Annotated in this window: 58 protein-coding genes and 1 tRNA gene (1 of these 59 only partly in view); 35 read left to right on the forward strand and 24 right to left on the reverse strand. The window is 60.7% G+C overall.

Going from position 1 to position 55,569, the window contains the following annotated elements; genetic code table 11:
- Positions 1-434, reverse strand: a 434-nt coding sequence (locus GHK62_RS28295; RefSeq protein ID WP_153442270.1) for an alcohol dehydrogenase catalytic domain-containing protein, incomplete at its 3' end; no start/stop codon positions are given.
- Positions 435-574: 140 nt separating this feature from the next.
- A complete protein-coding gene (locus tag GHK62_RS28300; protein ID WP_153442271.1) occupies positions 575-982 on the reverse strand; it encodes a helix-turn-helix domain-containing protein in 408 nt (135 codons plus the stop codon).
- A gap of 269 nt (positions 983-1,251) precedes the next feature.
- Between GHK62_RS28300 and GHK62_RS28305 the strand changes: the two genes are divergently transcribed.
- Positions 1,252-2,145 carry a DMT family transporter gene (locus GHK62_RS28305; protein ID WP_167528388.1) on the forward strand — a complete coding sequence of 298 codons (894 nt, stop codon included), beginning with the start codon at positions 1,252-1,254 and terminating at the stop codon, positions 2,143-2,145.
- A 52-nt stretch (positions 2,146-2,197) separates the two neighbouring features.
- Here GHK62_RS28305 and lipB read toward each other — a convergent pair whose 3' ends face one another.
- Positions 2,198-2,944, reverse strand: coding sequence for a lipoyl(octanoyl) transferase LipB (lipB, locus tag GHK62_RS28310; RefSeq protein ID WP_153442410.1), 747 nt, complete (start codon positions 2,942-2,944; stop codon positions 2,198-2,200).
- Positions 2,945-3,136: 192 nt separating this feature from the next.
- Here lipB and GHK62_RS28315 point away from each other — a divergent pair.
- From GHK62_RS28315 to GHK62_RS28330, 4 genes are all read left to right on the forward strand, one after another.
- A tRNA-Leu gene (locus GHK62_RS28315) sits at positions 3,137-3,221 on the forward strand.
- Positions 3,222-4,088: 867 nt separating this feature from the next.
- Positions 4,089-6,038 carry a PrkA family serine protein kinase gene (locus tag GHK62_RS28320; protein WP_153442272.1) on the forward strand — a complete coding sequence of 650 codons (1,950 nt, stop codon included), beginning with the start codon at positions 4,089-4,091 and terminating at the stop codon, positions 6,036-6,038.
- Between the two features lie 25 nt (positions 6,039-6,063).
- A complete protein-coding gene (locus GHK62_RS28325; RefSeq protein ID WP_153442273.1) occupies positions 6,064-7,389 on the forward strand; it encodes a YeaH/YhbH family protein in 1,326 nt (441 codons plus the stop codon).
- 2 nt (positions 7,390-7,391) lie between these two features.
- Positions 7,392-8,939: a SpoVR family protein gene (locus tag GHK62_RS28330; protein WP_153442274.1), complete on the forward strand. Its 1,548-nt coding sequence runs from the start codon at positions 7,392-7,394 to the stop codon at positions 8,937-8,939.
- Between the two features lie 147 nt (positions 8,940-9,086).
- Here the strand turns inward: GHK62_RS28330 and GHK62_RS28335 are convergent, their stop codons facing one another.
- From GHK62_RS28335 to GHK62_RS28345, 3 genes are all read right to left on the reverse strand, one after another.
- Positions 9,087-9,455, reverse strand: coding sequence for a hypothetical protein (locus tag GHK62_RS28335; RefSeq protein ID WP_153442275.1), 369 nt, complete (start codon positions 9,453-9,455; stop codon positions 9,087-9,089).
- Between the two features lie 113 nt (positions 9,456-9,568).
- Positions 9,569-9,829 carry a hypothetical protein gene (locus tag GHK62_RS28340; protein WP_153442276.1) on the reverse strand — a complete coding sequence of 87 codons (261 nt, stop codon included), beginning with the start codon at positions 9,827-9,829 and terminating at the stop codon, positions 9,569-9,571.
- A 70-nt stretch (positions 9,830-9,899) separates the two neighbouring features.
- Positions 9,900-10,403: a peptide deformylase gene (locus tag GHK62_RS28345; RefSeq protein WP_153442277.1), complete on the reverse strand. Its 504-nt coding sequence runs from the start codon at positions 10,401-10,403 to the stop codon at positions 9,900-9,902.
- Between the two features lie 361 nt (positions 10,404-10,764).
- Between GHK62_RS28345 and mgtE the strand changes: the two genes are divergently transcribed.
- Entirely contained in the window at positions 10,765-12,180 is a 1,416-nt protein-coding gene (gene mgtE / locus GHK62_RS28350; protein ID WP_153442278.1) for a magnesium transporter, read from the forward strand.
- Between the two features lie 71 nt (positions 12,181-12,251).
- A complete protein-coding gene (locus GHK62_RS28355) occupies positions 12,252-12,638 on the forward strand; it encodes a MerR family transcriptional regulator (RefSeq protein ID WP_136504391.1) in 387 nt (128 codons plus the stop codon).
- Between the two features lie 39 nt (positions 12,639-12,677).
- Here GHK62_RS28355 and GHK62_RS28360 read toward each other — a convergent pair whose 3' ends face one another.
- The 3 genes from GHK62_RS28360 to GHK62_RS28370 all read right to left on the reverse strand — a co-directional run bounded on the left by GHK62_RS28360 (position 12,678) and on the right by GHK62_RS28370 (position 15,087).
- Positions 12,678-13,151: a methyltransferase family protein gene (locus tag GHK62_RS28360; RefSeq protein ID WP_153442279.1), complete on the reverse strand. Its 474-nt coding sequence runs from the start codon at positions 13,149-13,151 to the stop codon at positions 12,678-12,680.
- Positions 13,152-13,154: 3 nt separating this feature from the next.
- Positions 13,155-14,171, reverse strand: a complete 1,017-nt coding sequence (locus tag GHK62_RS28365; protein WP_153442280.1) for a heparan-alpha-glucosaminide N-acetyltransferase — start codon at positions 14,169-14,171, stop codon at positions 13,155-13,157.
- A gap of 211 nt (positions 14,172-14,382) precedes the next feature.
- Positions 14,383-15,087, reverse strand: coding sequence for a DUF599 domain-containing protein (locus tag GHK62_RS28370; RefSeq protein ID WP_153442281.1), 705 nt, complete (start codon positions 15,085-15,087; stop codon positions 14,383-14,385).
- 577 nt (positions 15,088-15,664) lie between these two features.
- Between GHK62_RS28370 and GHK62_RS28375 the strand changes: the two genes are divergently transcribed.
- Together GHK62_RS28375 and GHK62_RS28380 are read left to right on the forward strand one after the other, a co-directional pair.
- On the forward strand, positions 15,665-17,065 hold the full coding sequence (locus GHK62_RS28375; RefSeq protein WP_153442411.1) for an L-serine ammonia-lyase: 1,401 nt from the start codon (positions 15,665-15,667) through the stop codon (positions 17,063-17,065).
- A 156-nt stretch (positions 17,066-17,221) separates the two neighbouring features.
- Entirely contained in the window at positions 17,222-17,659 is a 438-nt protein-coding gene (locus GHK62_RS28380; RefSeq protein WP_153442282.1) for a DUF1489 family protein, read from the forward strand.
- Between the two features lie 66 nt (positions 17,660-17,725).
- Here GHK62_RS28380 and GHK62_RS28385 read toward each other — a convergent pair whose 3' ends face one another.
- From GHK62_RS28385 to GHK62_RS28410, 6 genes are all read right to left on the reverse strand, one after another.
- Positions 17,726-17,995, reverse strand: a complete 270-nt coding sequence (locus GHK62_RS28385; RefSeq protein ID WP_153442283.1) for a hypothetical protein — start codon at positions 17,993-17,995, stop codon at positions 17,726-17,728.
- Positions 17,996-18,073: 78 nt separating this feature from the next.
- The gene (locus GHK62_RS28390; RefSeq protein WP_153442284.1) at positions 18,074-19,564 is read right to left on the reverse strand and encodes a D-alanyl-D-alanine carboxypeptidase family protein; all 1,491 of its coding nucleotides are present in this window, start codon (positions 19,562-19,564) and stop codon (positions 18,074-18,076) included.
- Between the two features lie 182 nt (positions 19,565-19,746).
- A complete protein-coding gene (locus tag GHK62_RS28395; protein ID WP_153442285.1) occupies positions 19,747-20,478 on the reverse strand; it encodes a hypothetical protein in 732 nt (243 codons plus the stop codon).
- 380 nt (positions 20,479-20,858) lie between these two features.
- Complete coding sequence (locus GHK62_RS28400; RefSeq protein WP_153442286.1) at positions 20,859-21,467, reverse strand: transglutaminase-like cysteine peptidase; 609 nt, start codon at positions 21,465-21,467, stop codon at positions 20,859-20,861.
- 624 nt (positions 21,468-22,091) lie between these two features.
- The gene (locus GHK62_RS28405) at positions 22,092-22,700 is read right to left on the reverse strand and encodes a PilZ domain-containing protein (protein ID WP_153442287.1); all 609 of its coding nucleotides are present in this window, start codon (positions 22,698-22,700) and stop codon (positions 22,092-22,094) included.
- Positions 22,701-22,794: 94 nt separating this feature from the next.
- Positions 22,795-23,406 carry a PAS domain-containing protein gene (locus GHK62_RS28410; RefSeq protein ID WP_153442288.1) on the reverse strand — a complete coding sequence of 204 codons (612 nt, stop codon included), beginning with the start codon at positions 23,404-23,406 and terminating at the stop codon, positions 22,795-22,797.
- 343 nt (positions 23,407-23,749) lie between these two features.
- Between GHK62_RS28410 and GHK62_RS28415 the strand changes: the two genes are divergently transcribed.
- Both GHK62_RS28415 and GHK62_RS28420 read left to right on the forward strand, forming a co-directional pair.
- On the forward strand, positions 23,750-24,481 hold the full coding sequence (locus GHK62_RS28415; protein ID WP_153442289.1) for a rhomboid family intramembrane serine protease: 732 nt from the start codon (positions 23,750-23,752) through the stop codon (positions 24,479-24,481).
- Between the two features lie 471 nt (positions 24,482-24,952).
- Entirely contained in the window at positions 24,953-25,381 is a 429-nt protein-coding gene (locus GHK62_RS28420; protein WP_153442290.1) for a CBS domain-containing protein, read from the forward strand.
- A 214-nt stretch (positions 25,382-25,595) separates the two neighbouring features.
- Here GHK62_RS28420 and GHK62_RS28425 read toward each other — a convergent pair whose 3' ends face one another.
- The 3 genes from GHK62_RS28425 to folE all read right to left on the reverse strand — a co-directional run bounded on the left by GHK62_RS28425 (position 25,596) and on the right by folE (position 28,057).
- Positions 25,596-26,558, reverse strand: coding sequence for a patatin-like phospholipase family protein (locus GHK62_RS28425; protein ID WP_153442291.1), 963 nt, complete (start codon positions 26,556-26,558; stop codon positions 25,596-25,598).
- A gap of 303 nt (positions 26,559-26,861) precedes the next feature.
- Complete coding sequence (gene hisI / locus GHK62_RS28430; RefSeq protein WP_153442292.1) at positions 26,862-27,314, reverse strand: phosphoribosyl-AMP cyclohydrolase; 453 nt, start codon at positions 27,312-27,314, stop codon at positions 26,862-26,864.
- A gap of 125 nt (positions 27,315-27,439) precedes the next feature.
- Entirely contained in the window at positions 27,440-28,057 is a 618-nt protein-coding gene (folE, locus tag GHK62_RS28435; RefSeq protein ID WP_153442293.1) for a GTP cyclohydrolase I FolE, read from the reverse strand.
- Positions 28,058-28,397: 340 nt separating this feature from the next.
- On the opposite strand from folE, the gene GHK62_RS28440 reads away from it, so the two are divergent.
- From GHK62_RS28440 to GHK62_RS28465, 6 genes are all read left to right on the forward strand, one after another.
- Complete coding sequence (locus GHK62_RS28440; RefSeq protein ID WP_153442294.1) at positions 28,398-28,844, forward strand: iron-sulfur cluster assembly scaffold protein; 447 nt, start codon at positions 28,398-28,400, stop codon at positions 28,842-28,844.
- Between the two features lie 3 nt (positions 28,845-28,847).
- A complete protein-coding gene (gene yidD / locus GHK62_RS28445) occupies positions 28,848-29,198 on the forward strand; it encodes a membrane protein insertion efficiency factor YidD (protein ID WP_153442295.1) in 351 nt (116 codons plus the stop codon).
- A gap of 93 nt (positions 29,199-29,291) precedes the next feature.
- Entirely contained in the window at positions 29,292-29,699 is a 408-nt protein-coding gene (locus GHK62_RS28450) for a DUF2267 domain-containing protein (RefSeq protein WP_153442412.1), read from the forward strand.
- Between the two features lie 4 nt (positions 29,700-29,703).
- Complete coding sequence (locus GHK62_RS28455) at positions 29,704-30,243, forward strand: DUF1697 domain-containing protein (protein WP_153442296.1); 540 nt, start codon at positions 29,704-29,706, stop codon at positions 30,241-30,243.
- Between the two features lie 232 nt (positions 30,244-30,475).
- The gene (thrS, locus tag GHK62_RS28460; protein WP_153442297.1) at positions 30,476-32,458 is read left to right on the forward strand and encodes a threonine--tRNA ligase; all 1,983 of its coding nucleotides are present in this window, start codon (positions 30,476-30,478) and stop codon (positions 32,456-32,458) included.
- 101 nt (positions 32,459-32,559) lie between these two features.
- Positions 32,560-33,399 carry a lysophospholipid acyltransferase family protein gene (locus tag GHK62_RS28465; RefSeq protein WP_184108825.1) on the forward strand — a complete coding sequence of 280 codons (840 nt, stop codon included), beginning with the start codon at positions 32,560-32,562 and terminating at the stop codon, positions 33,397-33,399.
- 151 nt (positions 33,400-33,550) lie between these two features.
- On the opposite strand, the gene GHK62_RS28470 is transcribed toward GHK62_RS28465, so the two are convergent.
- Complete coding sequence (locus GHK62_RS28470; RefSeq protein WP_153442299.1) at positions 33,551-34,552, reverse strand: hypothetical protein; 1,002 nt, start codon at positions 34,550-34,552, stop codon at positions 33,551-33,553.
- Between the two features lie 100 nt (positions 34,553-34,652).
- Between GHK62_RS28470 and GHK62_RS28475 the strand changes: the two genes are divergently transcribed.
- Both GHK62_RS28475 and GHK62_RS28480 read left to right on the forward strand, forming a co-directional pair.
- Complete coding sequence (locus tag GHK62_RS28475) at positions 34,653-35,237, forward strand: nitroreductase family protein (RefSeq protein ID WP_153442300.1); 585 nt, start codon at positions 34,653-34,655, stop codon at positions 35,235-35,237.
- Positions 35,237-35,839, forward strand: coding sequence for a flavin reductase family protein (locus GHK62_RS28480; protein ID WP_153442301.1), 603 nt, complete (start codon positions 35,237-35,239; stop codon positions 35,837-35,839). Before GHK62_RS28475 ends, GHK62_RS28480 begins: the two co-directional genes overlap by 1 nt.
- Before the next feature lie 30 nt (positions 35,840-35,869).
- Here GHK62_RS28480 and GHK62_RS28485 read toward each other — a convergent pair whose 3' ends face one another.
- A complete protein-coding gene (locus GHK62_RS28485; RefSeq protein WP_153442302.1) occupies positions 35,870-36,607 on the reverse strand; it encodes an aldolase/citrate lyase family protein in 738 nt (245 codons plus the stop codon).
- A 72-nt stretch (positions 36,608-36,679) separates the two neighbouring features.
- On the opposite strand from GHK62_RS28485, the gene GHK62_RS28490 reads away from it, so the two are divergent.
- The gene (locus tag GHK62_RS28490) at positions 36,680-37,819 is read left to right on the forward strand and encodes a DUF2336 domain-containing protein (RefSeq protein ID WP_184108809.1); all 1,140 of its coding nucleotides are present in this window, start codon (positions 36,680-36,682) and stop codon (positions 37,817-37,819) included.
- A 28-nt stretch (positions 37,820-37,847) separates the two neighbouring features.
- Here GHK62_RS28490 and GHK62_RS28495 read toward each other — a convergent pair whose 3' ends face one another.
- A complete protein-coding gene (locus GHK62_RS28495; protein ID WP_153442303.1) occupies positions 37,848-38,282 on the reverse strand; it encodes a hypothetical protein in 435 nt (144 codons plus the stop codon).
- A gap of 239 nt (positions 38,283-38,521) precedes the next feature.
- On the opposite strand from GHK62_RS28495, the gene GHK62_RS28500 reads away from it, so the two are divergent.
- The gene (locus tag GHK62_RS28500) at positions 38,522-38,992 is read left to right on the forward strand and encodes a GNAT family N-acetyltransferase (RefSeq protein WP_153442304.1); all 471 of its coding nucleotides are present in this window, start codon (positions 38,522-38,524) and stop codon (positions 38,990-38,992) included.
- A 50-nt stretch (positions 38,993-39,042) separates the two neighbouring features.
- Here GHK62_RS28500 and parE read toward each other — a convergent pair whose 3' ends face one another.
- Positions 39,043-41,106 (reverse strand): DNA topoisomerase IV subunit B, encoded by a 2,064-nt coding sequence (gene parE / locus GHK62_RS28505; RefSeq protein WP_153442305.1) that lies wholly within the window; start codon positions 41,104-41,106, stop codon positions 39,043-39,045.
- Positions 41,107-41,317: 211 nt separating this feature from the next.
- On the opposite strand from parE, the gene GHK62_RS28510 reads away from it, so the two are divergent.
- The 6 genes from GHK62_RS28510 to GHK62_RS28535 all read left to right on the forward strand — a co-directional run bounded on the left by GHK62_RS28510 (position 41,318) and on the right by GHK62_RS28535 (position 46,672).
- Positions 41,318-42,247: an alpha/beta hydrolase gene (locus tag GHK62_RS28510; protein ID WP_167528384.1), complete on the forward strand. Its 930-nt coding sequence runs from the start codon at positions 41,318-41,320 to the stop codon at positions 42,245-42,247.
- Positions 42,248-42,258: 11 nt separating this feature from the next.
- The gene (locus GHK62_RS28515; protein WP_153442306.1) at positions 42,259-43,572 is read left to right on the forward strand and encodes an FAD-binding oxidoreductase; all 1,314 of its coding nucleotides are present in this window, start codon (positions 42,259-42,261) and stop codon (positions 43,570-43,572) included.
- Positions 43,573-43,874: 302 nt separating this feature from the next.
- Positions 43,875-44,552, forward strand: coding sequence for a winged helix-turn-helix domain-containing protein (locus tag GHK62_RS28520; RefSeq protein WP_153442307.1), 678 nt, complete (start codon positions 43,875-43,877; stop codon positions 44,550-44,552).
- Entirely contained in the window at positions 44,536-45,930 is a 1,395-nt protein-coding gene (locus GHK62_RS28525) for a sensor histidine kinase (RefSeq protein ID WP_153442308.1), read from the forward strand. The genes GHK62_RS28520 and GHK62_RS28525 overlap by 17 nt, the downstream gene beginning before the upstream one ends.
- Before the next feature lie 181 nt (positions 45,931-46,111).
- The gene (locus GHK62_RS28530; RefSeq protein WP_153442309.1) at positions 46,112-46,366 is read left to right on the forward strand and encodes a DUF1344 domain-containing protein; all 255 of its coding nucleotides are present in this window, start codon (positions 46,112-46,114) and stop codon (positions 46,364-46,366) included.
- A 51-nt stretch (positions 46,367-46,417) separates the two neighbouring features.
- Entirely contained in the window at positions 46,418-46,672 is a 255-nt protein-coding gene (locus GHK62_RS28535; protein ID WP_153442310.1) for a hypothetical protein, read from the forward strand.
- A 150-nt stretch (positions 46,673-46,822) separates the two neighbouring features.
- Here the strand turns inward: GHK62_RS28535 and GHK62_RS28540 are convergent, their stop codons facing one another.
- Positions 46,823-47,422 (reverse strand): YceI family protein, encoded by a 600-nt coding sequence (locus GHK62_RS28540; protein ID WP_153442311.1) that lies wholly within the window; start codon positions 47,420-47,422, stop codon positions 46,823-46,825.
- A 3-nt stretch (positions 47,423-47,425) separates the two neighbouring features.
- Positions 47,426-48,046: a cytochrome b gene (locus GHK62_RS28545; RefSeq protein ID WP_153442312.1), complete on the reverse strand. Its 621-nt coding sequence runs from the start codon at positions 48,044-48,046 to the stop codon at positions 47,426-47,428.
- 212 nt (positions 48,047-48,258) lie between these two features.
- Here GHK62_RS28545 and tpiA point away from each other — a divergent pair, with 212 nt between their 5' ends.
- The 8 genes from tpiA to pdhA all read left to right on the forward strand — a co-directional run.
- Entirely contained in the window at positions 48,259-49,029 is a 771-nt protein-coding gene (gene tpiA, locus GHK62_RS28550; protein ID WP_153442313.1) for a triose-phosphate isomerase, read from the forward strand.
- 133 nt (positions 49,030-49,162) lie between these two features.
- Entirely contained in the window at positions 49,163-49,633 is a 471-nt protein-coding gene (gene secG / locus GHK62_RS28555; RefSeq protein WP_153442314.1) for a preprotein translocase subunit SecG, read from the forward strand.
- Positions 49,634-49,770: 137 nt separating this feature from the next.
- Positions 49,771-51,408, forward strand: coding sequence for a CTP synthase (locus GHK62_RS28560; protein ID WP_283064884.1), 1,638 nt, complete (start codon positions 49,771-49,773; stop codon positions 51,406-51,408).
- A gap of 157 nt (positions 51,409-51,565) precedes the next feature.
- Positions 51,566-52,456 carry a VOC family protein gene (locus GHK62_RS28565; protein ID WP_153442316.1) on the forward strand — a complete coding sequence of 297 codons (891 nt, stop codon included), beginning with the start codon at positions 51,566-51,568 and terminating at the stop codon, positions 52,454-52,456.
- Complete coding sequence (kdsA, locus tag GHK62_RS28570; protein WP_167528385.1) at positions 52,456-53,298, forward strand: 3-deoxy-8-phosphooctulonate synthase; 843 nt, start codon at positions 52,456-52,458, stop codon at positions 53,296-53,298. The genes GHK62_RS28565 and kdsA overlap by 1 nt, the downstream gene beginning before the upstream one ends.
- A 129-nt stretch (positions 53,299-53,427) precedes the next feature.
- Positions 53,428-54,702: a phosphopyruvate hydratase gene (eno, locus tag GHK62_RS28575; RefSeq protein ID WP_153442318.1), complete on the forward strand. Its 1,275-nt coding sequence runs from the start codon at positions 53,428-53,430 to the stop codon at positions 54,700-54,702.
- A gap of 291 nt (positions 54,703-54,993) precedes the next feature.
- Positions 54,994-55,314, forward strand: coding sequence for an FtsB family cell division protein (locus GHK62_RS28580; RefSeq protein WP_153442319.1), 321 nt, complete (start codon positions 54,994-54,996; stop codon positions 55,312-55,314).
- A gap of 136 nt (positions 55,315-55,450) precedes the next feature.
- On the forward strand, positions 55,451-55,569 hold the 5' portion of the coding sequence (gene pdhA, locus GHK62_RS28585; protein ID WP_153442320.1) for a pyruvate dehydrogenase (acetyl-transferring) E1 component subunit alpha. Its footprint extends 928 nt past the window's final position; the window shows 119 of its 1,047 coding nt (coding positions 1-119); its start codon is at positions 55,451-55,453; its stop codon lies beyond the right edge, outside the window.

Genomic DNA, 55,569 nt, shown 5'->3' on the forward strand with positions numbered 1-55,569 from the left:
GTGAAGTTCGCAAAGGTCGAGCAGCCCATATAGTGGTGCAGCTTCTCCCCGTTGAGCGAAAACCGCGAGGTGCCGTCCGGCATGACGCCCTGGCCCTGGGTGGCGCGGATGGCGGTGCACAGATTGGTCTTGCGGCTGAGGCAGGACGGGCAGGCGCGGCATTCCGGGGTGTAGAGCGGAATGACGTGGTCGCCCTTCTTCACGCTGGTGACGCCGGGGCCGACGTCGACGACGATACCGGCGCCCTCGTGGCCGAGGATCGCCGGGAACAGCCCTTCCGGGTCGGCACCGGAGAGGGTGAAATCATCGGTGTGGCAGATGCCGGTCGCCTTCACCTCGACCAGCACCTCGCCGGCGCGGGGGCCTTCGAGCTGAACCGTCATGATTTCCAGAGGTTTGCCGGCCTGAGTGGCGACGGCGGCGCGTACGTCCATGTCTCTTCTCCCTTGTAAATGCTTGCTGGCAGCGGCCCGATAGTCAGCATTGTGGCAGTCGGTGCGCTAAGCTGGAATCGGCGATAAGTTATTCTACTACGTTAATTGGACTGCGGGCGGAAAACGCGCTTCGGCGTCGCTTACCGTCTTGGACGAGTGGTCCGATGGATGCGATCGAGTTCCGCTTCGAGCGCGGCGATGGCCTCGCCGGCCTGAGCGTGCAGTTTCTTGACAAGATCGAGTTGGTCCCGGAGTGCCTCCGTCGAGCCTATGGCGGCATCGTCGTCAGGGGCGCGGCCGATGCCGGCGATCAGCCAGGCTGGAGTGACACCCAGCACGCCAGCAAGCATGAAGAGGCGATTGGTGCGAGGTTCGGCACGGTCTCGTTCCCATGCCGCAACGGTTTCGCAGCGTACGCCAAGCCGATCCGCCAGTTCCGTCATGGAAAGATTCGCGGCGTCACGCGCTCTCCAGATGCGTCCCCCAAGCGTGTCGCCGTCTCCTGTTTCGCGAAGACGCGCGATCATGGTTTCGGTGGACAAGCGCATGGCATTCTCCTTTGGCGCGGGTGCGTTCAAGGGGCCCGGATGGTTGCCGGAAGCGCCCCTGGCTTCCGGCTGCGGGGCGAGTTGAAATCAGCTTATAGGCATTGCGGTGTCGACGGACCACCTCGGAACGTCAAAAACGCGGTCAAATGCGGCTCACTATCAGTCGCATGTTGAAACCTTGCCGAAACGAGCTAAGTTTCGGCCCCGACATTGGAAATCTGCCCGTGAACGAATATGCCCCAGCGGCCGTGGCGCCGCACAATCCCATTATGCGCGGCGTGGCGATCATGCTCTTCGCCATGCTCATCCTGCCCTGCATGGATGCGATTGCGAAATATATGGCGGTCTATGAGGGCATGTCGCCCGGGCAAGTGACCTTCTACCGCTTCTTCTTTCAACTTGTATCGACGGCGCCATTGTTGCTCTCGGCGGGCGGGCTGCGGGCGTTTTATCCGAAGCGGCTCTGGCCGAACATTCTTCGCGGCGTATTGCTCGCGGCGGCGGCGCTCTTTTTCTTCGTTTCAGTGAAATACATGCCGCTCGCGGACGTGTTCGCCATCTACTTCGTGGAGCCGTTCATCCTGACTTGCCTTTCAGCGCTGCTCCTGCGCGAGAGGGTGGGATGGCGTCGATGGTCGGCGATCGCAGTCGGCTTCGGCGGCGCAATGGTTGTCATCCAGCCGAGCTTTGCCGTGTTCGGCCTGACGTCCTTGCTGCCGGTCGCCTGCGCCTTCCTCTTTGCCTGTTACCTCTTCCTGAACCGCGCTGTTGGCAGCGCCGATCCGCCACTGACGATGCAGACGATCGCCGGCATAGGCGGCACGCTGTTCATGGCGGCAGTGATCGCCGTCGGCAATGGATTGGGCGCCGCCGACTTCGAACCGTCACTGCCGCAATCGGCGCTCGGATGGGTGCTCGTTATTGCGCTCGGGACCATTTCGGGCTGGGGCCATCTCCTTGTCGTCAAGGCATTTCAGGCAGCGCCGATATCGCTTCTTGCACCATTCCATTACTTCGAAATCGTCTCGGCTACGGCGCTCGGCTATATCGTGTTCGGCGACTTTCCGACACCATCGAAGTGGCTCGGCATTCTCGTGATCGTCGCGTCCGGGCTGTACATCATATGGCGGGAGCGGCAGGCGCAGAAGCAAAAGCGAGCGTAAGTTTCGCCGGCCACCATACAGATATGACGAATTATGCGACGGGCGGCCGGATTCAGGCCGAGGGAGCCAAGGGTTGGAGACTGTCGCTATCGACGCGCGTCGGTCCAAAGACCGATTCGAATGCCTCCCTAAGCCGGATATCGACGTCGGGCATCATGACCGGCAGGCCAAGATCGACCAAGCTGGTGACACCGTAGCCGCGGATGCCGCAGGGCACGATACCGCCGAAGTGATCGAGGTCCGGATCGACATTCAGCGCGAAGCCATGAAAGCTCACCCATTTGCGGAGCCGGATGCCGATAGCAGCGATCTTATCCTCGGCCGCCGATCCGTCCGGCAATGGCGGCCTTTCCGGGCGACGCACCCATACGCCCACCCGGTCCTCGCGGCGTTCGCCTTTGACGTTCATCGAATCGAGAGTGGTGATAATGACTGCCTCGAGCGCTGCGACAAAGGCGCGCACATCCTGCCGGCGGCGCTTTAGGTCAAGCATGACATAGACGACCCGCTGACCCGGACCGTGATAGGTATATTCGCCGCCCCGGCCAGTCGCAAAGACAGGGAAACGGTCTGGCATCACCAGGTCTGAGGCCTCGGCGCTTGTACCCGCCGTATAAAGAGGCGGGTGCTCGACCAGCCAGACCAATTCGTCCGCCGTGCCGGCGGCAATTGCCGCGGCTTCCCGTTCCATGGTTTCGACCGCCTGTGGATAGTCGACGAGGGACGGGGCAATGCGCCAGCGCACCGCAGGCGATCCTGGCGGTGCAAACATGGTTTGATCGAGATTGTCGCGCTGCATGTGGCCGTATTCCTGGTTTTCCGCCTCCGTACATGGGATGGCGCGGGCCAAGAGTCCAGCATTTCCAGTGCTTCGCGAGGGGGCTGTTGAAATAGTTTCTTTTCTCGTCAAAATTCTGTCGTCTTGCCCTTGTGCACCCCAAAGGCTTTTGCTACATGCAGCCCCGCCGACGCAATCGGCACCTACCACGATGCGGTCGTGGCGGAATTGGTAGACGCGCAGCGTTGAGGTCGCTGTGGGGCAACCCGTGGAAGTTCGAGTCTTCTCGACCGCACCAAATTGAGAGTTAAAAAGCCCCCGTAACCGTTCGGTTCTACGGGGTTTTTTATTTCCGGGCGTCGAGTTGCATGCACTACCGCATGCTTCCTTAAAGCGGGATCGATTTAAGGCCAAATCATGCAGCAACTCAAAGCTCTACAGCGACCTTTGCGCGTCTGATTAGGCGCGCGGCGCTGTAGTATCCTAGATCCGGTACCGCCGCGAGCCGCTGCAGGACGCCACTCGCATTTCGCGCTGGAAGATTAAAACGAACGCCTTCGGTAGCACCCGCGACCAAAATGCCATATTGTGTTGCTAACGAGAGCCATCAAGCGGCGTCGCCGACGCAAGTTTACGAGCGAGCGAGTGGGGCCGCCGCCGCGCTGTGCCAGATCTGGCCATGGGGTCTCTGCAGCATTTTCCGCCCGGCCCGAATGCGGGCCACGGAGACGAAGGCGAGTTGTGTTTCGCCCGCGCACGGGTTCTGTGGGACCTTGCCGCGGTAGAAAAAGCCGTTCGTCGCAAAATCGGAAAAGTAGCCAGAGGCTGGACGCGAATCCGCTTCGCCATCGCGGAATTGTGAAAAGCGGCCAATATGATGGGGTGACAGAGCGGCGAACCTGCTGCATGATTTCTTATATCCGATTCGACTTTACGGATAAGACCTGTAGCAATTCAAAGTATTACGGTGCCCGTCGCGCCATTTTGAAAGCGCCGTGCGCCGTGCCGCAAAGGCGGGTGCTCACCGTTGGCCACTGCTTCGGCATCCGCCTGCTAAACCGCAACTTATTGAGGAACTTTGGAGGCAGGAAACAGTTCACTGTAAGCAGGGAGCCAACAGGCAGCGAACCCGTCTCGGTTGACCGGCCTCCCGCGGGAGAGCATGATGACAAGGAGTGAATCTGACGTCTTCGATCTCTTTTCAGAGATCTATACGAGTGCAGCGCAGGAAGAGATAAGTCTGCAAGAATATCTCCTCGCCTGCCGCGACGACAAGAGTATGTACGCCACCGCGCAAGAGCGCATGGTGGAGGCCATCGGAGAGCCGAACCTCATCGATACGAGCGCGGACGAACGGCTCGGGCGAATCTTCGCCAATCGAACGATCAAGATCTATCCCTCATTCTCTGACTTCTATGGCATGGAGGATACGATCGAGCGGATCGTCGGCTATTTCCGCTATGCCGCGCAGGGCCTCGAAGAGCGCAAGCAAATTCTCTACCTACTTGGGCCGGTTGGCGGCGGCAAATCTTCGTTGGCGGAGCGGCTCAAGAAGCTTATGGAAGCGCGCCCCATCTACACTTTGATGGTCAACGGCAAGATCAGCCCCGTCTTCGAATCCCCGCTCGGTCTGTTCCATCCGGAGCGCATGGCCGATCTTCTTGAGGACAAGTATGGAATCGCCAGACGGCGGCTCACCGGTCTGATCTCGCCTTGGGCGGCCAAGCGGCTGGACGAAGTCGGCGGCGACATTTCGAAATTCAGCGTCGTCAAACTGATGCCATCCCGCTTGCGCCAGATCGGCATCGCGAAGACCGAGCCCGGCGACGAAAACAACCAGGATGTCTCCTCGCTTGTCGGCAAGGTCGATATCCGCCAGCTCGAAAACTACAGCCAGGCCGATCCGGACGCTTATTCCTACAGCGGCGGCCTGAACCGCACCACACAGGGGCTGCTTGAATTCGTGGAGATGTTCAAGGCGCCGATCAAGGTCCTCCACCCGCTGCTGACGGCGACCCAGGAAGGCAATTACAACGGCACCGAGAATTTCGGCGCGTTTCCCTACCAGGGCACCGTTCTCGCGCATTCCAACGAATCCGAGTGGCTTCAGTTCAAGAACAACAAGAACAATGAGGCATTCCTCGACCGCATTCTGGTGGTCAAGGTGCCCTATTGCCTGCGCGTAACCGAAGAGAAGCTGATCTACGAGAAGCTCCTTCGCGAAAGTGAGTTGGTCGACAATCCTTGCGCGCCCGAAGTTCTGGAGTGCTTGAGCCGGTTCACGGTGTCGACCCGCCTTGCTCCGCATGAGAACTCGCCGCTTTACACGAAGATGCGGGTCTATGACGGCGAGAACCTGAAGGACACCGATCCGAAGGCAAAGTCGGTGCAGGAATATCGTGATGCGGCCGGCGTCGACGAGGGCATGACGGGCGTCAGCACCCGCTTTGCCTTCAAGGTGCTGTCGGAGACCTTCAACTATGACACCAAGGAGGTCGCCGCCGATCCCGTGCACCTGATGTACATCATGGAGCAGGCGATCAAACGCGAACAGTTTCCGAAGGAAATCGAGGCAAGCTATCTCGACTTCATCAAGTCGGAATTGGCCACGCGCTATGCCGAATTCATTGGCCATGAGATCCAGAAAGCCTATCTGGAATCCTATAGCGAATACGGCCAGAACCTGTTCGACCGATATATTGCCTACGCCGATGCGTGGCTCGAGGACCAGGACTTCAAGGATCCGGACACCGGACAGATCCTCAATCGGAAGGTTCTCGACAGCGAGCTGTCGCAGATCGAAAAGCCGGCGGGCATCGCCAATCCCAAGGACTTCCGCAACGAGGTCGTGAAGTTCACGTTGCGTGCCCGCGCCAAGAACAGCGGCCGCAATCCCTCGTGGACGAGCTATGAAAAGCTGCGCGAAGTCATCGAAAAGCGTATGTTCGGTCAGGTCGAGGATCTGCTGCCTGTCATTAGTTTCGGCTCCAAGAAGGACAGCGCCACCGAAAAGCAGCATGCCGAGTTCGTCCAGCGCATGATTGAGCGCGGATACACTGAACGCCAGGTTCGGCGGCTCGTCGATTGGTACATGCGAGTGAATAAGGCAGGCTAATGATGCGTACGTTGGGGGTTTGCCAATGCCGAATTTCATCGATCGTCGCCTTAATCCGAAGGACAGGAGCCTCGGCAACCGGCGGCGTTTTCTGAAACGGGCGCGGGAAGAGCTGAAACGGACGATCAAGGAACAGATCAAAGCAGGCAAGATCGCGGACGTCGATGCGGAGCACCGTGTTCCCATGCCCGAGCGTGGCGTCGGCGAGCCATCCTTCCAGCCATCCCCGACCACCGGCGAGAGACAGTATGTTCTGCCCGGCAATCATGAATTCTCGCCGGGTGATCGCCTCCCGAAACCAAGCGCGCGCGGCGGCGCCTCAGGCAAGGGGGCGGGAACGGGTGAGAGCGAAGACGACTTCCAGTTCGTGCTGTCGCGCGACGAAGTCCTCGATCTCTTTTTCGAGGATCTCGAACTCCCCGACATGGTGAAGCTCAATCTCAAGGAATCCGTCGCGTTCAAGCCTCGTCGGGCCGGTTTTGCGACGTCGGGTTCGCCCACGAACATCAATGTGGGGCGCACGATGCGCAACAGCTATGGCCGCCGCATCGCGCTGCGGAGGCCTAGTCGTGCGGACGTCGCCGCGGTCGCCGACGAACTTGCCAAGCTGCAGGCGGAATCGAATACGAGTGGCGCCCACCAGAAACGCATCGAGGCGTTGCGCGAGGAACTGGACAAGCTGGAGCGCCGCCGTCGCCGCATTGCCTATGTCGATCCGGTCGACATCCGCTTCAATCGCTTCGAGCCCCAGCCGCTGCCGAATGCAAGCGCCGTGATGTTCTGCCTCATGGATGTCTCTGCCTCGATGGGCGAGCGGGAGAAGGATCTGGCCAAGCGCTTCTTCGTCCTCCTGCATCTCTTCCTCAAGCGGCGCTACAAGCGCATAGACATCGTCTTCATTCGCCACACCGATGAGGCGGGCGAGGTCGACGAGAACACATTTTTCTACAGCAAGCAGAGCGGCGGCACGGTTGTTTCCACGGCCATCGAGGAGATGCTCCGCATCATTGAAGAGCGCTATCCGGCGCGCGAATGGAACATTTACGCGGCTCAGGCCTCCGACGGGGAAAACAGCGCCGGGGACTCGGACCTTTGCGTTTCGCTTCTCCACCGGCAGGTGATGCGCCTTTGCCAATATTATGCCTATGTTGAAATCATAGATGAGCGCGAGACGGAGATTTTCGGTACGACCGACAATGGTACGTCCCTCTGGCGTGCCTATCGCACGGTCGACAGCGAATGGTCGAACTTCCAGATGACCCGCATTGCGAGACCGTCGGATATCTATCCGGTTTTCCGGAAGCTGTTCGCACGGCAGCCAACCATGCAACTGCGCACTGAAAGGCGATAGGAATGCCAAAGGGCGCAGCCTCAAATCTTCTGTTTCGCGATTCCGATTGGAACTTCGAGACGCTGTCGCGCACCTATGATGCGATCGAAACGATCGCGCTGGATGAACTCCTGCTCGACGTTTATCCGAACCAGCTCGAGATCATCTCCTCCGAGCAGATGCTCGACGCCTATTCTTCTGTAGGGATGCCGCTGATGTACCAGCACTGGTCCTTCGGCAAGCGTTTCGTTTTCGAGGAACACCTCTACCGCAAGGGTCGCCGCGGCCTTGCCTATGAATTGGTCATCAACTCCAATCCTTGCATCACCTACCTGATGGAGGAGAACACCATGGCCATGCAGGCCCTGGTGACGGCGCACGCAGCCTTTGGCCACAATCACTTTTTCAAGAACAACTACCTGTTCCAGCAGTGGACTGACGCCAGCGCCATCTTGAGCTATATGGAGTTTGCCAAGAAATATATCGCCAAATGCGAGGAGCGCTACGGAACGTCCGAAGTCGAGGTCATTCTCGATTCCGCCCACGCACTTATGGATCAAGGCGTCTTCCGATATCGTCGTCCACCGCGGCTTTCGTCCGAGAAGGAACGGGAGCGTGCCCGCGAGCGACTTGAATACGAAGAGCAGACCTACAGCGATCTCTGGAGAACGCTCCCGCCCTCACCGGACGGACACGGATCCAAGGAGGCCGAGCGCGACGCTTCGGAGCGGAAGAAGGAACTCAACCTGCCCGAAGAAAACCTGCTCTATTTCCTCGAAAAGACGAGCCTGATCCTGGAACCCTGGCAGCGGGAACTCCTGCGTATCGTGCGGGTCATCGCCCAGTACTTCTATCCGCAACGGCAGACGAAGGTGATGAACGAGGGCTGTGCGACCTTCGTGCACTACACGATCATGAACAGGCTTTTCGATCAGGGCAGGATCAGCGAAGGCTCCATGCTGGAGATGCTCCACAGCCACTCCAACGTGGTCTTTCAGCCGTCTTTCGACGACCCGCGCTTTCCCGGCATCAATCCCTATGCGCTGGGATTTGCAATGATGCAGGATATCCAGCGCGTCTGCACCGATCCGACGCCGGAAGATCGTGATTGGTTTCCCGAGATCGCCGGCAGCGGCAAATGGCGGGAGACGCTGATCGACGCCTGGGCGAACCATCGCGACGAATCCTTCATCCTGCAATATCTGAGCCCTGCGTTAATCCGCAAATTCAGGTTGTTCCTGCTGACGGACGAGGCCGGCGACAACTACTGCGAGGTCGCCTCGATCCATAATGAGCGCGGCTACGAAACTATACGCACTGCGCTTGCACGCAGCTATGATGTCGCGGCGAACCAGTCGGACATCCAGGTCGTGGACGTCGATCTCCTGGGCGATCGCCACCTGCGCCTGCAGCACAACGTGAAGAACGGCATCCTCTTGGATGAAGCGAGCCGCGACGCCACGCTTCGGCACGTGCGCCATCTTTGGGGGTACGACGTCAGCCTCGCCGGCATTGATGCGGAAACCGACGACGTGCTCTATGAGTGCTCGACGGCGCAGGCTTTCGAATAGATGGTGTCGTTTGGCACGTCACAGCGGCGCGCGCCGACGTGCAGAATTCGCTGCAGCACTTTGAATTGCCGCATGATTTTGATTCCGAAGTAACCGTGCGCTAGGGGGCGGAAGCGCTTACGCCGGCATTAACCAGCCGGAGAGCCGCTATTTCGTCGTGCCGTCAGGCGAGGTCTGTTGCGACGGACCGCCGGTTCCCGACGGGGCAGTAGGACTTCTGTCGGTCGGCGCTGGTTGGCCATCGGCGGGTGCGGGGGTCTGGTTGCCGACGCTGCCGGTCTGTTCTGACGATGGAGCAGGCTGCGTCTGTTCCGTTGCCTGATCGTTGTCGTTGCCTTCGCCCCAGAGTTCAACGGCGCCCCAGGCGAGCAAGGCGAGAAACAGTCCGGCTGTGAGTACCGCCAGGACACGGAGGCCGAGGCCTCCCGGTCTGGTTTCCCGGGGGGAGAATTCTTCCCTGTCCGCGTCATGCGTTTTCGAGACCGGATCGCCGCGTTCATCGAGATACTTGGCCATCGGATAATCTCCATTGATCTCTACCAATGGAGAACGAGGCGGCGATCACAATGTTCCGCGCCGAGGGTGACGTCGTGGCAGCGACGCTGTAGTCCGCGAGCGGCGGTGTCAGGTCAGGGCGCCCAGCTATCCTGGACGCTGCGGCGAACGAGCTTATAGGAATGGTCCGGCTGGACCTCGTATGTTTCGAAAACCATGGTCCCCTGATGCAGGAAACGATGCTGTATCATTGTCCCGGGCGCTGCTTGTGTTCTGCGCTCCGCCGCCTTCTCACCATAGGTGAAGCTGCCGGGGAGGGGCTCGAGATCAGGCGGGGTGGCCGTGCATCCGGCCAGGGCTAATGCGAGAACAGGTATCAGGCGCAATGCTTTCATTTTATATCCCTTGATGCATCGTAACGTCGGCGATCCCAACTGAAGCACTATTGAACTCGTTGGACTGGATTCACCGCTCACCTCTGGTCAGTTTTTCGAACCTTTTGACGGCGCGTTCGCGTTTTAGCCGGGAAAGCCGATGCGTCCAGAAAATACCGGAAAGCTGGTCAATCTCGTGCTGCAGGCAGATCGCCATCAGTCCTTCTGCATATTCTTCCAGTGTTTCGCCGGATAGCGATTGATAGCGCACGCGTACCGCACGCGGTCGCTCGACTTCCTCTGAGATGCCAGGCATCGAGACGCTGCCTTCCGTATGCCGCATCAAGTCTTGGGATTGCCAGATAATTTCCGGATTGGCGAAGACCCGTGGGCCGCTTGTCCGATCCAGTTCGATCACCGTCAGCCGTCGCAGAACACCTACATGATTTGCGGTAATGCCGATCCCCGGGGCAGCGTGCATCGTCTCAAGAAGGTCAGTTGCGAGTTGCCGAAGATCGCCGTCGAAACGTTCGATCGTTTCGGCCGCGGTGGTGAGCACCGGGTGCGGAAAGCGTACGATGGGGAGAACAGCCATACCCGGCCCCTAGCTTGGCAGCCACATGCCTTTTCGGCTCCTTGATTTACGGCTTCCATATGCGTTTGCAACAGCTTGCGCAAAACTTTCGCCGGTTCTTCATTCGCACCTTCTGCCCTGTGGACCTCGCCGGAGCTTTGCGCTACTGCATGACTTCCGGGGTCGGAATCGATCCGACGGTAAAATCACGCAGTAATTCAAAGCGTTACAGTGACCTTGCGGGGAGGAATGCGGGAGCGCTGTAGCAAGGCAAGACGCCGTTCTCTTTCGAGGGAACGGCCGTCATTTGGAATGGCACGCTCGCCTTTCGGGATCTTCGACCCATTTGATTCGGGCGGCTTTGTTTTTCGAGGGCGGCTCTATGAGCAATATCGACGACGACCGTTCGGAAGAAGCCACCGCCTATGACGGCTCGGATATCTATGCCGACGACGGCTCTGTGCGCTCCGACTTCCTGATGCATGTCGGCGCCGCGATTGCCGATCGCGACACCATCTATCTGCGTCAGCACGTCGCCGGCCTTCACGCCTCCGAACTAGGCGACCTTCTTGAAGCCATCCAGCCGGAACAACGCTTGGCGCTCGTCTCGCTGCTCGGCAAGGAGTTCGATCTCGCGGCGCTGACTGAGGTCGACGAAGCGATCCGTCTCGACATCGTCGAACATTTGCCTAACGAGCAGATCGCCGAGGCTATCGGAGAGATGGACTCCGACGATGCGGTCTACATTCTGGAGGACCTTGATCAGGAGGATCAGGAAGAGATCCTCGCCAAGCTGCCTTTCACCGAGCGCGTTCGCCTGCGTCGCTCGCTCGACTATCCGGAAAGCACCGCCGGCCGGCGCATGCAAACGGAATTCGTCGCGGTGCCGCCGTTCTGGACCGTCGGTCAGACGATCGACTACATGCGCGAGGACGAGGATCTTCCCGACAGTTTCACGCAGATCTTCGTCATCGACCCGACTTTCAAACTTCTCGGAACCGTCGATCTCGACCGTGTCCTTCGCACCAAGCGGTCGATCAAGGTCGATGCCATTATGCGCGATACCAGCCATGCCATCCCCGCCGAGATGGACCAGGAAGAGGCGGCCCAGCTTTTCGAACAGTACGACCTCTTGTCGGCCGCCGTCGTCGACGACAACGACCGACTGGTGGGCGTGCTGACCATCGACGACGTGGTTGACGTGATCCAGGAAGAAGCGGAGGAGGACCTGCTGCGCCTGAGCGGCGTCGGCGACGAGGAACTGTCGGACTCCGTTGCTGAGGCCTCGCGCTCGCGGGTGCCGTGGCTCTTCATCAACTCGATGACGGCCTGTATCTCCGCCTCGGTCATCGGCCTTTTCGATGCGACCATCCAGCAGATCGTGGCTTTGGCCATCCTGATGCCGATTGTGGCCGGCATGGGCGGCAATGCGGGTTCGCAGACCATGACCGTGACCGTGCGCGCGCTCGCAACCCGCGGCCTCGACATTCACAATGCGCCGCGGATCATTCGCCGCGAAGCCGGGGTAGGGCTCCTGAACGGCATGATTTTCGGGACTTTCATCGGCCTGGTGGCGGGCCTGTGGTTCCAAGATCCCAATATCGGCGGCATTATCGCCACGGCAATGCTGATCAACATGATGGCCGCCGCGCTCGCCGGCATCATGATTCCGCTTCTCCTCGAAAAATCCGGTGCGGACCCGGCCGTTTCCTCTGCCGTATTCGTCACTGCGGTCACCGACATAACCGGCTTCTTCAGCTTTCTCGGCATCGCCACGTGGTGGTTTCACGTCACATGACACGGCGCGTTGTTTGACTTTTACGTCAAAGTCAACGATAGTGACGCCTCGAAATTTGATGGGACGGCGGCGTGAATAAATACTATAGCATCACTGAGCTAACGCGGGAATTCGGCATCTCAACCCGAACGCTGCGCTTCTACGAGGATGAAGGCCTCATTCATCCTGAGCGCCGCGGCCGCACGCGATTGTTTCGGCCGGCTGACCGCCATCTCATCAAGGAAATCCTGCGCGGCCGCCGCATCGGTTTCACCATTGCCGAAATTCGCGAGATCATTCAGGTCTACAAAGATCCGCCGGGCGAGATGGGCCAGCTCCAGCTTCTGATGACGCGCGTCGAGGAAAAGCGCGAAGAATTGCGGCAGAAGCGCAAGGATATCGATGACACGCTCGCCGAGCTCGACAATGTCGAGGAGGCCTGCCTGACGCGTCTCGCGGAAATCGGCGTCGGCACCTAGCGCGGGCCGAAAGGCTTGTCCAAAAGGTGGCGGTCGGGGTCAGATCCACCGGGCGGTACGGCGGCAGTAGCGTTCGAACTCGAAGCCGAAGCGCGACAGCAGATGTCTCTCTTCATTGCGGATGACAAAGACGGTTGTCAGCGCCACAGCCGCTATCGCCGCGATGAAAAGCCACGGGTTGGCTGTTATCAATCCGGTGCCGATCATCAGCAGCGTGTAGCCGAGATAGATCGGATTGCGGGTGAAGCGAAAAGGACCGCAGGTAACGAGGCAGGTGGCGCACCGGGTCGGCAGGATCGCGGTGCGCCGGTCGAGCAGTGTCTTTACGGCCCACAGGCTGATCGAGATCGCCGCAAAGATCATGGCGCATCCGGTGAGCCACGCAAACCAGCCGGTTCCGTTCGCGACCGGAATGGGGAAGAAACGGTTGAACGTCAGCGCAATCAGAACGGCCGCGCCATAAAGCACGGCGGGCCAAGGGAAATTCAGCGGCTTGGCACGATAGGCATTCATGTCCTAGTCCCCTGATTGCACGTCCATTGTGCATTGACGAGCGATTCGCGCAATGCGTTCATCGGTGTTCACGTCGATCTTGCCCATGTTTAAGTCCCCAAAAAGGCTTTGTTCTTTCAGCCGGTCGAGCGTGCAGCCGCAGAACGCTTCGCATGGCGCACCAGGGTCTGAGCGGTTGCAAGCTGCCACGCAGTTTGCGCGGTAAGCTTGTTCCGGGTCCGGTGCTGCGGCGGGTGCGATCTGGGCAAAGAGATAGACGAGGCCGATGAGCAGCGGCTGGTGTACGAGGTATATGGCCAGACTGTGACGGCCGCCGAAGGCAAGCGGCTTGATCCACAGGTTGCTCCGGCTTTCCTCCCGTTTGGTCGACGCTCCCCGGCTGATGAGGAACGGGTGAAGCAGCTTTGCCGTTCCAAGGCCGACCAGGAAGGGGGCAAGCCAGGGAAGGAGAGGCACGTAGTCATTCGAGCGTGGAATCGTTTCGGAAAGTCCGACCCACCAGAGCAGAGGCGTATCGAAAATGGACGAACGCAGGTAGAGCGGCGCAGCGAAAGCCGCCGCCGCGGCGACGAAGGAAACGATCGCGGGAAGTGGCAGGAACAGGAGGCCGACAAGACTTGCGGCGGCGATCGAATGAAGGATGCCGAAGAAAATGAAAGAATCCGGGAAGACGAACCACGTCGCGATGCTGATCAGCAGCGCCGCACCGGCTATCTTCACGAAGCGGCGCCCAAAGGCGCGCAGGCGAAGATTTGGACGCTGGCCGAGCACAAGGCTGTAGCCCGCCAGAAACAGGAAACTGCTTGCGATGAGACGGGCGAAAAGCCGCCAGCCGCCCGTCGCCGCCGTACCCGCCGTCACATACCCGAAGAACTCGAGATCCCAGACGAAGTGATAGATTGCCATGGTGACGAGCGCTGAGCCCCGAAGCGCATCCAGAAGGGCGATCCGATGACGCTTTTTTATGTCAGATGACGCGTGTCGCGTATCGGAAATCGTTGTTGCTGTGTTTTCGGACATCGGCTCTGGCCATTCTGTTTTTCGAGACAAGTTCGCATGTCTGGCTTGCGCCGGCCACGCGCGGATGTTCTTCGACTGAGGAGCAGCGCGTGTCTCCCTACTGCATGCTTCCTTAAACCGGAATCGATTTAAGGACAAAATCATGCAGCAATTCAAAGTGCTACAGCGCCTTTGCCCGGCCGATTGGACGCGCGGCGCTGTCGCGCCGATCTCAGTTTTTGAGAGCCTCGCGGGCGTCCTCGATGAGAGCCTCTCTCGCCTCGGAGAAGAACTGCCGCCGCATCAGCACGAAGATGACGAAGGCGGTGAGGACGATGAAAACATAGGGGCTGATAAACCAGCCAAGATACCCGATCGACAGGAAGATCGCCCTCAGTCCCGCATTGAAGTGCTTGGCCGCCAGGATGTTCATGCGGATTGCACGCTCGGCGGCCTGCTCGGCCGCCTGCCGGTCGCGCGTCATTTCCGCCGTCATCGGAATGCCGCCCATCAGGATGGAGCAATAATTGAAAAGGCGATAGGACCAGCCGAATTTGAAGAAGGAGTAGCCGAAGAGGCAGGTCAGGCCGCCGACCTTCAGCTCGAAGCCCGTCCGTCCGCCCCGGAATACGTGCGGAAGGTCGTTGAAGATCATCTGCACCTGGTCGGTCGCGCCGAGCAGAGCGAAACAGCCGCCGAGCGCGAAGATGGTGGTCGAGGCAAAAAAGGCGGTGCCGGCCTGCAATCCGGCAATGATCTGTGTGTCGATCATCTTCAGGTCGCGGTTGAGCGAATTGCGAATCCATCGCCGGCGGTTTTCGTTCATTAGCCGGGTCAGGCTGACGCGCTTGAAAGTGCGCCGGCCGTCGGTCGCCCAGTTGAAGCCGCCCCATAGCAGGACGAAGATGCCGAGTGCGATGTAATCTTCGAGGGTCATGCAGGCGTTTTTGGCATGGCTGTCTGAAAATGCAAGATCGGTACTCTTGGCGCTGTTTGGCCCCCAATGTCGCCTCGACACGATTTTGCCACATTTCGAAGTTGCAGCTTAACACATTCTTCAGTATGCATGGCGCATGCGCGGGCCGCGGATGCAGTGCCCGCCGACCTCTGTGTACTCGGAGACATCATGGACAATACAATACAGAAGTCGTGCTGGGGCGTGACTGTTCGCGCCGTGGCTGGTTTCGCAGGCGTTCTGGTCCTGGCCTATCTTTTCGGCGGCCTTTGAGATCGAAGCATTCCATCAGGGCGACGCGGTTTCCCAAGACCGCGTCGTTTTGATTCGAAGGTGACCTTCTCGCAACTCGCTTTTGCGTCATGTCGCACGAACAAAATCCAATGTCGGTTGATCGCCTGATCGATGGGGATGGGATAGCTTAGGGTTCGATCCTATATCTATAGGGTAGCCGACACCGCTGGCTCCAAGGAGGAACCAAGTGGGTGTCGGCCTTGCAATCATCGGCGCTTCGGGTGGTATACCTGACGGCGTTTCCGTGCTCCGGGGCAGGCAGTTTATGTTTCTTTCCGTCTTTGACGTCTTCAAGATCGGTATCGGTCCTTCGAGTTCGCACACGATGGGACCAATGTCGGCGGCAAACAGGTTTCTCGACCTCATCCTTTCCGACGACTGGCCGCGACCGACACATGCGAGCGTCGCCGCCATCAAGGTCAGTCTGCACGGTTCGCTCGCGCATACCGGCATCGGCCATGGCACCGGTCGAGCGGTTATCCTCGGCCTGATGGGCGAGCGTCCGGATCTCGTCGATCCCGACAGCATGGATGCAATCATCGACGAGGTGGAACGCACAGGCCGCATCGCGCCTGCCGGACATCCGCCCTACGCCTTCCAGCCGAAAACAGACCTGGTCTTCGACAAGAAAGTGCCTCTGCCCGGCCACGCCAACGGCATGTCCTTCTCGGCCTTCGATCGCGACGGACGGTTGCTCTTGAAGCGGATCTACTACTCGATCGGCGGCGGCTTCGTCGTGACCGATACGGAGCTCGAGGCGATGCGCGCCGCCAAGAACAAGCCTGCGGGCGTGAAGGTGCCTTATCCTTTTGCAACGGCGCAGCAGATGCTCGATATGGCGGCTCGTTCGGGGCTCACCATCGCCCAGATGAAGCGGGCGAACGAGGAATGCTCGATGTCGAGGGACGAGCTCGACGCCGGCCTCGACCGGATCTGGGAAGCGATGAAGAGCTGTATCGATCGGGGTTTGAGCCAGGACGGCATCATGCCGGGCGGCCTGAAGGTTCGCCGGCGTGCGCGTTCGATTCACGACAAGCTTCAGGAAGAGTGGCGATCCAACAAGACCAATCCGCTGCTCGCAAACGACTGGTTGAGCGTCTACGCGATGGCGGTCAACGAGGAGAATGCGGCCGGCGGCCGAGTTGTGACCTCGCCGACGAATGGCGCCGCCGGCGTCGTCCCGGCGACCATCCGCTATTATCTCCATTTCCATGACGATGCCGATCAGGAGGGCATCCGCGATTACCTGCTGACCGCCGCAGCCGTTGGCGGCATCATCAAGCATAATGCTTCGATCTCGGGCGCAGAGGTCGGCTGTCAGGGCGAGGTCGGCTCGGCCTCCGCCATGGCGGCTGCAGGTCTTGCTGCCGTAATGGGAGGCACACCGGAGCAGATCGAGAACGCCGCTGAGATCGCGCTCGAGCACCACCTTGGCATGACCTGCGACCCTGTCGCCGGGCTCGTGCAGGTGCCGTGCATCGAACGCAATGCCCTTGGTGCCGTCAAGGCGGTCACGGCGGCCTCCCTTGCCCTCAAGGGCGATGGCAAGCACTTCGTACCGCTCGACGCCTGCATCGAGACCATGCGGCAAACCGGCGTGGACATGAGTGAGAAATACAAGGAAACCTCCACGGGCGGTCTCGCGGTGAATGTCGTCGAGTGCTGACGCCTCGGCGTTTGCGGGAGCCGCAGCGCAAACCACCACGCGGTTTTCTGCCCCAATCCTGCCATAGGATGATGAGGTCGGCTGAGGGGCGCTCTTGTGGACGAACGGCTTCAACACGCTTGACCACGGCCGGCGGACGGGTGTTCAAGGTTTCCTATGGCGTTGCATCTCATAAAGCTCTGTGTCGGCGCAGAATCGGTCGAGGACCTGCGCGAGTGGGTTTCGCGCAAGGCGCTGGCTGCGATTGCGGCCGGCCAGGAGCCCCATTCGTTCCATACGACCCGGATGGTACCGAAACGGACCGAGGAACTGCTTGCCGGTGGTTCACTCTATTGGGTGATCAAGGGGCATGTGCAGGCGCGGCAGCCTTTGATCGGGATAGAAACCTTCACCGACGGCGAGGGCATCGGCCGCTGCAATCTCATCCTCGGACCGGAAGTGGTTGAAACCGAGCTGCAGCCGCGCCGGGCTTTCCAGGGATGGCGCTATCTGCAGGACAACGAGGCGCCGCGCGACCTGGCTTCGCTCTCCTCCGGCGAGGCGGACATGCCGCTGGAACTGCGGCGCGAACTGGCGGAACTCGGCCTTCTCTAAGCAATTCCAGGAAGGCGTGTCCTTCCATCCGGAATTACGGGGGAGAGCCCTCGACATTCCTGGAAATCAGTGGATGCGCAATCGGAGCGGATAACGACGGCCGGGCGCGGTCACATGCAGGTGGATGCCGGCGCGGGGCTGGGTCGAGCGCCAAGCGCGCGCGCCATGCGTCAAAAGCATCCCGACGAGATCGCGCGTCTTCGCTTTCGAGCGGGTCAAGCCGATGTCGGCGATGCGCATGGCGGCCTCATGCAGCGGATGCAGACCGATGCGTGAAGATCTCGTTTTCTTTCCCGGCATCACGGTAACACCGGGAACATTCTCGTTCACTGCCATGACCAACCTCGTTACGCTCTACAATTCCGAGGAAGACGGCCGGGCAAAACGCACCCCGCCGTCAGAAAGTCGTGTTTGTTACATCTGGCTCGCCCAGCAAGCGAAACCCTTCTTCTTCAATACCTTGCATGCATTGACAGCTTTGTCCTGGTCGTCGAAGCCGCCGAAACGTGCGCGGTAGACCTGGCCACCGCCGTTCGAGAAGGCGACGGTAAACGGTGTCGCGTTGCGCAACGTCTTGCCGCCTTTTTCCTTGGCGTTGCCGAGAAGCGTCATCGCCTGCGCCTTGTCAGGCGTTGCGCCGATCTGGATGACCCAACCCTGTGGTTGCGCCTGTTGTTCCGGCTGGGTCTCTACCTTGGCGGCAACCGAGTTGGTGATCTGGGTATCGACATCCCCGGCCGCCGGCTCTGCGGCGAGCTTGGCGCTCTGGGCGTCGAGTGTGTTCGGCGCGATCTTGCCAGTAAGCACCGGATTGTCGGACACTGGCTGCGTTGCAGCGTAGGCCATTTCCATACGGCTGGAGCTTTCGCCACTGTAGCGGAAGTCCGGAACCGGGCCGGTATTGGGCAGATTCATGGCAGCCGAGGCGACCGCAACGGGCGCTGCCGCAGGCTTGACTTCGGCCTGCGCAACGGCGGCAACGGGCGGTTCGGCGGTCGGTGTTTGGGCGATCAGGTTGCCGCCGCCACGGCGCGAAGCGGCCGGCATGTATTTGGCGACGAGCTTGCGCATCTGGGCGTCGCGAGCACCACCGGACGTTCCGCCCAGCACGACGGCGACAATGCTGCGACCGTCGAGCTGTGCCGAGGTCACCAGGTTGAAGCCTGAGGCGCGGGTGTAACCGGTCTTGATGCCGTCGACACCGCGGACATTACCAAGCAGCCGGTTATGGTTGCCGATCGTCTGCTTACCGAAACGGAAGCTCCGCGTAGAGAAATAGTCGTAATATTGCGGAAAGTGCTGCCTGAGCGCGATGCCAAGCCGCGCCTGATCACGGGCCGTCGTCTTCTGGTCCGGGTTCGGCAGGCCGTTGGCATTGCGATAGGTTGTGTGCGTCATGCCGAGCGCACGCGCCTTGTTGGTCATCATCCGGGCAAAACGCTGTTCGGAACCGCCCAGGAGTTCGCCCAGTGCCGTGGCAGCGTCGTTGGCCGAGCGCGTCACGAGCGAGAGGATCGCCTGCTCGACGGTGATCGAATTGCCGGCGCGCACACCCAGTTTGGATGGGGGTTCTGCCGCGGCGTTCTTGGAGAACGGAACTGGCGTGGACTTGCTGATCCGTCCTGCTTCCAGCGCTTCGAACGTAAGATACAGCGTCATCATTTTGGTGAGAGACGCCGGATAGCGCAACTCGTCCGCATCCTCGCCGTAAAGCACCTTGCCGGTTTTCGCATCGACGACGATGCCGGCGTATTTCGAATTGGCCATTGCCGGCGCGGAGAGTGCCAATAGGGCAACGGCGCCGGCGAGGACAATCCGTCCTGCGATTTTTGAAAAGGCGCCAAGCGGGCGTTTCGCGATATCAAAAAAAACGGATTGAGACACTACGCTGCTCTTTATTCTCATGTCATGGATGCCGTCCGGACATGTCGCCGGAAACGACCGTTCCTGCGACAGTATCGGGATAGCGTTACCAATCGGTTTATGATGAATGATTGGTTTCCTGGAGCGGGCCGTTTTGTTCAGGAACGGCACCGGTCAACCCAACCGGGTCGGCGCTTCGCCTGCACCACGACTCTTGGACAAAATCAGGGCGCCAGCCGGCTGCGAACGAAGGTTTCCACGGAATCGTCGATCAGTCGCCATTGCGGCAGCAGCTTGCTCGAAAAACGATAGAGCGCGGTGAGATCCTTGCCGACATGCACGTCGCGCTGGCAGTCGGCGCTGGTCGATGCTTCGGCGTCCGCGGGCAGGGTACAGCGCAGCACGTAAGGCGATCGCCCGGCACGGTCCGCGGTGAAGAAAACTTCACCGGCGTAGCTTGTATTCGACTTGGCGTCGTGCCGGATCAAGCCGGCGGGGCCGGGATGCGCCTCGTTGCTGAGGATGTGGCGATAGATAGGCTCCAGGCGTCCCGACATGTCCTGCGACATCGTGCTTTGTGAGAGTTGCAGAAAGATCAGGTTTTCTGGCCGGTTGATATCGTCGAACAAGTTCCGGGTATTCTCGCCATAGCCTTCGAGCGCCGGCCAGGTCAGGTAAAGGTCGATGCGCTCGGCAATACTCGTCGCGCGCTGGCTTTCGAAGCGGATGATGTTGGCCGGTAGCCGCAGGTGATCCTGCCCGATGAAGATGTCGTAGATTTCTTGACTGGAGGTGTGTCCGGCAAGCGCGAGCCTGGCCCCAAGCCGGTGTCCGGAAATCGAGACGATCACGGTCAGTGCCGCCAGCAGAACGACGACCGCGGCAACCTTGTAGACGAGGCGCGGTGAGAGGAGCGGCGAAAGTTCCGGTTCGGGGCCGCTGGATGGCGCATTCATGCAGGATCGTCCGTCGCGGTGGCTTTTGTTGTGCCCCAATCCAGGATCGAGGAAAGGAGTTGGTCTGGCCGGGATGGTCACCTTCGACGGTCGACGAATATGGTTAATTTTCGGTGAAATGCACTTTGGGTCAGCGCCGGCGGGGCGGGCTCCTCGGAAAAGAAAAGCCGGTTCCGGGGACAACGGAACCGGCCACTGCATGATTCCCTAGATCGGAAGCGATGTGAGGACAAAATCATGCGGCAATTCAAAGTGCTACGGCGACCCTTGCGCGTCCAATTGGACGCGCGGCGCTGTAGGGGCCTGGTCGACACGGGGAACGCGGAATTGACCGAAGCCCGACAGATGTCATCAGTGGATGGCAGCCCGGCAGAGCGCCTTTATTGTGTCTTGACGCTGCCGACTGCCACGGCGCGGCCGTCCTGCAGTTTCACCCAGCGTCCGGCATTCTCGGAAGACTGCCGCTTCAGGAAGGTGTACTCGGTCTCCGACCAGCGAAGCACCTTGCTGCGCATGTTGTCGAGGATGAAGTCGCCGCGGTCGGTGCGTACGGTAAGAACCGCATGGCCGTCGCCATTTGGCTGCAGCACGACGGTGATCAGCAGATCGGCGGGAGAAAGGCCGCTCTCGATCAGCTTGCGGCGCTTGAGGAGCACATAGTCCTCACAGTCGCCGACGGTGTCCGGATAGGACCATTCTTCTTCGACGCCATGGATTTCCATGTCGGTCATCGGGGTCACCGCCTGGTTGACCTCATAATTGACCTCGAGAATTTTCTGCCAGCTCTCGCGGGTCAGCACCATCGGGCCACCATCGGTTCCATTGGCGGTGCATTCGGACGGATTGTGCTTGCAAAACTCGTAGTGACCGATCGGCGGATTGGTTGTGCCGCCCACCGTGATGTTCGCCGGAAGGGCGAGGGCTGCCTCGGTCAGGAAGCCGACGAAAAGGGCCGCGACCGCAATCGTCTTGGTGATGGCTCTGTGCATTGTTGTCTCCCCGTTATGGTTCGACAATGGCACAGAGTTTTTTATCCGCGGCGAAGAAGCGAGGTAAAAACAAGTACAAATAAGAATAGTATGCGCAGAAAATAAGAATAAAAAGCCAATCAAATAAGAATAAATATTGATTCAAATTTTAATGAAGCTTCCATCTGCGGGGAGTCGATTGGTGCTGCTCAAGATTTGCCATCCTGCTGAAAAACAAGGGTAATTAGAGGAGAAGGGCCAACTCGTGGCCGAGGCGATTGTGCCAACTGCTTGGATATGTTGCGGTGTCTGAAGTCGCGGAAAGAGACTGTTAAAACCGGGGCTTGCGCCCAATTCTCAGCCCGGACGGGCAATACGCGGCAAATTTTTCCGAAAAAATATTTGAGAAACGCTCGACCGTCACACGAGGGACGTCGTGTTCCACGTCGGCTCATCGTGTCCAGGATGGCTCGTGTACGATGCAAGTGACCCCACGGGGGCGCCGACAAGGAGGTGCCTTGGTCGCCGCGAACGTCATCATCGGGCGTTCGCCGTCGTGGTGCATGTGGCGGCGGGGTCGAAACACGGGATAACTGTCAGAGGCATTCGCTGCGTCGAGCGTCCGACAGGTTTACCGCGGATGACTCAAAGGAATTCGGCCAGTGCCTCGCGAGACTGGATGCCGGAGAATTCGACCGCTACACCTTCCTGGAAGTGCCGAACGATCCTGCCCTTCATGTTGCCGAGCTTGACGGGGGTGCCGATCGAGGGCCGGGTTTCGATGTCGATCGCGGCGCCCGAGAGGGAGAGGTCAATGATGCGGCAAGCGTATTTTTCGCCCGTGCCCAGCGTGAGTTCGGTCAGGGCCTTGCGCGGGAGGAGGCGGTCATGGCGCCGATCCTCCGGCAGGCCGAGCTCGTGCTTGTTGGCGATCCATGTCAACTGCGCCGCCAGCTTCTCGCGCTTTCGCTCGGTGGCGTTGAGCTGGATGACGAAAGCGTGATCCGCGAGTCGCGACACGGTGCCCTCGAGTCGTCCGACGTGCTCGATATAGGCGACGATCCGCTCGCCGGCGCGTGGGCGGGCGGGCGAGGAAAACACCACGTCGCCGGGCGACATGTCGACTGCGGTGCAATCAAATTCATCGCGATTGGCAAGCATCAGTCGTCCCGAAAGATTTACCGAAACGCGCTGAAAGGCACTTTCCTGGTGCGGCTTCGGGCCGGTCTTTTGTGCGTGCTGAAACGAGAACATGGTCACTCTGCGATCGAAGTATCCTTGCCTGTGAAATTATAGGCGGTCTCGGTTAATAGAAGGTTGGCCCAGCGATGGGCTACCTTTTCGCGGCTCAGCGTTCACGCCCGCCCTCGAAGATGCGCAGATGCTGGACCTTGCGGCCGTTTTCTTCACGGTGTGTTGGGGCACTGACAGCATGGGAAGCCTCAGCCATCTCCAAGCGACCGCCGCGCCCGCTGTCGAGAATTTGCAGGCCTTGCGGGACAAGGCATTCAAGCGGCGTCATATGCAGCCATGAAGGCCGAGACAGCGGCGCCAGCGAACCGAGGATACGGTCGCTGTCGCCCTGCGGCGACCCGAGCGGCGTCAGCAGCAACTCGGTCTCCAGCCGTTCGCCGCCTGCCGTCAGGCCGCAGGCGGAAAGGGCGGCGAGCGAGCGTTGCGTCATCACCCGATCGGCGATCCGAACGGCTTCGCTCGCTTCGCTGGCTGGCCACAATGTGCCAAATGGCTGGCCGCGCAACTCGCGACCGAAAAGAGCGCAGACATGGGTGCCGGCGAGCCGGAAGCGGATGTCGCCGCCTGGCTGCCGTTCGAGGATGAACAGGTTCGGCAGCAGCGCGCAAATCTCTTGCGGTTCTATCTCGTCGCGGCGGGGGAGGTCCCGCTCACCCCGCAACGTGTTCCAATATCGGAACAGCTCTATCGTCGTTTTGCTGCGCATGATGCTTATTCATTCCGTCGATCCGGCTCTCGCTGCTCCTAATTGGCACAGCGGTGCCGCTCCTTCGATTTCAGGAATTGCGGTGCGATTTTCGTGCCACGCCGATATTAAGGTTAACAAACGGTTTCGATTGCGTTCCGCGTCGCCTGCTGGCACTGAAATGACATCACTTCACGAAGGTTTGCCTTCAGCACGCAATTGGAGCTCGGTATAAGGGGCTCACCGGCCGTTCAGTTTTTACTGGACGGTCTTTTTTTGTTTGCTTATGCCTTCGCGCTATCCGGTGGCGGTACCTCCGTAAAACCTGATCGCGAACGCGCAGCAGCGATGGAAGAGAGCAGGCATGGAACGAGATCAGGCAGCGACACCAGCGGAAACGGATACCGAGAGCGAAACGGTCCGCGTCCGCGAACCCGCCTTCAATCTGCCGGCGGGGCTAACCGGCATCCTCTTGTTCCTCATCGCCGTACACGCGGTGAGAACCTATCTCCTCTCGGAGGCCGCCGATCAGGAGCTCATTCTGAATTTCGCCTTCCTGCCGGTTCGTTACACCCTCCCGCTTTCGGAACAAGGACTCGTTTGGCTCTGGACCCCGGTCACCTATTCGTTTCTGCACGGCAGTTGGGATCACCTCATCTTCAACATCTTCTGGATGGTTGCTTTCGGGGCGCCGGTCGTGCGGCGCATCGGCATGGCGCGTCTGGCCGTGTTCTGGTGCCTGTCGGCCGCCGCCGCCGTTGCCTTGCACACGGCTTTTCATTGGGGGGAAATCGTCGTCGTGGTCGGCGCCTCGGGGGTTGTATCCGGTTTCATGGGGGCCGCCGCGCGCTTCGTCTTCTCGCCAAGCGGCCGCATCAGCCGTCAGTTCGCCCATCTCAACCGGCGGCTTTCGCTAACAGAAACGCTTGCCAATCGCTCGGTGCTGGTCTTCACCGGCATCTGGTTCCTGACCAATTTTCTGGTCGGGCTCGGCATGTTCTCCGTTGGCGGCGCGGGAAGCGTCGCCTGGGAAGCACATATCGGCGGTTTCCTCTTCGGCTTTCTCCTGTTCGGGCTCTTCGACCCGCGCGACTAGCTCAGAACCGGGGGAATGGAGATCGGTATCCCAACGATGTCGGTCCTTAACCCACGAGAAACGATGACATTTGTGATCCCGAATTGTTTCAACCTGGATTCACAAATGTGATGTCTGCGGGATCCGGCCGCTCGGGCGACAAGGCTTGATTTCCCCAGGTCGCTGGAGCACCATTCCCTACTGTCGCCTAAAGTACCACAGCGTCCTTTGGACATGCGGCGCTGGAGAGAGGGCGAGCGTGCAAGGCTGGGTGTCGGCCTGGTTTCGTGCGGGAGAGGCGCGAAGGCCAATGATCGGCATCGGAATTGGGGCGGGTTCCTGCGGCAACTCTGCACAGATATTTGATTGTGCAGAGGCTCGGGGTGTTACGGCGACCATCAAGCATCCAAAGTGACGTTCGGCGCTGCAAGCACAAGAGACGGCCAGAACCTCTTCCCTCCGGCCCGGCGTGGTGTAACGGGAGATGTGTGGATGTCAGTAAGAGCGATTCTCAACGAAAAAGGCCACAACGTCGTGACTGTCACGCCGGACGTGACAGTTCATCAGGCCGCGACCATTCTACATGGCAATCGTATCGGGGCGGTCGTCGTTGTCGATCCGGACGATCATATCGTCGGCATTCTCACGGAGCGCGATGTCGTGGCTGCGATCGCCAAATACGGGGCCGCATGTCTCGACAGCTCGGTTTCCTCCGTCATGTGGCAGAACGTCTATTGCTGCCGCGAGGAAATGTCCATTGCTGCGCTGATGGAAATGATGAGTAAGCTGCGCGCACGCCACCTGCCGGTGGAAAAGGAAGGTCGCCTGGCCGGCATCGTTTCCATCGGTGACGTGGTGAAGCACCATATCCGCGCAATGGAGCACGAGACCGAACAGATCAAGGCTTATATTGCAGGTTGAAGGGAAAGGGCGTGGCGATGCGGCCCTCCGCACGCGCCTTTGACGTGCGCACCTTGTCATGCGCTCACGTTTGGTCCCTATCCTTGAATAGGCGGCCTCCACGCTAGCGCATCGGCCCGAAAATCGGACCCGATTTTCGGAAAGCACGATGCGTAGACTCAAAGAGTTGCAGCGTCCTTTGTGCGTCCTAAAGGACGCACGGCGCTGTGGGGGGTTAGCGTACCAGGACTTCCTGCATGCGTCGGATTTCCGCGAGCTTCGCCTTCGCTTCGTAATAGCCACGGTCGATCGCCTCGCCGGCGCGATGAAATTCCGAAAGACCAATGTCGTTGAGCTTTGGATGGAGGGCGAGATCCGGCGGATCGCCAGCAAGCCGGGCGCGCGAGATGCGATCCTGGATAATGTTGAAGGCCTGAACCATGACGCTGGTCATGCCGAGGCGTGCTGAGTAATGCGTACTGTCCTTGATCGGCGCATCCACGGCTTCCATGCCGGCATTGTGCTTGACGACGGCCGAGCGTCCATAGAGGTCGTAGTTGAGGTTGACCGCGACGACGAGTTGCTGCTCGTAAGCGCGGCAAACCGAAACCGGAACCGGGTTGACCAAAGCGCCATCGACGAGGATCCGGCCATTGGCGCTTATCGGCTCGAAGATGCCAGGGAGCGCATAGGACGCGCGGATCGCGGTTATAAGCGAACCTTTCTCGATCCAGACCTCATGGCCGCTGTGAACTTCGGTTGCAACCGCAATGAAGGGGCGATCGAGTTCTTCGATATTGAGGCCTTTCAGGTGCTCCTGCATGCGTTTGGTCAGTCGCAGGCCGCCGAACAGACCGCCGCCGCCGATTGCAAAATCGAGCAGGCCGGCAATGCGCCGCACGGTGAGAGAACGGGCGAAGGTCTCCAATTCGTCCAGTTTGCCGGCGAGATAGCAGCCGCCAACGAGGGCGCCGATCGACGTGCCGGCAATCATGCCAACTTCGATACCATCTTCATCGAGCGCGCGCAGAACGCCGATATGCGCCCAGCCGCGCGCTGCGCCACCACCCAAGGCTATGGCAATCTTCGGTTTCGGGGGGTGGGGGACCGGTGCTGGAGGAGCAGTTGTAAGCGAAGAACCATCCGGCTCGGATAGATCGCTAATCTGGTTGCTACGCGTGAATGTCCAGTTCAACATCCGGCACCTCCAACATCGCCGAATAGACTACTAAGTGCGCGCGTCTGGTAGGAGGTCCCTGCCAAGCCGGCGATGGTGCCGTCTTGTTCGAATTCATTGCTGAAAGACTGGCACCCCAATTGAGATATACCACCGTTCCCGCCGTCAATTTTGGCGGACGCGATAAACATTCTATACAGCCTGCAACACTTTTCGCTTCGCCGCAGTTTCGACGGTAACCATCTTCATGAATAATGATTAGGCGCCCGTTTGGTTGCTAAAAAATAAATATAGCACGCGGGTGAACCAAGAAAACGCAGATACTTAATTTTTGCTGTAAACCGTTGCCGGATCAAAATGCCGGTGGTCGTCCGTGATCGCCACCGTGGCCTTGCCCTCTTCGACGCCGACCGTGCGGTAGAAGCAAGAGCGGCGGCCCGTGTGGCAAGTGGCGTCATGGCCGGCGACCGATACTTTCAGCCAAATGGCGTCCTGATCGCAATCGGTCCGTATTTCCTGGACGGTCTGCAGGTTGCCCGAACTCTCCCCTTTCTTCCACAGGCCCTGGCGCGAGCGGCTGTAGTAGTGCGCAATGCCGGTTTCGATAGTCAGCGCGAGCGCCTCGGCGTTCATATGCGCGACCATCAGCAACTCCCCGTCGCGCGCATCGGTGACGACGGCGGTAACGAGTCCCTTCTCGTCGAAGCGCGGGGTAAAGGCCGGCCCGGTCTCCAGCGCGGCCTTGTCCTCCGAGGGGGGATCGAAGGTGAGCGTCATAATTCAAGCTCCTTGGCTACAGCGCCGTGCGTCCTGTCAGATGCACAAAGGGCGCTGCAGCACTTTGAATTGCTGCATGTTTTTATCCCTAGACCGGCTACAATTAAGGAAACATGCAGCGGGGCTTACTTGAAGCCCCTGAGCATAGTCATGAAACGAGCCTGTTCGGCCGGGTCAGCCTGGAAACTACCGGTGAATGTCGTCGTCAGCGTTGTCGAGCCCTGCTTCTGAACACCGCGCATCGCCATGCACATATGCTCCGCCTCGATCATGACGGCAACGCCACGCGGTGCGAGCGTCTCGTCAATGGCCTTGGCGATCTGTGCCGTCATCGTCTCCTGCGTCTGCAAACGGCGTGCATAGATGTCGACCACACGGGCGATCTTGGAAAGGCCAAGCACGCGGCCATTCGGCATGTAGGCGACATGCGCCTTGCCGATGATCGGCACCATGTGATGCTCGCAGTGGGAGAAGAACGGAATATCCTTCACCAGCACCATGTCGTCATAGCCGGCGACTTCCTCGAAGGTTCGTCCGAGTACATCTTCTGCTGCGAGCTCGTAGCCGCCGAACAGTTCCTTGTAGGCCTTGACGACACGCGCAGGCGTGTCTTTAAGACCCTCGCGTTCCGGATCGTCGCCCGCCCACCTGAGCAGTACGCGAACGGCTTCCTCGGCCTCCTTCTGCGTCGGTCGGCCGCTCGTATCGTCGAGCAAAGGAAAATTCTTCACTATGGCGTCCATAATGGCCCCTTTAAGCAATACGGGATTGCTGACGTTTTATCTTTCGGACAACTCGCCACTGGCCATTCGCCTAACCCTGCAGGCTTGGGTTCCGTTGGCGGGCTCCGGGGCTTTCGGGTCCTGGCTTAGCAGTGCACTGGACCGTCCGGCACGGTTTCCCAAACAACAGGCGACTTGATGCTCCCTTGCGGAACTGTCGCCCCAACACGACATAGCATATAGTATGGTGCCACATGGATGAAAGAGGCCGAATGTGCAGTGCGGTGCTTTTTTCCTGTGTACCGGAGAAAATCATGCGCCAATTACCCAAAACCGCGAAAAATGAGCCGGATCGCGTCAAATGATGGATGACATCTACAACAACAGAATTCTCGAGTTTGCTGGCAACATCCCTCGCATCGGGATGTTGGCGGACGCTGACGCCGAAGCGGCGGCACATTCGAAGCTGTGCGGCTCGAAAGTAAGGATCTGGCTGAAGATGGAGGGCGACGTCGTGACCGACTTTGCCCATGACGTCAAGGCATGCGCCCTTGGGCAGGCTTCGTCCTCGATCATGGCGCGCCATGTCATCGGCGCGAACGCCGGTGAAATCCGAAGAGCCCGTGAGGAGATGCTGGCCATGCTGAAGGCCGATGGCGAAGGCCCGTCTGGCCGCTTCGAGGACATGCGGTTCCTGAGGCCCGTTCGGGACTACAAGGCGCGCCATGCCTCGACCATGCTCACCTTCGATGCGGTGGTCGACGCCATAGGCCAGATCGAAGCAAGGCGGCTTGCCGCCGCGGTCTGAAGAATGTGCGCTGAGCCTCACCATGATCATGCCCTCCGCCCGACGGTTCGCACCAAGGGGCGGAACTGGTCCGGCCCGTTTCGCAAGACGCCGGGGCGGCTCTTCGGCATGGCCCTTATTCGCGCCTATCAGCTGACGCTGTCAAGTTTCGTAGGCAACTCCTGCCGGCATCTGCCGACCTGCTCGGAATACGGATTCGAGGCGGTTGCTCGCCATGGTCTCTGGGCCGGCGGTTGGATGACGCTCTTTCGCGTGGCGCGATGCGGCCCGGGCGGGACCCACGGCTTCGATCCGGTGCCGGAAGAGCTGGCATCACGCCAGATCTGGTATGCACCATGGCGCTATTGGCGCTAGCGCAGGATGAGGAAACGTGTGTGCGGTTTTCCGCTCGCATCCCGCTCTAACACATTGGAATCGAAGGGAGGCCCGCCTGCCGTGACGATACCGATGGAATACCGACAGGCCTCTGCCGATTTCGACCGGTTTATTCTGGACGTGCGCGAGATCGCCGGTCTTCAAACCACCAATCAGGCCTACACCATGGTGCAGGCGGTCCTGCAGACTTTCCGCCGGCGCCTCGATGTTCCCGACGCCCTGCTTTTCGCAAATGTTCTGCCACCGGTGCTTCGCGCGATCTTTGTCGCCGACTGGGATCTGGAAGAGCCGCAGATGCCTTTCGCCGGTCGCTTTGCGATGACGCGCGAGGTGCAATCGCTCCGTCCGGACCACAACCTGTCCCCTGATACCGCAATCGCTGATGTTGCGGCGGCGTTGCGTCGGAACGTTGACGAAGCGACACTGGATCGCGTGCTGGCGCGACTGCCCGCAGGCGCGACCGACTTCTGGCGGGCGTGACCGGATGAAGACTTATGTCGCGTTGCTATACAGCATTATACTTGGGGACAAGCGGCGTGTCGTGATGGCCGACTTGCGGGCCATGGCCGAGCGCGTCGGCTATCATGCGCCACGCACCCTCGTCGCCACCGGCAATGTCGTTTTCGACGCGCCCGCACAGCCCCTTGCTGACATCGAGGCCGAAATGGAATCGGCATTTGCAGTGACGTTTGGTCGCCACATCGACATTATCGCGCGGTGCGGGGAGGATTGGCGGAAGCTTGCCGCAGGCAACCCGTTTCCCGCCGAAAGCGAGGCCGATCCAACGCGTGTCCATGTTCGCGTGATGCGCTCACCGCTTCACCCTGAAGTGCCCGAAATGTTCCGCGGCCATTGTACGCGGGGTGAGCGCATGGAGGTCGTCGGTGGTGACCTCTGGGTGGATTTTGCCGGAAAAGCCAGCGAATCGAAGCTGCTTGGCGTCCTCACCACCAAACGGTTGGGCGTCGGCACGTTCCGCAACTGGAATACGGTGCGTGGTCTGCGCGACATGCTGTCCGGTTGACCGCTGCATGCTTCCTTAGATCGTAGCCGATTTAAGGACAAAAGCATGCAGCACTTCAAAGTGCTACAGCGTCCTTTGCGCGTCTGATAGGCCGCGCGGCGCTGTAGGCCGCTCCTTTACTCGACAGTCAAAAACATTTATCAGGCGCGCGTCGATAATCGGCGCTGCAGTCATGCAGGGGCCGGCAACCATACCACCCGCATTCGTTGGCGGGACTGGATAGGAGATCATGATGTCGCATACCGTTTCCCTCACATTTCCTGATGGCTCTGTTCGCGAATTCGCTGTTGGCACGACCGGTCGCGATGTGGCCGAGTCGATTTCCAAGTCGCTCGCCAAGAAGGCTGTCGCGATCGCGCTCGATGGTGAGCTGCGCGACCTTTCAGACGCCGTGATCGATGGCCGCATCGAGATCGTCACGCGCGAAGACAAGCGCTCGCTCGAGCTCATTCGTCACGACGCCGCCCACGTCATGGCGGAGGCGGTGCAGGAACTGTGGCCGGGAACGCAGGTGACCATCGGTCCTGTCATCGACAACGGCTTCTATTACGACTTCGCCAAGAACGAGCCCTTCACGCCCGATGACCTGCCCGTCATCGAGAAGAAGATGAAGGAGATCATCGCGCGCAACAAACCTTTCACCAAGGAGATCTGGTCGCGCGAGAAGGCGAAGGAGGTCTTTGCCGCCAAGGGCGAGAACTACAAGGTCGAGCTCGTCGACGCGATTCCCGAAGGCCAGGACCTCAAGATCTACTACCAGGGCGACTGGTTCGACCTTTGCCGCGGACCGCACATGGCCTCAACGGGCCAGATCGGCACGGCTTTCAAGCTCATGAAGGTGGCCGGCGCCTATTGGCGCGGCGACAGCAACAATCCGATGCTGACACGCATCTACGGCACCGCATGGCAGACGCAGGAAGAGCTGGATCAATACCTGCACGTGCTTGCCGAAGCCGAAAAGCGCGACCATCGCCGCCTCGGCCGCGAGATGGATCTCTTCCATTTCCAGGAGGAGGGCCCCGGCGTCGTCTTCTGGCACGGCAAGGGTTGGCGCATGTTCCAGACGCTGGTCGCCTATATGCGCCGCCGACTGGCCAACACCTATCAGGAAGTCAACGCGCCGCAGGTACTGGACAAGTCGCTGTGGGAGACGTCGGGCCACTGGGGCTGGTATCGTGACAATATGTTCAAGGTGACGGTTGCCGGCGACGAGACAGACGATGACCGCGTCTTTGCCTTGAAGCCAATGAATTGCCCGGGCCACATCCAGATCTTCAAGCACGGCCTGAAGTCCTACCGCGAATTGCCGGTCCGGCTCGCCGAGTTCGGCAACGTCCACCGTTACGAGCCGTCGGGCGCGCTTCACGGTCTGATGCGCGTGCGCGGCTTCACGCAGGATGATGCGCATGTCTTCTGCACGGACGAGCAGATGGCGGCCGAATGCCTGCGTATCAACGACCTCATCCTGTCGGTCTACGAGGACTTTGGCTTCAAGGAAATTGTCGTCAAGCTGTCGACGCGACCGGACAAGCGCGTCGGCTCCGATGCCCTATGGGATCGTGCCGAGGCTGTGATGACGGATGTGCTGAAAACGATCGAGGCGCAGTCCGAGGGCCGCATCAAGACCGGCATCCTGCCGGGCGAGGGCGCGTTCTACGGTCCGAAGTTCGAATACACGCTGAAAGACGCCATCGGCCGTGAATGGCAGTGCGGCACGACTCAGGTCGACTTCAACCTGCCGGAGCGGTTCGGTGCCTTCTACATCGACAAGGATTCGGAAAAGCGCCAGCCGGTCATGATCCACCGGGCCATTTGCGGCTCGATGGAGCGATTCCTCGGCATCCTGATCGAGAACTTCGCCGGCCACATGCCGCTCTGGATCTCGCCGCTGCAGGTGGTGGTCGCCACGATCACGTCCGAAGCCGACGACTATGGCCGCGAGGTTGCAGCGCTTCTGCGTGAGGCGGGGCTTACCGTGGAAACGGACTTCCGCAACGAGAAGATCAACTACAAGGTCCGCGAGCATTCGGTGACGAAAGTGCCGGTGATCGTCGTCTGCGGCAAGCGCGAGGCGGAAGAGCGTTCGGTCAACATCCGACGCCTCGGTTCGCAGGCGCAGACCGCGATGTCGCTCGACGAAGCGATCGAATCGCTTTCGGCGGAAGCGATGGCCCCGGATCTCAAGCGCAAGGCGGAAAGGAAAGCCCGGGGCTAACGCCCCGGGACCTTTGTCCTGTCAGAAAACTGTAATGTTCCGGGATTATGCCGATGAAAGGCACCGCCCAGCATGGGCGGGCAAGCGCGAAGCGGTTTTCTGTGCAATTCAAAGAATTGTCGTATGCGAATGAGAATGATCCGCGCCTGAAGCGCTGGTTCATTCGCTCCGTCGAGGGCCTGTCCGGTCGCAACCGCTACGCCAGGCTCTATGCGCGCTGGCGCGCCGATAGCGTCGGCAAGAGCGATCGTGTCTTTGGCGACATGCTGCAGTTGATCGACGTGCGCATGCGCGTCCAGGGAGAATGGCCGCCGCACGGTTTGCCCGACACGCCGCTCGTCATTGTCGCCAATCATCCCTTTGGCATCGGCGATGGCATTGCCGTTCTTTCTCTGGCCGAACAACTCGGGCGTCCGTTCCGGGTGTTGATCCACAACGAACTCCTCAAGGTGCCCGAGATGGGACCCTATTCGCTCCCCGTATCGTTCGAGGAGACCAAGGAGGCGTTGGCGCTCAACATGGCGACGCGGCACGAGGCGGTGCGGCTGTTGAAGGAGGGGGTCACCATCGTCGTTTTCCCCGCCGGCGGCGTTGCGACGGCGAAGAGAGGTTTCGGCAAAGCCAAGGACCTGCCGTGGAAGATGTTTCCGGCGAGACTGATCCAGGCTGCCCGGGCGAGCGTCATTCCGATCTACTTCGAGGGGCAGAACGGGCGGCTCTTTCATCTCGCCAGCAGGGTTTCGCTGACACTCCGGCTTTCATTGCTGATCCGCGAATTCCGGCGGCTGTCGGGCACGACGATTGCCGCCCGCATCGGCCGTGTTCTTGCCTGGGAGGAACTGTGCGCCCATGGGAATCGCAAGGACCTGCTTGCGCGGATCTATGATGCCGTGTTCTCGATGGCGCCACCGCGTCGTCGTCTCCTCAGACGCGCCGGATGACGTCGAATCAGCAGGCTTCCGCTACAGCGCCGCGCATCCAATCGGACGCGCAAAGGTCGCTGTGGCGCTTTGAATTGCTGCATGATTTTATCCTTAAATCGATTCCGATTTAAGGAATCATGCAGTAGGTAAAAGCAGGCGACCGTTCGCGTCAGTCTTGCGCTTCCGCGTCCGCGGGGGTGTTGGCGGCGTCGTTCCCGTTCAGCAGCACTTCAACATCGGTGTTGACGCCGGCCTTCACGGTGAAATCGCGCTGATAGATCTTGTCCTTGTTGCGCGCCACGGCGGTATAGCCGCCTTCGGCGAGAACGAGCGTCGGAAACGCGCCGACGCTTTCGCTGACGACGTCGCCCGACGAGGTGAGGATCGACCAGGCCGTATCGGCGATCGCTTCGCCGCCCGCCTCCGATACGAGCTTCAATGTCAGCTTCGCTGCGCGATGCTGGATCGTCGCTTCGGTCAATTTGCCGCTTTCTACCTGAATGTCGGCGCGGATCACGGCATTGACCGAGCCGTAATCGGAGACGACGTGATAGGTCCCGGCATTGAGCCGGATGACGGTGTTGGGCTTGACGTCGGCGATGATCAAAGCCCGCTCTCCGTCTTCCTTCACGTCGGAGGAAAAGATCGAAAAACTGAGTTCGTTCGGCGGGATGCGGACATCGCTGCCGGAAACGGCATTGAGCGTCACGCCGCCGGCGTCGAGCACCAGCACCTGCTTGTCGAGCGTGCCTTGCTCGGGAACGCGGATCTTGCGGGTGGCGCCGGCTCGGCCGAATGCGACATTGACGAAATATTCGCCAGGTACGAGGTTGAAGGCCGTCGAGCCGCCCTCGGAGGTGGCGAGCAACGGCAGCTTTCCGTCGCTGTCGGGAATCGGGCTGAAGACACGCCATGTCAGGCCTGACTCGACCGGCTGCCCTTTCGCGGTCAGTAACGCCTCGAGCTTCACGTCCTTGACTTCACCTCCCTGGGTCGGGTCGGAAATCAGCGGGTTGAAACTTGTGAGCTTCGGCATTTTGCGTGTGCCGGTAATCGACGGGAAGCTCTTGAAGGCGTCGGTCGGGTCTTCTGCGAGCGCATGTCCAGCACCGGCACTGACGAGCATGATCGCCAGGGTGGCACTCGGAAAAATACGATGACGGACGCGCATGAGAACAGTTGACTTCCTGACTGGGTGACTCCACTTGAGACGCCGGTATGGCATTTTCGTGGCTGTCGGTCCGGCCGCAAATTAGTGGAAATCAGGCAATATGAAAACCGAAATAAAACTTGTCGATTACCTGGCTTCGCGCAGGTCCATCCCCGCCTTCCAGATGGGCCCTCCCGGGCCGAGCAAGGCGGAGGTCGAGGAGATGCTGAAGCTCGCTTCGCGTGTGCCGGACCACGGCAAGCTCGCGCCCTGGCGCTTCATCGTCTACCGCGGTGAGGAGAGGGCGCGTATCAGCGCCGAACTGAAGAAGATGGCGCTCACCACTAGGCCGGATCTGCCCGAGGACCTGATCAAGGTGGAAGAGACGCGGCTCACGCGTGCTCCGGTCGTCGTCGCTGTGGTCAGCAAGGCCGCACCGCACTTCAAGATCCCGGAATGGGAACAGGTGATGTCGGCGGGCGCTGTCTGCCTCAACCTGCTGATGGCCGCCAATGCACTCGGTTACGCCTCCAACTGGCTCACCGAGTGGTTTGCCTTCGACGAGAGGGCCTATCCTCTCCTGGGTGTCGAGCCGGGCGAAAGGGTCGCCGGGTTCATTCATATCGGCACGGCCATGGTGCCGCCGACCGAACGGCCGCGGCCGGAACTCGCCGATATCGTCACCTGGGTCGGAGAGGAACGCTGATGTTCTACGACACGGCCGCGAACCGGCATGGCCTTCCCCACGATCCCTTCAAGGCCATCGTCTCGCCGCGGCCGATCGGCTGGATCGGCACTCGGGCCGTGGACGGCTCGCAGAACCTCGCGCCCTATTCTTTCTTCAACGCGATCAGCGACCGTCCGAAGCTCGTGATGTTCTCCTCGAGTACCTACAAGGATTCCGTGCGCAACATCGAGGAAACCGGCGAGTTCACAGCGAGCTTTGCGAGCCGCAACCTGAGTGCCGCCGTCAATCTGACTTCGGTTGCCGCACCGCACGGCGAAAGCGAGTTCGGAATCGCAGGCTTGACGCCGGTCGAGGGCACGCTCGTCAAGGCGCCCTTCGTCGGCGAGGCTTTCGCGGCGCTCGAATGCAGGATGACGGAAATATTCCGGCCCAGGGGTCTCGATGGTGTGGCTTCCGAAAGCTACGTCGTCTTCGGAGAGGTTGTGGGCATTCATATCCGTGAAGAAGCCATACGCGACGGCCGGTTTGACCCAGCGATTGTCCGGCCGCTCGCCCGGCTCGGCTACATGGACTACTGCGATGGCGGCGACGTCTTCGAAATGATCCGGCCCCGACGCTGAAACCATATCACTGTCCGCGCAGCGCTAGCTCTATCGGTCGACGCCAGCAGAGTTCCGAGACGACAGCGAGGCGGGATCGAGCAGGGCGACCTGCCGCGACGACTGTGCGGCCACGGCCGAAAAGCCGTTCCTCGCACTCGTCGCGCAATATCGTCTGACGACGGCCTCGTCGTTGGCGTCCCCCGGCAACACGTCATAGGCGGCAATGCCGGCCTCGCATGCCCTGAGCACAACCGCGGCGCGGCCGGCGACAATCACCGGTGCCGCGTCCATTTCCTCGGAGGGCAGGGCGCAGCCGGCGGATTCGGCGAGCAATGCCGCGCTGAAGATGACCCCCTTGAGGCGTGGCGAAACGCCTTTCAGCGAGTTGGGAGACAACACGCTTTCCGGCGTTGCATACTCCGCCAGAATTTCTAGGCTCCCCTCCGCGATGCCGGCGATCGCTTCGGCAACCTTCAACTGCACATCCAGCTTCTGGACATCGGCGGGTCCGCGACATCCAGCAAGGACGATACCGTCGATCCTCGACGCAAGGACTCCATCGAGGTCCGCCTCGGTGATGTTCTCGACCGGTCCGATGCGGACGAAGCGGAGCCACGAGGCCGTACGGGCGGGGGCCGCCTCCGAAGCCATATCCCGCATGTCGCCTCCACCGGTTGCGTCGAAGACGATGGCTTGAATTGCACCGAGGATATCCGCCTCCGGGAGCGGTGCGGATGCCGGCAGATAGAGCAGCGGCTTCATGGCTTGCTGGCGGTTAACAGACATGGTGAACCAATCTTAAACCTTTGACCGCTAGGCTTCGAACATTGGGGCTGTTCGGTGTCTAGTGGGGCGTAGGTGATCATACAAGCATTTCTTCGCTGGGCGGAAACGGCGAGAACGAGCGATCGCGCCCGCGCCGCAAGCGCACTGGGGCGCGCCTACATCGAGGCCGGGACGAACGGGATCGACCGGCGCGCCGCCGAAATGGCGATGACCTTCCTGCTCGATGATCCTTCGCCGAGAGTGCGACACGCCCTGGTCGAGGCGCTTGCCGACTGCTCCACGGTTCCGCGTGCCATAATCGTGGCGCTCGCGGAAGACCAGCCCGAGATTGCCTATGTCGCCATTTCCCGCTCACCGGTATTGACCGATGAAGACCTCGTTGATCTGGCCGCGCGGGGAACGGCCGAGACGCGCGCCTTGATCGCGGCGCGCAGCACCGTGTCCCGCTCCGTCGCTGCGGCTATCGCGGAAATCGGCGGCGAGGAAGAGGCGTTGATCCTGCTTGAGAACGAAGGCGCAATGCTGACGCGCTGGTCGCTGAAGAGGATAGCCAGCCGTCTTGGCGATGCAGCGCCCGTCCGCGATCGGTTGCTGGCACGCGCCGACCTGCCGAGCGAGGCCCGCCATGCGCTTGTCGAGAAGGTCGGCGCCGCGCTCACGCTTTGCGGACTCGTGCAAGCCGCGATCGGGGAGGGGCGGGTGCAGCGCGCTGCCCGAGAGGCCTGCGACATGGCGGCACTCGTCATCATCGAGGCAGCCTCGCAAAAGGAGTTGCCTGAACTCGCCGCCCATCTGCGCGAGGCAGGTCGCTTGACGCCCGCTTTCCTCCTGCACGCACTTTGCAGCGGCAGAACGGAATTCTTCTCCGCCGCAATCGTCGATCTTTCCGGTGTCGCGGAGAAGCGCGTCCGGGCGATCCTTTCAGGCGGCCGCGTGCACCCGATCCGCGCCCTGTTCGAAAGTGCTGGGCTCGGGAGGGACGTGAGCGAGGCTTTCGCGGAGGCCGTGCTTCTCTGGCGAAGGGACCTGGGCGAAGCCGCGGACGGCACACCGCAATCGGTCGCCGCCGCTCTGCTTTCCTTAATTCGCCGGCAGTCGAGACCTTCGGCAGGCTTGTGCGCGATGGCCGAGCTCGTGGAACGCCTTGCCTTCGCTGAACAGCGGCAAAAGGCTCGCAACTACGCGCTGCTGGCCGCCCGACATGCCGCTTGAGCACTTCGGTCGGGATTGGCTGAAAGGATCAGTCGCCGAAACGGCGTGCCACCCAGGAATAACCATCCTCGATGTAGTGGACGGGCGCGCTGACGATCGCCTTTAGCCTCTCCCGATCCGGAACGGCACCAGTGAGCAGTGCTAAGGCGCGCTTCGGCATGCCCGGCTTCGCTTCAATCGCCTGCGGTTGCGCTGGTGTTTGTGGTGGCAACGGAGACGTCTGCTGTGGGGCGGCGCTGTCCGGTTGAGGGACGGCGGATGCCATCATGTCCGGTCCCGAAGTCTCGCATACAGCAACGACGACCGGATAGTTGTTGTTGGAAAACTTGGCCAGTTCCTGCTCGGATTCCGTATCGCAATGGGCGATCGACTGCCAGTTGCCCTTGACGGTCGAGATATAGTGGCACTGGCTGACATTGTCGTCGCAGCCGAGGATGGTCATGACGATGAGCGCGGCTTTCATGGTCTCTCCGGTCTTTGAGCGGGCTGCGGCTGCACGATCTGGTCGTTGTTATGACTGACTGATTCTTTCCGGAGTGGGGCAAAGTTATTGCGCCAGCGGAAAAAATTGTTGCCGCTTGTTACCGGTTTTGAGATCCCCGACCGCAATCCTGCGTCATTTGTCGTATTGGACAGTCCGGAACACCGCGCTATCCATTGCCACGCATGTCGCTACACAAGACTTCTTTCAAGGAATTGAAATTGACCGCTGTCATCGTTGCCGAGGAAAGCCCCCGCCAGCCGGCCGTCGTGCGCCTGCTCGAATTGTCCGATGCCTACGCGGCATCGCTTTACCCTGCCGAAAGCAATCACCTTGTCGATCTCTCCACGCTGGAAAAGCCGACCGTTTCCTTTTTCGTCGCGCGGCGCGACGATGAAATCGTCGGCTGCTGCGCGCTCGTGGAAGCAGGGGACGGCACGGCTGAAATCAAGCGGATGTTTGTCGATCCCGAAGCGAGGGGCCTCAAGATCGGCAAACTTCTACTTGCCGCCCTTGAAGCCAAGGCCGAGACGCTCGGGCTGGTCGCAATCCGGCTGGAGACCGGCATCTACCAGCCGGAGGCGATCGGCCTCTACAAGGCGCTCGGCTACGTGGAACGTCCGCCGTTCGGGAGTTATCTGCCCGATCCCTTGAGCCTGTTCATGGAAAAGCCGGTCCGGCAGACCGCCTGAGCACAACGGCGCGTCCGGATCGGACGCGCATGCAGTCGGCGATGCTTTGCTCAGATGTCCAGATTGTCGGCGAAAACGGCACGTTCCTGTATGAAGCGGAAGCGGGCGTCGGCTTTGGTTCCCATCAGATTGTCGACAGCCTCGCGCGTGCCCTCGAAATCCACGTCGTCGATCTCGACCTTGAGCAGCGTCCGGTTAGCCGGATCCATGGTCGTTTCCTTGAGCTGCGCAGGCAGCATCTCACCGAGACCTTTGAATCGCCCGACTTCAACCTTGCCGCGGCCGTTGAACTCGGTGCGCATCAGCTCTTCGCGATGCGCATCGTCGCGCGCATAGAGCGTTTTCGAGCCCTGGCTCAGGCGATAGAGAGGCGGGACCGCGAGGTAGAGGTGGCCGCCTCGGATGAGCTCCGGCATCTCCTGATAGAAGAAGGTGATGAGCAGCGACGCGATGTGCGCGCCATCGACGTCGGCGTCGGTCATGATGATGACGCGCTCATAGCGCAGGTCCTCATCCCGGTATTTCGATCTCGTGCCGCAGCCGAGCGCCTGGATGAGATCGGCGATCTGCTGGTTGGCGCTGAGCTTTTCGCGCCCGGCGCTGGCGACGTTCAGGATCTTGCCGCGGAGCGGCAGGATGGCCTGGTTCGCGCGGTTGCGCGCCTGCTTTGCCGACCCGCCTGCCGAGTCACCCTCGACGATGAAGAGTTCCGCCCCTTCCGCCGTGTTCTGCGAGCAGTCGGCGAGCTTGCCCGGCAGCCGCAGCTTGCGCACCGCCGTCTTGCGGTTGACTTCCTTTTCCTTGCGCCGGCGAACACGCTCCTCCGCGCGCTCGACCACCCAGTCGAGAAGCTTCGCAGCCTCCGCCGGATTGTCGGCGAGGTAGTGGTCGAAGGGATCGCGCAGGGCGTTTTCGACGATGCGCTGCGCCTCGACGGTCGCCAGCTTGTCCTTGGTCTGGCCGACGAATTCCGGCTCCCGGATGAACACGGAGAGCATGCCGGCCGCCGATATCATCACGTCGTCCGTGGTGATGATCGCCGCCCGCTTGTTCTGGGTCAGCTCCGCATAGTTCTTGAGCCCCTTGGTGAGCGCAATGCGGAAGCCCGCCTCGTGCGTTCCGCCTTCCGGGGTCGGGATCGTGTTGCAGTAGGAATGCACCTGCTGGTCGCCGCCATACCAGGTGACAGCCCACTCAAGCGAACCGTGGCCGCCGGATTTTTCCGACTTGCCGGCAAAGATTTCGCGCGTGACGGTGAATTCCTTGCCGAGCGTCGCGGCGAGATAGTCCTTCAGCCCGCCCGGGAAATGGAAGACCGCCCTGTCCGGGATCTCCGAACCTTCCGGCAACAGCGATGGATCACAGGACCAACGGATTTCGACGCCGCCGAAGAGATAGGCCTTGGAGCGGGCCATGCGGAAAAGCCGCGCAGGCTCGAAATGTGCATGCGGTCCGAAGATCTGCGGATCCGGATGGAAGCGCACTTTCGTGCCGCGACGGTTGTGAACGTCGCCAAGATCCTCGAGGCCCCCTTGTGGGATCCCGCGCGAAAAGCGCTGACGGTAGAGCTTGCGGTTGCGCGCGACCTCGACCTCGAGAGAGTCTGACAGCGCGTTCACGACCGAGACACCGACGCCATGCAGACCGCCGGAGGTTTCGTAGGCCTTGCCGTCGAACTTGCCGCCGGCGTGCAGCACCGTCATTACCACTTCGAGCGTCGATTTGTTCGGGAACTTCGGATGGTTCTCGACCGGGATGCCGCGGCCATTGTCGGTGACTGTCAGGAAACCTTCGGCATCGAGGCTGACCTCGATGAAATTCGCGTGTCCCGCGACCGCCTCGTCCATCGAGTTGTCGATGACTTCGGCGAAGAGATGATGCAGCGCCTTTTCGTCGGTACCGCCGATATACATGCCGGGACGGCGCCGCACTGGCTCGAGGCCCTCGAGCACCTCGATCGCCGAGGCGTCGTAGTCGCTGCCGTCGCTGCTTCTCGGTGCAGGGCGCGGTGCTTCGCCGCCGGTCGGTGGCGCCGGCTTGCGCGCAGGCGCGTTGGCTTCCGCCGACTTCGGCTTCGGGGGCATTGCGGAAAAGAGGTCGCTGCTGTCGTCCATGGGGTCGTTCAGATCGTTCCTATCGTCTGGCGTCGCGAAGGCCCATAGCAAGTGCTGGACGCTGCCGCCATCTCTGTGTCGCGCGAATCACCCGAATTTTGCCAGAGTCTTGCGCCAGGCGCGAACAAAAGGCGAATTCCGGTATCTTGAGCAGGCAGAATACCGTAAGAGCGTGGGCAATCTGTTTCAGTGTTGCTTTGCGGAAATGGCGATGGCAAGGCATCTACCGAACGAGGGAGGCCGTCGGCTGATTATGTCCACAACTGTTTTTTCCGTCGGGCGCTTGATGGCCGCGCTTCTTTTTCCAAGCTTTCTCGTTGTCGCCTTCGCTGCCGAGGCAGCGGCGCTGAAGCCATACAAGGACGAACTGTTCGCCTATGGCAACGTGCTTGAAGAGGCCGATGGCGGCGATTTCCGCGTCATCGACTACAAGGAACTGCGTGATATCAACGAGCGCGACCAGATCCCGGAACGGCGCGTCAAGCGTGCCTATGTCTCGCTCGGCGTCAAGAGCGCGCAGGTCAACGAGACACTCGACCTTGGCGGACGGCGGCTCGATGTCATGCGCGTTGGCCCCGATCGCGGTGCGGCATTCACGGTGATTTTCATCCACGGCCGCGGCGGCGACCGGCGTCTTGGTGCCAACGATTTTTCCTTCGGCGGCAACTTCAATCGCCTCAAGAATCTCGCCGCCGCCAATGGCGGCACCTATTATGCGCCCAGCGTTCGGTCCTTCGATGCGGAAGGTGTCGCCGACATCACGGCCCTCATCCGGTTCGCCGCCGAGCGCTCCGGCGGCCGGCCGGTCGTGCTTTCCTGCGCCTCGATGGGGAGCTTCATCTGCTGGGGCGTCGCACGCGAACAGTCAGCGGTTGCGGCGCTCGGAGGCATGATGATCATGGGCGGTGCCGTCGATCCGAACTTTGCAAAAAGCGCCGCCTATAAGGCGAGATTGCCGATGTTCTTCAGCCATGGCAGCCTCGACAGCGTCTATCGTGCCGAGGATCAGGTGGGTCTCTATCGCTCGCTCAAGGCCAAGGATTATCCGACGCGGTTCGTGTTGTTCGAGACGGGGTCGCACGGCACACCGGTTCGCATGACCGACTGGCGCGATGCGCTGAACTGGATCGCCAGCCGATAGAATGGATCAGCATGAAGATGGTAGAGTTGGGCGGTTCCAACTGGATCGGGCGTCGGCCGCAACGGACCGTGTCGCCGGATGATTTCGAGGATCGGATCGGCACGATCGAACCGATGGCATACCTGCCTTTGGGCAGTGGCCTGAGTTTCGGCGACTGCCGCAGCAACGATCGCGGCACTCTCATTGACGGTTCGAGACACAACCGCATCCTGTCCTTTGATCCGGGAACGGGCCGGATCTCGTGCGAGGGCGGCGTCACCCTCCATGACATTCTTCTGCGAGCGATCCCGCACCGCTTCTTTCTGCCGGTCACACCGGGTACTGCTTTCGCGACAGTCGGCGGTGCCGTCGCCAATGATGTCCACGGCAGGAACCATCACGCACGCGGCGCCTTCGGCAATCATGTCCAGCGCCTTACCCTCTTGCGTTCGACCGGCGAGCGGCTGGTTTGCTCAGCCGAGGAAAACGCCGACTTCTTTGCCGCGACCATCGGGGGCATGGGGCTGACGGGCCTGATCCTTGACGTCGACCTTCAGCTCATGAAAGTGCCGTCGCCGCATATCCAGCGGCATGTGATCCGCTTCGGCAATCTCGACGAATATTTCGCACGCGTCGAGCGCGTCGATGAAGAGCATGAATACTCCATTGCCTGGATCGACCAGCTCGCGACCGGGCGTCGGATGGGAAGGGGCGTATTTCTTGCCGGCGACCACGCAGATGGATCCTGCGAGTTGCCAGACGTTCCCAAGAGATTGCCGCTTTCGGTGCCGTTCGCGCTTCCATTTAATCCCCTGGACACGATGACGATGAGGGCCGTGAACGAATACCGTTTTCGTCGGGAAAGGCCCGCCGAGACCGTGTCGACCGTTACATGGAGCTCCTACTTCTATCCGCTGGACGCGATCGGCTCCTGGAATCGGCTCTATGGCCCAGGGGGGCCGTGCCAGCATCAGAGTGTCTATCCTTCGGAGAATGCGCCCGAGATCACGGCACGGCTATTGGAAGCAGCGCGGCGCGCTGGGCATGCTTCGTTCCTGACGGTGCTGAGACGCTTTGGAGACATCGTCTCGCGCGGCCTTCTTTCCTTCGCACGACCCGGCTTCGCCCTGACATTGGATTTTGCCAATCGCGGTGAAGCAACATCCAAGCTCCTGGACGAGCTTGACCGCATCGTGGTGGACGCCGGGGGCGCCGTAAATCCATGCAGCGATTTCCGCATGAGCCCGCAGACCTTCGCAGCATCTTTCCCCTGCTGCGCAAAGCTGGAAGCCTTGCGCGATCCGGCAATGATGTCGGATTTCTGGCGGCGCATTGCCCATATCTAGCGGGGATAAGGAAAAGTGTACGCGGTTTTCCGCCCGCATCCCGCGCTGGCTTCTTGCAACCGATCACGATGATTTTAGGTCGACCGACCTTAAAACATCGTGATCCAAGGCGCGACCATGCGACGGCTCCCGGCTTTGGCCAAGGCCCGAACTTTACCAAAATGTAATCGATTGTCCGTGTCCTCGAAAGGCGGCATCTGTTAGCCTCGGATGTGCCGGAATTTCATTGCGTGGCTCGATGCCCGACAGCGCGATCGACATGGACCGATACACGCGACGGCTGTCACTTGAATGGTGCAGACATGAAAGTGCTTGTCATCGAGGACGATGCCGAGACAGCGTCTTACATCAGGAACGGTCTCACCGAAGAAGGCCATTGCGTCGATGTCGTGGGAGACGGCCGGAACGGCCTGATCCAGGCGACGACGGAAGACTATGACGTCCTGATCGTCGACCGCATGCTGCCTGGGCTCGATGGCCTTGCGCTCGTGAAGGCGCTTCGGGCCGCCGGCAGGCCGACCCCTGTGCTCTACCTTACGTCGCTCGGGGGCGTAGACGACCGCGTCAAGGGGTTCGAGGCGGGCGGCGACGACTATGTTTCCAAGCCGTTTTCCTTTGCGGAGCTTTTGGCGCGCGTGAATGCGCTCGGCCGCCGCTCACCGCTCAAGGAGGAGGAAACGGTTTTGAGGATATCGGACCTCGAGATGGACCTCATCCGCCGCGTCGTTCGTCGCGCCGGCGAAGTGGTCGAACTTCAGCCGCGAGAGTTCCGGCTGCTCGAGGTGCTGATGCGCAACAAAGGCAAGGTGCTCACCCGAACGATGCTGCTGGAGCGCGTCTGGGACTTCCATTTCGATCCCAAGACCAGCGTTGTCGAGACCCACATTTCGCGCCTGCGGGCCAAGATCGACAAGCCGTTTCAAAAGGAATTGATCCACACCGTCCGGAGTGCAGGCTACAGCCTTGACGACTATATCTGAACTGTTCAGCCGCACCGCAGCCCGTCTGTCGGTGATCTTCGCTCTGCTGATCGGATCGACGGTGCTCGCGGGGGTGTCCATCATCTATTGGCAGCTGAGCGCAGGGCTCGAGGAGCGGATCAAGTTGAGGGTGATCGAAAATCGCGATGCACTCTCGGCGATCGACAGCAATGACGGCTTCGCGGAGGTTACCGAGGTCGTCAAACGGGAGGCAGCATCGCGGCGCGCAATGGGCACCATATTGCTGCTCGTAGACAGGGCGGGGACTCCGGTGGCGGGCAATGTCAGCGGAATCCCGGCCTTCCGCGACTGGCGGATCCTCAAGGAAACCGAATTGGAACGCGTCAGCGGTCGAAGCAACCCGGAGGACTCCTATTACGCGCTCTGGACGCCCCTCTCACAGGGCACGCTCCTTGTCGGCGACAGTGACAAGGAGCTGCGGGTGGTTCAGTCGACGCTGCTTGGCGGACTGCTCTGGGAACTCGCAGCGCTGGTCATCCTGGCCACGGCATCGGGCGTGCTGATCGCAAGACGCGCGCAAATGCAGATCGATGCGATCTCCGGTGCGCTCACCGCGGTTGCCAATGGCCGGCTCGGGCAAAGGGTCGCGCGGCGCTACTCGGGGGACGACCTCGATCGTGTCGCCGAGCAGATCAACGGCACGCTTGATCACCTGCAGCGCCTCATCGAGCGCGTCGACCAGTCCTCGACTGACATCGCACACGATCTCAAGCGGCCCATCGGCAGGCTACGGCAGAAACTCGACATTGCTTTGAGAACGGCCACTGACGCCTCTGCGTTCCGCCGCGAGATCGGCGCCTCCCTCGAGGAGCTTGATGTCATCGTCGAAACCTTCGAGGCACTCCTGCGTATCGCCCAGATAGAGGCGGGGGCGCGGCGCGAGCGCTTCCATGCGGTCGACCTCGGAAGCCTGGTGACGGAGGTCGCCGACATCTATCGACCGGTCGTGGAGGATGCCGGCGATGTGCTTGCTGTCGATGTGTCAGGTTACGACGGCCCGCCCGCCAGCGGGGATAGCGAACTGCTCATCCAGCTTGTCGTCAATCTCATCGAGAATGCCATTCGCCATTGTCCGACGGGCACAATGATCCGTGTCGCATTGGAAGGCGGTCAAGAAGGCCCGCGGATCGTTGTCGCCGACAACGGCCCAGGCATTCCCGCAAGTGAGCGCGAGAACGTGTTTCATCGCCTCTACCGGCTCGAAAAATCGCGTTCGACGCCGGGCAGCGGATTGGGTCTCAGCCTTGTGGCAGCCATTGCGGATCTGCATGGCGCCAAGGTCACTCTCGCGGACAACCGCCCGGGACTCGTTGTTGAGATCGATTTCCCCCGCCCGAGCATGGCGCGCAGCGGCTGAGCCGCGGGAGGCCGACCGAACACCACGCACATTTTCCCTCATCCCCCTCTGCCATTGCCGATTCCGACATCCTTACGAATCCGTAAGCGCGGGGCCAACGTCCGACAATGTACGGCGGGCGATAATCTGAGCGATCGGGGCCTGTTACAGCCCCCGTCAAGAAGAGCAATGGAGAACTACCATGATGATCAAACGCGCCATTCCCGCCGCGCTGCTCGCTGCGATGCTCGTGGCCCCGGCCTTCGCCGCAACGATGACTGGCACGATCAAGACGATCGACCCGGCCAAGAACGATATCGTTCTTCAGAGCGGCGAGACATTCACGCTGCCCGCCAAGTTCGACCTCAAGAAGCTCAAGGTGGGCGAAAAGGTGAGCGTCACTTACCTGAAGCACGGCGGCTCGATGATCGCTTCCAAGGTCGTGGCGGCGAAGTAGTCGCCGGTATTGAGATGGGCAACCGCTGATCCATCCAGAGGAGCAGAAGTCATGAGCACCTTTGTGAAATCGACCGTGCTGGCGGTCTTCATCGGGTTTGGGGCTGGTGCAGCCAGCGCCGCCACCGTGTCTGGCACGATCGAGCACGTCTATCCGCGCCATCACACCATCATGCTGAACGATCATCTCTTTCGCATGAGTACCCGGGCCTTCGATTCGGCACGGATGCGTCGGGGCGAGGCTGTGCGTGTCACCTATCATTGGAGGCATGGACACCGCTGGGCGACGGAGATCAGGTCAGTCTGACCGGCCGACCGCCTCTGGTGCGGCTGCGCCCCCTGGCTCTGATTTGGGCGCGGCCGCATCGGTCCCGCTTCTCGGTGTCTGTTGCCACTCGTACGACACGCGGAGATCGATGCCGCTTGTCGCGAGCGCTCGCGGATCGGGGCCGGACGGTCAGCGCTTCTGGCCCCTTATGTTCATGTCGAACTCGACCACGTTGGAGTAGATGGGTGTTCCGACGTCCATGCCGTAGGGTGCGCGGCGGATGCTGCCGCGGATGGTAAAAGCAATCGAGCGCTTGTTCCAGTCGGTGAGCGTCACCTCAAAGCGCTCCTTGCGGGCCTTGCCGCGCGCCGTCAGCGTACCCACTACGGTTGCCGAATCGGCTCCAGTCTGTGTGACACTGGTGGATCGGAAGGTCACCGTCTGATAGTTGGCCGTGTCGAAGACGGCGCTTGAGCGCAGGAAGTCCTCGATCCGTCGCTCGCTGGACCTTACGCTCTCTGGATAGAGGGTGAACTCGACCGAGGATCGCTCTATGTTGTTGCCATCTATCCGGAAGCCGCCGGAGAATTTTGCGAATTTGCCGGCGATGCCGCCGCCGCCTCCGGCCTGCGCAACGCTGAATTGGACGGTCGAAGAGTTGGCGATGCGGTAGTTGCCAGCCGCGTCGGCAAGTGTCGGCGCGGCCGCGGCAACCGCCGGCGTCGTTGCCATGGCGAGAAGGGCGAACGACCATATCGCTTTAAAAACGGGCCTGCGTGGAATCATCATGGGTCATTTCCTCTCGACAATGGTGTCGTCGTTCTCGTGAGTGTCGAACGTCCTGGCATCGCTTCGGCGGCGGGCAGGGCGAAGCATGCGGACAAGGACTTCGTCTCGCCGCAGAAAATGATGGTAGAACGCCGCCGCCGCGTGCCCCGCGATCAGCCCAAGCGTGAGATAAGCGAGCAGCGCGTGGGCGAAGGTCCAGAACGCCTCCGAAGCTTCCGATTGCCGTAGCGGCAGATGCGGAATGACGATCAAATTGAAAAAGAAGCTTGGAATATTCAGCGTCGAGGTCGATGCGACCGCCCAGCCGGCAAGCGCTACGATCAGCGCGAGAACGATCAGCGCCCGATGCATGATCTGGGCCGCCATATGCTCCAGTGGGCCGAGGCCCGGAGGGGGAGCTGGATTCCGTTCGATGGACCACCACACAGCCCGAAGGACCGCCAGCCCCAGCACCGTGAAGCCGAAGGATTTGTGCCACTGATAGAGGGAGAACTGCAAAGCCGGATCGATCTCGGTGCGCCGCATGACGAAGCCGAGAAGGAGGAGGCCAAGGATCAGCACCGCAATCGCCCAGTGGAGGACGATCGTCACCGCTCCAAATCCGCTCTCGCTGTTGCGCAGCATGGGGTTCTCCGGATGAAGGAAGCCAATTCCTCTTCGCCACCGCATAGTCACCAGTATAAGACGCCCAAAGCTCGCCTTTTATTCGCTCCGTGGTTCGACGAACGGGCACCTTAGGTGGCAAGCACCGGATTATTCCGCGGCGAGTGCTTTTTTTTGCCCGGGCGATTTGCTAGGCCGCTTGCCGAGAAAGAGACCCGATACGGAGGAATTTCATGACGCCCGCTATCCGCCCGCTCGTTGCCGGAAACTGGAAGATGAACGGAACACGCGCCTCGCTCGACCAGATCAAGGCGATGGCGGAGGGCGTCAAGGGCAGTCTGTCCGAAAAGGTGGAGACGCTGATCTGCCCACCTGCAACGCTGCTCTACGTCGCGACCGCGCTTTGTGACGACAGCCCTCTGATGATCGGCGCCCAGGACTGCCATCCGAAACAATCCGGCGCCCACACGGGCGATATATCCGCCGAGATGATCGCCGACTGCTTCGGCACCTATGTCATCGTCGGGCATTCCGAACGCCGCACCGATCATGCCGAGAGCGACGCGCTGGTGCGCGCCAAGACCGAAGCGGCTCATGCGGCCGGCCTTGTCGCCATCGTCTGCATCGGCGAAACCGGCGAGGAACGCAAGGGCGGCAAGACGCTCGGCGTCCTGAAGCGCCAGCTCGCGGAAAGCCTGCCGGATGGCGCGACGGCGGAAAACACTGTCATCGCCTACGAGCCCGTCTGGGCGATCGGCACCGGCCTGACGCCGACGGCATCCGATGTCGAGGAAGCGCATGCTTTCATGCGCAGCGAACTGGTCTCGCGCTTCGCAGCCGCAGGCGGCAAGATGCGCATTCTTTACGGCGGTTCGGTCAAGCCCGGCAACGCCAAGGAACTGATGGGTGTCGCCAATGTGGACGGTGCCCTGATCGGTGGCGCGAGCTTGAAAGCGGACGACTTCCTCGCCATCTACAGGGCATATGAAGAATTGACCGCCTGATTGCTCTCCCGCGCGGGGCAGGGGCTTGGAATAGCTAACGGCTTGGTATAAAGAGGCGCCAAATTGCGCCCGGCCTTGCCGTGTTTCGCGCCGGGTTTGATTCGTGTGCCCAAGAGGGCAGGACTGGAAGCTGATGCAGACCGTACTACTCGTCATCTATCTCATGGTCGTCGTCGCCCTGATCGGCGTCGTCCTCATTCAGCGTTCCGAAGGCGGCGGTCTCGGCATTGGCGGCGGTTCGGGCTTCATGTCGGCCCGTGGTACGGCCAACGCGCTTACGCGCACGACCGCCGTTCTCGCCTTCCTCTTCTTCGGTTTGGCGCTGGCAATGGGCATTCTCTCCCGTTACGAGCCGCAAGCGACCGACATTCTCGACCGGATCCCGGGCACGAGCTCGAGCGGCGGCGGCGTCCTCGATTCGCTCGGAGGCGGTCAGCAGACACCTCCGGCTGGCGGAAACACGCAACAGCCGGCTAACGGTAATGCGCCGGCCAATGGTGCAGCCCCCGCGGGCCAGGCGCCCACCGGTGCCGCACCGGCGCCGCAAGCGCCTGCAAACGGCGCCAACGGCAATACGGGATCGCAAGTTCCGAGCGGCCAGTAAGGTCGCAAATCAGAAGAACCCACCGGCGGATGCTTCATCCGCCGGTTTTGTTTTGTGTGAAATCCGTCCTCTCCCAAGACGAAAAATTCCTGAAAACGAATTTTTCGGTGGCGGAATCGTTTGTGAAAAGGTATCCGGTGACTCCCATGGCGCGATATGTATTCATCACTGGCGGCGTGGTTTCCTCCCTCGGAAAAGGCATCGCTGCAGCCGCTCTCGGAGCGCTGCTGCAGGCGCGTGGCTACCGGGTGAGACTGCGTAAGCTCGACCCTTACCTCAATGTCGATCCGGGCACGATGAGCCCGACCCAGCACGGTGAGGTATTCGTCACCGACGACGGAGCGGAGACAGACCTCGATCTCGGTCACTACGAGCGCTTCACGGGGCGTTCGGCAACGAAGACCGACAACATCACCACCGGGCGGATCTACAAGAACATCATCGACAAGGAACGGCGCGGCGACTATCTCGGCGCGACAGTTCAGGTGATCCCGCACGTCACCAATGAAATCAAGAATTTCGTCACCGAGGGCAATGACGATTACGACTTCGTCATCTGCGAGATCGGCGGCACCGTCGGCGACATCGAAGCGATGCCCTTCATGGAGGCGATCCGCCAGCTCGGCAACGATCTGCCACGCGGCACCGCCGTCTATGTCCATCTGACGCTGATGCCCTATATCCCGGCGGCCGGCGAACTCAAGACCAAGCCGACGCAGCATTCGGTCAAGGAACTGCAGGCACTCGGCATCCATCCCGACATCCTGCTCGTTCGCGCCGATCGCGAGATCCCGGAAGCCGAGCGCCGCAAGCTGTCGCTCTTCTGCAATGTTCGTCAGTCCGCCGTCATCCAGGCGCTCGATGTCGCCTCGATCTATGACGTGCCGATCGCCTATCACAAGGAAGGCCTCGACAACGAGGTTCTCGCCGCCTTTGGCATCGAGCCGGCGCCGAAGCCGCGGATGGAGGCTTGGGAAGACGTCGCCCACCGCATCCGCACGCCGGAAGGTGAAGTTACGATTGCCATTGTCGGCAAGTATACAGGCCTCAAGGACGCCTATAAGTCGCTGATCGAAGCGCTTTACCATGGTGGCATCGCCAACCGCGTCAAGGTCAAGCTCGAATGGATCGAGTCGGAAATCTTCGAGAAGGAGGATCCGGCGCCCTATCTTGAAAAAGTCCACGGCATCCTCGTTCCCGGCGGCTTCGGTGAGCGTGGTTCCGAGGGCAAGATCAACGCCGCCCGCTTTGCGCGCGAGCGGAAGGTTCCCTATTTCGGCATCTGCTTCGGCATGCAGATGGCCGTGGTCGAGGCTGCTCGCAACCTCGCCGGCATCGAGAAGGCATCTTCGACAGAGTTCGGTCCGGCCAAGGAGCCGGTTGTCGGCCTGATGACCGAATGGGTGAAGGGCAACGAACTTGAAAAGCGCTCCGCCGCGGGCGATCTCGGCGGGACCATGCGCCTTGGGGCCTATCGCGCCGCCCTCAAGCAGAACACCAAGATTGCCGGCATCTACGGATCGACGGATATCTCCGAGCGGCATCGCCACCGTTACGAGGTCAATGTCGATTACAAGGAGCGGCTGGAGTCCTGTGGCCTCGTATTCTCCGGCATGTCGCCGGACGGCGTCTTGCCTGAGACGGTCGAATATGAGGACCATCCCTGGTTCATCGGCGTTCAGTACCACCCGGAACTGAAGTCCCGGCCGCTCGATCCGCACCCGCTGTTCGCGAGCTTCATCGAGGCCGCGCTGGAGCAGTCGCGCCTCGTCTGATGCGGCCTAAATCGGACTCTCGCTATCTGCGGCCGGCCCCTCACGGACCGGCCGTTGCCGTTTTCGGTGCCGCCCGACGCCTACTCAAACCGGCCGCGCTTGCAATCGGCGGGCAAAAGTTGCAAACAGCGACGAACCGGCCATCAGGGAACACGCCATGAGCTTACCCCAGCGCATCACCCGCCCGCTCGATCATGTCGTGCTGCCGGTGGCTGAGCTTGCGCAGGCAAGGCGGCGCTTGACCGATCTCGGCTTTGTCGTCGCCGACGATGCGCGTCATCCCTTCGGCACCGAGAATGCGTGCGTCTTCTTCGCCGACAACACCTATCTGGAGCCGCTTGCGATCGCGTCACGTGAGGAGTGCGAAGCTGCGGCGCTCGCCGGCAATGTCTTTGTCTCCCGCGACCAGGCTTTCCGCTTCCGTCAAGGTCCGGAGGGCCTCTCGGCGATCGTTGTAGGAACATCCGACGCCGCGTCCGATCACATGCGGTTCCGTGCATGCGGCGTGTCCGGCGGCGAGATGCTGGAGTTCTCTCGGCCGATGCGGTTGCCGGATGGGCGCGAGGGCCTTGGCTCGTTCCGGCTGGCTTTTGCCGCGGATCTCCGCTCCCCGGATTTCTTCCTCTTCAGCTGCCAGCGCATTCGTGCCCTGCCGGTGGAACAAACGGCGCTTCACCGTCATGGAAACGGCGCCCTCGGCATTACTGAAGTCGTGCTGTCTGAGCCAAATCCCACCGATTTCCAGTATTTGCTGCAGGAGGGCGTCGATGAGCGCGAGGTTTCCGCCCACTCCTTCGGCATGGACATTCAGGCCGGCAATGCCAAGATTTCGGTGCTCAATGTTGCCGGAATGGAGGCCTTCTTCGGCCGATCCGTCAACGGCGCCGAGCGCGGCTTGCGCGGGCGCGCCGTCGTGTTCCGTGTCGCCGATCTCGAAGCGACGCGAGCGCTTTTTGCCAAGAACGATATCGAGTTTGCAGAAATGGGCGGACGCCTCATTGTCCCGGAAGCGCCGGGGCAAGGGGTGATTTTCGCATTTGGAGTGTGATGATGGAAACGAATGCCAGGGTTGTCGTCGGCGAGGGTGCAGGACAGGTAGTCTTTTCGCAGAAGGAGCGGCTTGCGCTGATCGCAGGCCCCTGCCAGATGGAAAGCCGCGACCACGCCTTCATGATGGCCGGAAAGCTCGTCGAGCTTTGCAAGTCGCTCGGGCTCGGCCTCGTCTACAAGTCCTCGTTCGATAAGGCGAACCGTACGTCGCTCTCCGGCAAGCGCGGCATCGGCCTCGATAGCGCGATGGAGATTTTTGCCGATCTCAAGAAGGAGTTCGGTTTTCCGGTACTGACCGACATTCACACCGAAGAGCAATGCGCGATCGTGGCTGAGACGGTCGATATCCTGCAGATCCCGGCCTTTCTGTCGCGGCAGACCGACCTGCTCGTGGCGGCCGCCAAGACAGGGCGCACGATCAACGTCAAAAAGGGCCAGTTCCTCGCGCCCTGGGACATGAAGAACGTGCTCGCCAAGTTTACGATGAGTGGCAATCCTAACGTTCTTCTGTGCGAGCGCGGCGCTTCCTTTGGTTACAACACGCTGGTTTCCGACATGCGCTCGCTGCCGATCATGGCGGAGCTCGGCGCGCCGGTGATCTTTGACGCCACCCATTCGGTGCAGCAGCCAGGCGGGCAGGGCGGCTCGAGCGGCGGTCAACGCGAATTCGTCGAGACCTTGGCGCGTGCTGCCGTCGCCGTCGGCGTCGCCGGCGTCTTCATCGAGACGCATGAAGATCCGGACAATGCGCCCTCGGATGGCCCCAATATGGTGCACTTGAAGGACATGCCGCGGCTTCTCGAAAAGCTGCTTGCCTTCGATCAGATCGCCAAGGCCTGAACAGGCCTTCGTGAAATTTCCATGAACCGCAATGGCGCATGGGCATTTGCATCTCGCGCGCCGTTGTAATTTCGGGGCCATGAACTAAGACAGGCCTGACCATCCGTCGTCCTAACCAGGGAAGAGATCATGACTGCAATCATCGACATCATCGGCCGCGAAATTCTGGATAGCCGCGGCAACCCGACCGTCGAGGTCGACGTTCATCTCGAAGACGGTAGCTTCGGCCGTGCGGCTGTTCCGTCGGGCGCCTCGACCGGTGCACATGAGGCAGTCGAACTGCGCGATGGCGGCACCCGCTATCTCGGCAAGGGTGTCGAGCGCGCCGTCGAAGCGGTGAACGGAGAGATCTTCGAGGCGATCGGCGGCCTCGACGCCGAAAACCAGATTCAGATCGACAAAACCATGATCGAGCTTGACGGCACGGCGAACAAGTCGCGCCTCGGCGCCAACGCCATTCTCGGCGTCTCGCTGGCGGTTGCGAAGGCTGCGGCCGAAGCCGCCGGCCTGCCGCTCTATCGCTATGTCGGCGGTCCGAACGCGCATCTCCTGCCGGTTCCGATGATGAACATCATCAACGGCGGTGCGCATGCCGACAACCCGATCGACTTCCAGGAATTCATGATCATGCCGGTCGGCGCGGAAACGCTGAAGGACGCCGTGCGCATGGGCTCGGAAGTCTTCCACACGTTGAAGAAGCAATTGGCTGCCGACGGTCACAACACCAATGTCGGCGACGAAGGCGGTTTCGCTCCGGGCCTGGCTTCCGCGCCGGCCGCCCTCGACTTCATCATGAAGTCGATCGAGAAGGCCGGCTACAAGCCGGGCGAGGACATGTATGTCGCGCTCGACTGCGCCTCGACGGAGTTCTTCAAGGATGGCAAGTATGTGCTGGAAGGCGAGGGCCGCACGCTTGAGCCGGGCGCCATGGCTGAATATCTCGCCGAACTCGCCGCCAAGTACCCGATCATCTCGATTGAAGACGGCATGGCCGAAGACGACTGGGACGGCTGGAAGGCGCTGACCGACAAGATCGGCTCCAAGGTTCAGCTCGTCGGCGACGATCTCTTCGTCACCAACTCGGCTCGTCTGCGCGACGGCATCAAGATGGGCGTTGCCAACTCGATCCTGGTCAAGGTCAACCAGATCGGTTCGCTCTCCGAAACACTCGATGCGGTCGAGACGGCGCACAAGGCCCGCTACACCGCCGTGATGTCGCACCGTTCCGGCGAAACCGAGGACTCGACGATCGCCGATCTCGCCGTTGCCACCAATTGCGGGCAGATCAAGACCGGCTCGCTCGCGCGCTCCGACCGACTTGCAAAGTACAATCAGCTGATCCGCATCGAGGAGCAGCTTGGCTTGCAGGCGCAATACGCCGGCCGCTCGATCCTGCGCGGTTGATTGCAGGCGGAGAAGCGCAACGTCCGTCCCTCATCCGCCTGCCGCACCTTCTCCCCCGCAGGCGGGGAGAAGGGACAAGCGGCATAGCTCGGCGGCCTAAATCCCCCGTATGCGTGGAGAGGGTTAGGGTGAGGGGCGAATCCGGCGTGTGCATCGCGATCTGAAATCGACGTAATCTCAACCCGCCTGCCACACGGCAGGCGGTTTCGTTTTTTCCTGCTATTCATGGTCAACGGTCGGTTAATCAATCGACGTTAGTCTCGTCTCGTATTGCGTATCAGGGCATGGACCATGTGGACACGACATCACAAGAAACGGAGACTGGGGCGGCTGGTTGTGCCGCTCATGGCGGTCGCCTTTCTTTCCTATTTCGGCTATCATTCGATCCACGGAGGATACGGCCTGAGGGCGACAGAGGAGTTCGACCGACAGATCGCCGTGCGCCAAGCCCGATTGGATGAGCTGACTCATCAGCGAAAAATCCTGGAAAAGGAGGTCGAGCTGATGAGCGACGGTTCGTTGGAACGAGATATGCTGGATGAGAAGGCTCGCCTCGCGCTCAACATGTCGCGGAGCGATGAGATCGTTATTTTTCATCGTGGGAAGAATTAACCAAAAGTCGGTTAATTGAAAATTCCCTTCGTAAATCAAAGAGTTGCGCAGAATAATAGCCATGCAAATATGGCATTGCTGTGTTGCTCTTCTTTCCCTATGGTAGCCGGCGAAGGCTAACCATTGGGAGGAATGAATGGCTCCGCGAAAATCCGCGTCCGTCTCCAGCCGCAAGACCGCTGCCAAGTCCGCAAAGAAGGACTTCGCCGGCGGCACGATCGCCGAATTCTCCAAAGAAGATGACCTCAAAGCCTA

It is taken from the genome of Sinorhizobium terangae (assembly GCF_009601505.1).
GTDB classification, from domain to species: domain Bacteria; phylum Pseudomonadota; class Alphaproteobacteria; order Rhizobiales; family Rhizobiaceae; genus Sinorhizobium; species Sinorhizobium terangae.

Bases quoted from the DNA above. Each gene is read 5' to 3' on its own strand.
- GHK62_RS28300 (WP_153442271.1), bottom strand. From the start codon at position 982: ATGCGCTTGTCCACCGAAACCATGATCGCGCGTCTTCGCGAAACAGGA.
- GHK62_RS28305 (WP_167528388.1), top strand. From the start codon at position 1,252: ATGCGCGGCGTGGCGATCATGCTCTTCGCCATGCTCATCCTGCCCTGC.
- lipB (WP_153442410.1), bottom strand. From the start codon at position 2,944: ATGCAGCGCGACAATCTCGATCAAACCATGTTTGCACCGCCAGGATCG.
- GHK62_RS28320 (WP_153442272.1), top strand. From the start codon at position 4,089: ATGACAAGGAGTGAATCTGACGTCTTCGATCTCTTTTCAGAGATCTAT.
- GHK62_RS28325 (WP_153442273.1), top strand. From the start codon at position 6,064: ATGCCGAATTTCATCGATCGTCGCCTTAATCCGAAGGACAGGAGCCTC.
- GHK62_RS28330 (WP_153442274.1), top strand. From the start codon at position 7,392: ATGCCAAAGGGCGCAGCCTCAAATCTTCTGTTTCGCGATTCCGATTGG.
- GHK62_RS28335 (WP_153442275.1), bottom strand. From the start codon at position 9,455: ATGGCCAAGTATCTCGATGAACGCGGCGATCCGGTCTCGAAAACGCAT.
- GHK62_RS28340 (WP_153442276.1), bottom strand. From the start codon at position 9,829: ATGAAAGCATTGCGCCTGATACCTGTTCTCGCATTAGCCCTGGCCGGA.
- GHK62_RS28345 (WP_153442277.1), bottom strand. From the start codon at position 10,403: ATGGCTGTTCTCCCCATCGTACGCTTTCCGCACCCGGTGCTCACCACC.
- mgtE (WP_153442278.1), top strand. From the start codon at position 10,765: ATGAGCAATATCGACGACGACCGTTCGGAAGAAGCCACCGCCTATGAC.
- GHK62_RS28360 (WP_153442279.1), bottom strand. From the start codon at position 13,151: ATGAATGCCTATCGTGCCAAGCCGCTGAATTTCCCTTGGCCCGCCGTG.
- GHK62_RS28365 (WP_153442280.1), bottom strand. From the start codon at position 14,171: ATGTCCGAAAACACAGCAACAACGATTTCCGATACGCGACACGCGTCA.
- GHK62_RS28370 (WP_153442281.1), bottom strand. From the start codon at position 15,087: ATGACCCTCGAAGATTACATCGCACTCGGCATCTTCGTCCTGCTATGG.
- GHK62_RS28375 (WP_153442411.1), top strand. From the start codon at position 15,665: ATGTTTCTTTCCGTCTTTGACGTCTTCAAGATCGGTATCGGTCCTTCG.
- GHK62_RS28380 (WP_153442282.1), top strand. From the start codon at position 17,222: ATGGCGTTGCATCTCATAAAGCTCTGTGTCGGCGCAGAATCGGTCGAG.
- GHK62_RS28385 (WP_153442283.1), bottom strand. From the start codon at position 17,995: ATGGCAGTGAACGAGAATGTTCCCGGTGTTACCGTGATGCCGGGAAAG.
- GHK62_RS28390 (WP_153442284.1), bottom strand. From the start codon at position 19,564: ATGAGAATAAAGAGCAGCGTAGTGTCTCAATCCGTTTTTTTTGATATC.
- GHK62_RS28395 (WP_153442285.1), bottom strand. From the start codon at position 20,478: ATGAATGCGCCATCCAGCGGCCCCGAACCGGAACTTTCGCCGCTCCTC.
- GHK62_RS28400 (WP_153442286.1), bottom strand. From the start codon at position 21,467: ATGCACAGAGCCATCACCAAGACGATTGCGGTCGCGGCCCTTTTCGTC.
- GHK62_RS28405 (WP_153442287.1), bottom strand. From the start codon at position 22,700: ATGTTCTCGTTTCAGCACGCACAAAAGACCGGCCCGAAGCCGCACCAG.
- GHK62_RS28410 (WP_153442288.1), bottom strand. From the start codon at position 23,406: ATGCGCAGCAAAACGACGATAGAGCTGTTCCGATATTGGAACACGTTG.
- GHK62_RS28415 (WP_153442289.1), top strand. From the start codon at position 23,750: ATGGAACGAGATCAGGCAGCGACACCAGCGGAAACGGATACCGAGAGC.
- GHK62_RS28420 (WP_153442290.1), top strand. From the start codon at position 24,953: ATGTCAGTAAGAGCGATTCTCAACGAAAAAGGCCACAACGTCGTGACT.
- GHK62_RS28425 (WP_153442291.1), bottom strand. From the start codon at position 26,558: ATGTTGAACTGGACATTCACGCGTAGCAACCAGATTAGCGATCTATCC.
- hisI (WP_153442292.1), bottom strand. From the start codon at position 27,314: ATGACGCTCACCTTCGATCCCCCCTCGGAGGACAAGGCCGCGCTGGAG.
- folE (WP_153442293.1), bottom strand. From the start codon at position 28,057: ATGGACGCCATAGTGAAGAATTTTCCTTTGCTCGACGATACGAGCGGC.
- GHK62_RS28440 (WP_153442294.1), top strand. From the start codon at position 28,398: ATGATGGATGACATCTACAACAACAGAATTCTCGAGTTTGCTGGCAAC.
- yidD (WP_153442295.1), top strand. From the start codon at position 28,848: ATGTGCGCTGAGCCTCACCATGATCATGCCCTCCGCCCGACGGTTCGC.
- GHK62_RS28450 (WP_153442412.1), top strand. From the start codon at position 29,292: ATGGAATACCGACAGGCCTCTGCCGATTTCGACCGGTTTATTCTGGAC.
- GHK62_RS28455 (WP_153442296.1), top strand. From the start codon at position 29,704: ATGAAGACTTATGTCGCGTTGCTATACAGCATTATACTTGGGGACAAG.
- thrS (WP_153442297.1), top strand. From the start codon at position 30,476: ATGTCGCATACCGTTTCCCTCACATTTCCTGATGGCTCTGTTCGCGAA.
- GHK62_RS28470 (WP_153442299.1), bottom strand. From the start codon at position 34,552: ATGCGCGTCCGTCATCGTATTTTTCCGAGTGCCACCCTGGCGATCATG.
- GHK62_RS28475 (WP_153442300.1), top strand. From the start codon at position 34,653: ATGAAAACCGAAATAAAACTTGTCGATTACCTGGCTTCGCGCAGGTCC.
- GHK62_RS28480 (WP_153442301.1), top strand. From the start codon at position 35,237: ATGTTCTACGACACGGCCGCGAACCGGCATGGCCTTCCCCACGATCCC.
- GHK62_RS28485 (WP_153442302.1), bottom strand. From the start codon at position 36,607: ATGTCTGTTAACCGCCAGCAAGCCATGAAGCCGCTGCTCTATCTGCCG.
- GHK62_RS28495 (WP_153442303.1), bottom strand. From the start codon at position 38,282: ATGAAAGCCGCGCTCATCGTCATGACCATCCTCGGCTGCGACGACAAT.
- parE (WP_153442305.1), bottom strand. From the start codon at position 41,106: ATGGACGACAGCAGCGACCTCTTTTCCGCAATGCCCCCGAAGCCGAAG.
- GHK62_RS28510 (WP_167528384.1), top strand. From the start codon at position 41,318: ATGGCAAGGCATCTACCGAACGAGGGAGGCCGTCGGCTGATTATGTCC.
- GHK62_RS28515 (WP_153442306.1), top strand. From the start codon at position 42,259: ATGAAGATGGTAGAGTTGGGCGGTTCCAACTGGATCGGGCGTCGGCCG.
- GHK62_RS28520 (WP_153442307.1), top strand. From the start codon at position 43,875: ATGAAAGTGCTTGTCATCGAGGACGATGCCGAGACAGCGTCTTACATC.
- GHK62_RS28530 (WP_153442309.1), top strand. From the start codon at position 46,112: ATGATGATCAAACGCGCCATTCCCGCCGCGCTGCTCGCTGCGATGCTC.
- GHK62_RS28535 (WP_153442310.1), top strand. From the start codon at position 46,418: ATGAGCACCTTTGTGAAATCGACCGTGCTGGCGGTCTTCATCGGGTTT.
- GHK62_RS28540 (WP_153442311.1), bottom strand. From the start codon at position 47,422: ATGATGATTCCACGCAGGCCCGTTTTTAAAGCGATATGGTCGTTCGCC.
- GHK62_RS28545 (WP_153442312.1), bottom strand. From the start codon at position 48,046: ATGCTGCGCAACAGCGAGAGCGGATTTGGAGCGGTGACGATCGTCCTC.
- tpiA (WP_153442313.1), top strand. From the start codon at position 48,259: ATGACGCCCGCTATCCGCCCGCTCGTTGCCGGAAACTGGAAGATGAAC.
- secG (WP_153442314.1), top strand. From the start codon at position 49,163: ATGCAGACCGTACTACTCGTCATCTATCTCATGGTCGTCGTCGCCCTG.
- GHK62_RS28565 (WP_153442316.1), top strand. From the start codon at position 51,566: ATGAGCTTACCCCAGCGCATCACCCGCCCGCTCGATCATGTCGTGCTG.
- kdsA (WP_167528385.1), top strand. From the start codon at position 52,456: ATGATGGAAACGAATGCCAGGGTTGTCGTCGGCGAGGGTGCAGGACAG.
- eno (WP_153442318.1), top strand. From the start codon at position 53,428: ATGACTGCAATCATCGACATCATCGGCCGCGAAATTCTGGATAGCCGC.
- GHK62_RS28580 (WP_153442319.1), top strand. From the start codon at position 54,994: ATGTGGACACGACATCACAAGAAACGGAGACTGGGGCGGCTGGTTGTG.